Origin of the sequence: Actinoplanes sp. NPDC051494 (assembly GCF_044454705.1) — a bacterium.
Lineage (GTDB): Bacteria > Actinomycetota > Actinomycetes > Mycobacteriales > Micromonosporaceae > Actinoplanes.
In genome coordinates this window covers 1,304,808-1,360,914 of record NZ_JBITDZ010000001.1, presented here as the reverse complement: position 1 = coordinate 1,360,914, position 56,107 = coordinate 1,304,808, and the positions used below count along the sequence as shown (strand labels likewise).

Annotated in this window: 55 protein-coding genes (1 of these 55 running past the window's edge); 21 read left to right on the top strand and 34 right to left on the bottom strand. The window is 70.9% G+C overall.

Annotated features, from left to right (window positions below; genetic code table 11):
* Both ACIA6A_RS06345 and ACIA6A_RS06340 read right to left on the bottom strand, forming a co-directional pair.
* A protein-coding gene (locus tag ACIA6A_RS06345) for a hypothetical protein (RefSeq protein ID WP_396096311.1) crosses the window boundary here: on the bottom strand, positions 1-187 show its 5' portion. The gene continues 35 nt to the left of window position 1, outside the view; only the first 187 of its 222 coding nucleotides appear in the window; the start codon lies at positions 185-187; its stop codon lies beyond the left edge, outside the window.
* Positions 178-465, bottom strand: a complete 288-nt coding sequence (locus tag ACIA6A_RS06340; RefSeq protein ID WP_396096310.1) for a hypothetical protein — start codon at positions 463-465, stop codon at positions 178-180. The genes ACIA6A_RS06345 and ACIA6A_RS06340 overlap by 10 nt, the downstream gene beginning before the upstream one ends.
* A gap of 62 nt (positions 466-527) precedes the next feature.
* Here ACIA6A_RS06340 and ACIA6A_RS06335 point away from each other — a divergent pair, with 62 nt between their 5' ends.
* Positions 528-1,136 carry a hypothetical protein gene (locus ACIA6A_RS06335; protein ID WP_396096309.1) on the top strand — a complete coding sequence of 203 codons (609 nt, stop codon included), beginning with the start codon at positions 528-530 and terminating at the stop codon, positions 1,134-1,136.
* Between the two features lie 3 nt (positions 1,137-1,139).
* On the opposite strand, the gene ACIA6A_RS06330 is transcribed toward ACIA6A_RS06335, so the two are convergent.
* The 4 genes from ACIA6A_RS06330 to ACIA6A_RS06315 all read right to left on the bottom strand — a co-directional run bounded on the left by ACIA6A_RS06330 (position 1,140) and on the right by ACIA6A_RS06315 (position 4,643).
* Positions 1,140-1,664: a PepSY domain-containing protein gene (locus ACIA6A_RS06330; RefSeq protein ID WP_396096308.1), complete on the bottom strand. Its 525-nt coding sequence runs from the start codon at positions 1,662-1,664 to the stop codon at positions 1,140-1,142.
* Positions 1,665-1,708: 44 nt separating this feature from the next.
* The gene (locus ACIA6A_RS06325; RefSeq protein WP_396096307.1) at positions 1,709-2,992 is read right to left on the bottom strand and encodes an ATP-binding protein; all 1,284 of its coding nucleotides are present in this window, start codon (positions 2,990-2,992) and stop codon (positions 1,709-1,711) included.
* A 1-nt stretch (position 2,993) separates the two neighbouring features.
* Positions 2,994-3,674, bottom strand: a complete 681-nt coding sequence (locus ACIA6A_RS06320) for a response regulator transcription factor (RefSeq protein ID WP_396096306.1) — start codon at positions 3,672-3,674, stop codon at positions 2,994-2,996.
* 357 nt (positions 3,675-4,031) lie between these two features.
* Entirely contained in the window at positions 4,032-4,643 is a 612-nt protein-coding gene (locus tag ACIA6A_RS06315) for a TetR family transcriptional regulator (protein WP_396096305.1), read from the bottom strand.
* Positions 4,644-4,739: 96 nt separating this feature from the next.
* Here ACIA6A_RS06315 and ACIA6A_RS06310 point away from each other — a divergent pair, with 96 nt between their 5' ends.
* The gene (locus ACIA6A_RS06310; protein ID WP_396096304.1) at positions 4,740-5,699 is read left to right on the top strand and encodes an aldo/keto reductase; all 960 of its coding nucleotides are present in this window, start codon (positions 4,740-4,742) and stop codon (positions 5,697-5,699) included.
* Between the two features lie 921 nt (positions 5,700-6,620).
* On the opposite strand, the gene ACIA6A_RS06305 is transcribed toward ACIA6A_RS06310, so the two are convergent.
* A complete protein-coding gene (locus ACIA6A_RS06305; RefSeq protein ID WP_396096303.1) occupies positions 6,621-7,787 on the bottom strand; it encodes an EAL domain-containing protein in 1,167 nt (388 codons plus the stop codon).
* Between the two features lie 149 nt (positions 7,788-7,936).
* Here ACIA6A_RS06305 and ACIA6A_RS06300 point away from each other — a divergent pair, with 149 nt between their 5' ends.
* Positions 7,937-9,043 carry a beta-galactosidase gene (locus ACIA6A_RS06300; protein ID WP_396096302.1) on the top strand — a complete coding sequence of 369 codons (1,107 nt, stop codon included), beginning with the start codon at positions 7,937-7,939 and terminating at the stop codon, positions 9,041-9,043.
* On the opposite strand, the gene ACIA6A_RS06295 is transcribed toward ACIA6A_RS06300, so the two are convergent.
* From ACIA6A_RS06295 to ACIA6A_RS06270, 6 genes are all read right to left on the bottom strand, one after another.
* Positions 9,016-10,086: a glycosyltransferase family 4 protein gene (locus ACIA6A_RS06295; RefSeq protein ID WP_396096301.1), complete on the bottom strand. Its 1,071-nt coding sequence runs from the start codon at positions 10,084-10,086 to the stop codon at positions 9,016-9,018. The two genes, ACIA6A_RS06300 and ACIA6A_RS06295, sit on opposite strands and share 28 nt — an antisense overlap.
* 231 nt (positions 10,087-10,317) lie before the next feature.
* Positions 10,318-11,010 (bottom strand): carbon-nitrogen hydrolase family protein, encoded by a 693-nt coding sequence (locus ACIA6A_RS06290; RefSeq protein ID WP_396096300.1) that lies wholly within the window; start codon positions 11,008-11,010, stop codon positions 10,318-10,320.
* Positions 11,011-11,029: 19 nt separating this feature from the next.
* Entirely contained in the window at positions 11,030-11,836 is an 807-nt protein-coding gene (locus tag ACIA6A_RS06285) for a class I SAM-dependent methyltransferase (protein ID WP_396096299.1), read from the bottom strand.
* A gap of 121 nt (positions 11,837-11,957) precedes the next feature.
* Positions 11,958-13,022: a threonine aldolase family protein gene (locus ACIA6A_RS06280; RefSeq protein WP_396096298.1), complete on the bottom strand. Its 1,065-nt coding sequence runs from the start codon at positions 13,020-13,022 to the stop codon at positions 11,958-11,960.
* A gap of 19 nt (positions 13,023-13,041) precedes the next feature.
* Positions 13,042-14,082 carry a MerR family transcriptional regulator gene (locus ACIA6A_RS06275; RefSeq protein WP_396096475.1) on the bottom strand — a complete coding sequence of 347 codons (1,041 nt, stop codon included), beginning with the start codon at positions 14,080-14,082 and terminating at the stop codon, positions 13,042-13,044.
* Between the two features lie 80 nt (positions 14,083-14,162).
* Positions 14,163-14,912: an SDR family oxidoreductase gene (locus ACIA6A_RS06270; RefSeq protein ID WP_396096297.1), complete on the bottom strand. Its 750-nt coding sequence runs from the start codon at positions 14,910-14,912 to the stop codon at positions 14,163-14,165.
* 72 nt (positions 14,913-14,984) lie between these two features.
* Here ACIA6A_RS06270 and ACIA6A_RS06265 point away from each other — a divergent pair, with 72 nt between their 5' ends.
* Entirely contained in the window at positions 14,985-15,593 is a 609-nt protein-coding gene (locus ACIA6A_RS06265; protein WP_396096296.1) for a TetR/AcrR family transcriptional regulator, read from the top strand.
* Positions 15,594-15,603: 10 nt separating this feature from the next.
* Here ACIA6A_RS06265 and ACIA6A_RS06260 read toward each other — a convergent pair whose 3' ends face one another.
* Positions 15,604-16,197: a LysE/ArgO family amino acid transporter gene (locus tag ACIA6A_RS06260; RefSeq protein WP_396096295.1), complete on the bottom strand. Its 594-nt coding sequence runs from the start codon at positions 16,195-16,197 to the stop codon at positions 15,604-15,606.
* Between the two features lie 70 nt (positions 16,198-16,267).
* Here ACIA6A_RS06260 and ACIA6A_RS06255 point away from each other — a divergent pair, with 70 nt between their 5' ends.
* Positions 16,268-17,098, top strand: coding sequence for an ArgP/LysG family DNA-binding transcriptional regulator (locus tag ACIA6A_RS06255; protein ID WP_396096294.1), 831 nt, complete (start codon positions 16,268-16,270; stop codon positions 17,096-17,098).
* Here ACIA6A_RS06255 and ACIA6A_RS06250 read toward each other — a convergent pair whose 3' ends face one another.
* The 3 genes from ACIA6A_RS06250 to ACIA6A_RS06240 form a co-directional block, all read right to left on the bottom strand.
* Complete coding sequence (locus ACIA6A_RS06250) at positions 17,099-17,956, bottom strand: NADP-dependent oxidoreductase (protein ID WP_396096293.1); 858 nt, start codon at positions 17,954-17,956, stop codon at positions 17,099-17,101.
* A gap of 66 nt (positions 17,957-18,022) precedes the next feature.
* A complete protein-coding gene (locus tag ACIA6A_RS06245) occupies positions 18,023-19,072 on the bottom strand; it encodes a LacI family DNA-binding transcriptional regulator (protein WP_396096292.1) in 1,050 nt (349 codons plus the stop codon).
* 72 nt (positions 19,073-19,144) lie between these two features.
* A complete protein-coding gene (locus tag ACIA6A_RS06240; protein WP_396096291.1) occupies positions 19,145-20,416 on the bottom strand; it encodes an MFS transporter in 1,272 nt (423 codons plus the stop codon).
* A gap of 58 nt (positions 20,417-20,474) precedes the next feature.
* On the opposite strand from ACIA6A_RS06240, the gene ACIA6A_RS06235 reads away from it, so the two are divergent.
* Positions 20,475-21,425, top strand: a complete 951-nt coding sequence (locus ACIA6A_RS06235) for an ArsR family transcriptional regulator (RefSeq protein WP_396096290.1) — start codon at positions 20,475-20,477, stop codon at positions 21,423-21,425.
* On the opposite strand, the gene ACIA6A_RS06230 is transcribed toward ACIA6A_RS06235, so the two are convergent.
* From ACIA6A_RS06230 to ACIA6A_RS06215, 4 genes are all read right to left on the bottom strand, one after another.
* Positions 21,422-21,799: a VOC family protein gene (locus ACIA6A_RS06230; protein WP_396096289.1), complete on the bottom strand. Its 378-nt coding sequence runs from the start codon at positions 21,797-21,799 to the stop codon at positions 21,422-21,424. The two genes, ACIA6A_RS06235 and ACIA6A_RS06230, sit on opposite strands and share 4 nt — an antisense overlap.
* Positions 21,799-22,758 carry a 2,3,4,5-tetrahydropyridine-2,6-dicarboxylate N-succinyltransferase gene (dapD, locus tag ACIA6A_RS06225; RefSeq protein ID WP_396096288.1) on the bottom strand — a complete coding sequence of 320 codons (960 nt, stop codon included), beginning with the start codon at positions 22,756-22,758 and terminating at the stop codon, positions 21,799-21,801. Before dapD ends, ACIA6A_RS06230 begins: the two co-directional genes overlap by 1 nt.
* A 166-nt stretch (positions 22,759-22,924) precedes the next feature.
* Positions 22,925-24,196, bottom strand: a complete 1,272-nt coding sequence (locus ACIA6A_RS06220; RefSeq protein WP_396096287.1) for a hypothetical protein — start codon at positions 24,194-24,196, stop codon at positions 22,925-22,927.
* A complete protein-coding gene (locus ACIA6A_RS06215) occupies positions 24,193-24,543 on the bottom strand; it encodes a hypothetical protein (protein WP_396096286.1) in 351 nt (116 codons plus the stop codon). Before ACIA6A_RS06215 ends, ACIA6A_RS06220 begins: the two co-directional genes overlap by 4 nt.
* A 90-nt stretch (positions 24,544-24,633) precedes the next feature.
* Between ACIA6A_RS06215 and dapE the strand changes: the two genes are divergently transcribed.
* Complete coding sequence (dapE, locus tag ACIA6A_RS06210) at positions 24,634-25,707, top strand: succinyl-diaminopimelate desuccinylase (RefSeq protein ID WP_396096285.1); 1,074 nt, start codon at positions 24,634-24,636, stop codon at positions 25,705-25,707.
* Between the two features lie 161 nt (positions 25,708-25,868).
* On the opposite strand, the gene ACIA6A_RS06205 is transcribed toward dapE, so the two are convergent.
* A complete protein-coding gene (locus ACIA6A_RS06205) occupies positions 25,869-26,033 on the bottom strand; it encodes a hypothetical protein (protein ID WP_396096284.1) in 165 nt (54 codons plus the stop codon).
* A 196-nt stretch (positions 26,034-26,229) separates the two neighbouring features.
* Here ACIA6A_RS06205 and ACIA6A_RS06200 point away from each other — a divergent pair, with 196 nt between their 5' ends.
* The 4 genes from ACIA6A_RS06200 to ACIA6A_RS06185 all read left to right on the top strand — a co-directional run bounded on the left by ACIA6A_RS06200 (position 26,230) and on the right by ACIA6A_RS06185 (position 34,902).
* Positions 26,230-27,006 (top strand): TIGR00730 family Rossman fold protein, encoded by a 777-nt coding sequence (locus tag ACIA6A_RS06200; RefSeq protein WP_396096283.1) that lies wholly within the window; start codon positions 26,230-26,232, stop codon positions 27,004-27,006.
* A 1-nt stretch (position 27,007) separates the two neighbouring features.
* Positions 27,008-27,556 carry a TIGR00730 family Rossman fold protein gene (locus tag ACIA6A_RS06195; protein ID WP_396096282.1) on the top strand — a complete coding sequence of 183 codons (549 nt, stop codon included), beginning with the start codon at positions 27,008-27,010 and terminating at the stop codon, positions 27,554-27,556.
* Positions 27,557-27,703: 147 nt separating this feature from the next.
* The gene (locus ACIA6A_RS06190; protein WP_396096281.1) at positions 27,704-31,357 is read left to right on the top strand and encodes an ATP-dependent helicase; all 3,654 of its coding nucleotides are present in this window, start codon (positions 27,704-27,706) and stop codon (positions 31,355-31,357) included.
* On the top strand, positions 31,354-34,902 hold the full coding sequence (locus tag ACIA6A_RS06185; protein ID WP_396096280.1) for a UvrD-helicase domain-containing protein: 3,549 nt from the start codon (positions 31,354-31,356) through the stop codon (positions 34,900-34,902). Before ACIA6A_RS06190 ends, ACIA6A_RS06185 begins: the two co-directional genes overlap by 4 nt.
* Here ACIA6A_RS06185 and ACIA6A_RS06180 read toward each other — a convergent pair.
* Positions 34,867-35,262, bottom strand: a complete 396-nt coding sequence (locus ACIA6A_RS06180) for a pilus assembly protein CpaE (RefSeq protein WP_396096279.1) — start codon at positions 35,260-35,262, stop codon at positions 34,867-34,869. The two genes, ACIA6A_RS06185 and ACIA6A_RS06180, sit on opposite strands and share 36 nt — an antisense overlap.
* Positions 35,263-35,503: 241 nt before the next feature.
* Between ACIA6A_RS06180 and ACIA6A_RS06175 the strand changes: the two genes are divergently transcribed.
* Positions 35,504-35,707 carry a cold-shock protein gene (locus ACIA6A_RS06175; RefSeq protein WP_015625344.1) on the top strand — a complete coding sequence of 68 codons (204 nt, stop codon included), beginning with the start codon at positions 35,504-35,506 and terminating at the stop codon, positions 35,705-35,707.
* 148 nt (positions 35,708-35,855) lie between these two features.
* Here the strand turns inward: ACIA6A_RS06175 and ACIA6A_RS06170 are convergent, their stop codons facing one another.
* A complete protein-coding gene (locus ACIA6A_RS06170; RefSeq protein ID WP_396096278.1) occupies positions 35,856-36,587 on the bottom strand; it encodes a lysophospholipid acyltransferase family protein in 732 nt (243 codons plus the stop codon).
* A gap of 147 nt (positions 36,588-36,734) precedes the next feature.
* On the opposite strand from ACIA6A_RS06170, the gene ACIA6A_RS06165 reads away from it, so the two are divergent.
* Entirely contained in the window at positions 36,735-36,929 is a 195-nt protein-coding gene (locus ACIA6A_RS06165) for a hypothetical protein (protein WP_396096277.1), read from the top strand.
* 39 nt (positions 36,930-36,968) lie between these two features.
* Positions 36,969-37,880, top strand: coding sequence for a hypothetical protein (locus ACIA6A_RS06160; protein WP_396096276.1), 912 nt, complete (start codon positions 36,969-36,971; stop codon positions 37,878-37,880).
* 583 nt (positions 37,881-38,463) lie between these two features.
* Here the strand turns inward: ACIA6A_RS06160 and ACIA6A_RS06155 are convergent.
* The 4 genes from ACIA6A_RS06155 to ACIA6A_RS06140 are packed head-to-tail and all read right to left on the bottom strand — an operon-like array spanning position 38,464 to position 41,664.
* Positions 38,464-39,390 carry an ABC transporter permease gene (locus ACIA6A_RS06155; protein WP_396096275.1) on the bottom strand — a complete coding sequence of 309 codons (927 nt, stop codon included), beginning with the start codon at positions 39,388-39,390 and terminating at the stop codon, positions 38,464-38,466.
* Complete coding sequence (locus tag ACIA6A_RS06150; protein ID WP_396096274.1) at positions 39,380-40,159, bottom strand: ABC transporter ATP-binding protein; 780 nt, start codon at positions 40,157-40,159, stop codon at positions 39,380-39,382. Before ACIA6A_RS06150 ends, ACIA6A_RS06155 begins: the two co-directional genes overlap by 11 nt.
* 30 nt (positions 40,160-40,189) lie before the next feature.
* On the bottom strand, positions 40,190-41,251 hold the full coding sequence (locus ACIA6A_RS06145) for an ABC transporter substrate-binding protein (protein WP_396096273.1): 1,062 nt from the start codon (positions 41,249-41,251) through the stop codon (positions 40,190-40,192).
* An 8-nt stretch (positions 41,252-41,259) separates the two neighbouring features.
* Entirely contained in the window at positions 41,260-41,664 is a 405-nt protein-coding gene (locus tag ACIA6A_RS06140; RefSeq protein ID WP_396096272.1) for an RrF2 family transcriptional regulator, read from the bottom strand.
* A gap of 139 nt (positions 41,665-41,803) precedes the next feature.
* Here ACIA6A_RS06140 and ACIA6A_RS06135 point away from each other — a divergent pair, with 139 nt between their 5' ends.
* Entirely contained in the window at positions 41,804-42,307 is a 504-nt protein-coding gene (locus ACIA6A_RS06135) for a hypothetical protein (RefSeq protein ID WP_396096271.1), read from the top strand.
* Here ACIA6A_RS06135 and ACIA6A_RS06130 read toward each other — a convergent pair.
* Positions 42,274-43,041, bottom strand: a complete 768-nt coding sequence (locus tag ACIA6A_RS06130) for a polysaccharide deacetylase family protein (RefSeq protein WP_396096270.1) — start codon at positions 43,039-43,041, stop codon at positions 42,274-42,276. The genes ACIA6A_RS06135 and ACIA6A_RS06130 overlap by 34 nt on opposite strands.
* 68 nt (positions 43,042-43,109) lie before the next feature.
* Between ACIA6A_RS06130 and ACIA6A_RS06125 the strand changes: the two genes are divergently transcribed.
* From ACIA6A_RS06125 to nudC, 3 genes are all read left to right on the top strand, one after another.
* Positions 43,110-44,417 carry a M16 family metallopeptidase gene (locus tag ACIA6A_RS06125; RefSeq protein WP_396096269.1) on the top strand — a complete coding sequence of 436 codons (1,308 nt, stop codon included), beginning with the start codon at positions 43,110-43,112 and terminating at the stop codon, positions 44,415-44,417.
* A complete protein-coding gene (locus ACIA6A_RS06120; protein ID WP_396096268.1) occupies positions 44,414-45,733 on the top strand; it encodes a M16 family metallopeptidase in 1,320 nt (439 codons plus the stop codon). Before ACIA6A_RS06125 ends, ACIA6A_RS06120 begins: the two co-directional genes overlap by 4 nt.
* Positions 45,734-45,858: 125 nt before the next feature.
* Positions 45,859-46,836, top strand: coding sequence for an NAD(+) diphosphatase (gene nudC / locus ACIA6A_RS06115; protein WP_396096474.1), 978 nt, complete (start codon positions 45,859-45,861; stop codon positions 46,834-46,836).
* Positions 46,837-46,882: 46 nt separating this feature from the next.
* Here nudC and ACIA6A_RS06110 read toward each other — a convergent pair whose 3' ends face one another.
* Positions 46,883-47,125, bottom strand: coding sequence for a mycoredoxin (locus ACIA6A_RS06110; protein WP_396096267.1), 243 nt, complete (start codon positions 47,123-47,125; stop codon positions 46,883-46,885).
* An 82-nt stretch (positions 47,126-47,207) separates the two neighbouring features.
* Here ACIA6A_RS06110 and ACIA6A_RS06105 point away from each other — a divergent pair, with 82 nt between their 5' ends.
* The 3 genes from ACIA6A_RS06105 to ACIA6A_RS06095 all read left to right on the top strand — a co-directional run bounded on the left by ACIA6A_RS06105 (position 47,208) and on the right by ACIA6A_RS06095 (position 50,370).
* A complete protein-coding gene (locus ACIA6A_RS06105; RefSeq protein ID WP_396096266.1) occupies positions 47,208-49,349 on the top strand; it encodes an ATP-dependent DNA helicase UvrD2 in 2,142 nt (713 codons plus the stop codon).
* A gap of 119 nt (positions 49,350-49,468) precedes the next feature.
* Positions 49,469-49,864: a hypothetical protein gene (locus ACIA6A_RS06100; RefSeq protein ID WP_396096265.1), complete on the top strand. Its 396-nt coding sequence runs from the start codon at positions 49,469-49,471 to the stop codon at positions 49,862-49,864.
* 143 nt (positions 49,865-50,007) lie between these two features.
* A complete protein-coding gene (locus ACIA6A_RS06095) occupies positions 50,008-50,370 on the top strand; it encodes a WhiB family transcriptional regulator (protein ID WP_396096264.1) in 363 nt (120 codons plus the stop codon).
* Positions 50,371-51,352: 982 nt separating this feature from the next.
* Here ACIA6A_RS06095 and ACIA6A_RS06090 read toward each other — a convergent pair.
* The 4 genes from ACIA6A_RS06090 to ACIA6A_RS06075 all read right to left on the bottom strand — a co-directional run bounded on the left by ACIA6A_RS06090 (position 51,353) and on the right by ACIA6A_RS06075 (position 55,715).
* The gene (locus tag ACIA6A_RS06090; protein ID WP_396096263.1) at positions 51,353-52,699 is read right to left on the bottom strand and encodes an ABC1 kinase family protein; all 1,347 of its coding nucleotides are present in this window, start codon (positions 52,697-52,699) and stop codon (positions 51,353-51,355) included.
* Positions 52,700-52,889: 190 nt separating this feature from the next.
* Positions 52,890-54,326 carry a hypothetical protein gene (locus tag ACIA6A_RS06085; protein ID WP_396096262.1) on the bottom strand — a complete coding sequence of 479 codons (1,437 nt, stop codon included), beginning with the start codon at positions 54,324-54,326 and terminating at the stop codon, positions 52,890-52,892.
* 235 nt (positions 54,327-54,561) lie between these two features.
* The gene (locus tag ACIA6A_RS06080) at positions 54,562-54,723 is read right to left on the bottom strand and encodes a DUF5679 domain-containing protein (protein WP_015625326.1); all 162 of its coding nucleotides are present in this window, start codon (positions 54,721-54,723) and stop codon (positions 54,562-54,564) included.
* An 821-nt stretch (positions 54,724-55,544) separates the two neighbouring features.
* Positions 55,545-55,715 carry a hypothetical protein gene (locus ACIA6A_RS06075; protein ID WP_396096261.1) on the bottom strand — a complete coding sequence of 57 codons (171 nt, stop codon included), beginning with the start codon at positions 55,713-55,715 and terminating at the stop codon, positions 55,545-55,547.
* Positions 55,716-56,107: the final 392 nt, after the last annotated feature.

The following is a 56,107-nucleotide window of genomic DNA, read 5'->3' as shown; positions in this document are numbered from 1 at the left end:
CGTAGCCCGTTTCGCCGTCGATGTCGGCCCACAGCGGCGGGTCTTGCTCGGCTGAGCGACTGATCCGCAGCCGCTTGTCGACGGCGGCGGTGAACGGGTCGGCCAGGCCGGGGACGACGTCCCGGGCCCACGGATGCACCGCGTCGAGGAATCCCGCGAGGTCCCGCCGCACCTCGATCAACAGCACCCGGGGTCGATGGTCACCTCGCCGGAGCTGAGCCGCAGGCCACCGGCGGCATAGTCGTCGTCGCAGGCCAGATACACCTCGATGGCCTCGGCCGCGTTGTTCGCGGTGACGGACATGTCGTTCGCGATGACGCTGCCCGCGAGCAGGGGCCAGACGATGGTCCCCACCTGCCGCGGCGTCGGCCGGCGCGGGATCTCGAAGAGATAGTCGATCGGGTCGGCGGCCCAGAACGGACAGACGGCCACCGATCGCAGCAGCACCGGCGTCATGGTGATCACCGCCCGAGGCTAACCACCCGGGTCACAGGTTCGGGATGCTGAGCAAGACCTACCATCGGGCCGTGTCCGACGCCGCGAAGTTCACCATCGCCGACAACTGGCACGGCGGTTGCTACGAGCTGGCCGTCGAGGTCGGGCGGACCAGCGACGAGCGGCTCGGCCGGTGTCTGGAGGCGGTCTGGCGGGCCGCCGGCGTGCACGGGTGCTACGGCCGCGACGACCTCGAGCCGGAGGACCAGCAGCGCGTGTCGCTCACCCTGGAATCACTGCGGCGGTACGGGCACCTGCGCGGCCTGGTCGACCTGCCGAACGGCGTACGCATGGTGTGCGGTGCGGTCGCCGTCCGCGAGGACGACGGTCCCGACTGGTTGTGTTTCTACCTGCCGATCGGCGCGCTGGGCCGGGCGGAGCAGCGAATGGTGGGCTCCTACCCGTACGAGCGGGAAGGTGACCCGCCGTCGATCGGATGGCGGGCCCCGATCGACGCGTGGCTGGCCGGCGTGGCCCGGGAGGTCTACGCGACGGTCGGCTTCCGGCTGGCCCTCATCGGACCCGAGGTCTCCGGCCATGCGTATGCCGGAGACCTCGGCGATGATCCTGGGGAGCCCCGGTACCTCGGGTATCTGATCCCGCGCCCGGACGGGCTGCGTCACCTGCCGGCGACCCGCTGAGCGTCAGTTGTCGGCGGTCTTGGTGACGACCTTGAACGCGGTGTCCAGCTCGACGTCCCACTCGCTGTTGTCGGCGGCGCGGACCTCGACCTCGTACGCGACCCCCGGGTCGTCGCTCGCCTCGACGTCGGTGACCGTCCCGCCGGTGACCGCGGCCACGGCGGCCTGCTCGGCCGAGGTGCGCTCGGCGTCGGTCAGCACCCGGTCGTCAGCATCCGGGGAGTCGGGGGTGTCGGCCTGCTGACCGATGACCTTGCCGTCCTTGTCGAGGGCCACGTCGATCTCGCTGCCGTCCTGCTTGCGGACCTCGACCTCGTACGCCTCGCCCTTGTCGTCGCTGGTGTCGACGTCGGTGACGGTGCCTCCGCCGACGGCCTGCACGGCGGCGTTGCCGAGGCGGTCGCGGTCCTCGCCGCGGACGTCGGCGTTCGCGGCGGTGGCCCAGACCCCGCCGCCGATGGCGAGGGCGGCGACGGCCGCGGTGGTGGTGACGATGACGCGCTTGGTGCGGAGCTTCGCTGTATTCATGGGCACAGCCTGCGGGTCACTGCCTGAATCTCACCTGAACGCGATCAGGGACCGGGAATCCGTACGGTGAAACGGGCCCCACCCAGCGCCGAGCGGGAGACGGCGACGGTCCCGGCGTGCGCGGTGACGATCTCCCTGACGATGGCCAGGCCGAGCCCGCTGCCACCGGCGTCGCGGGCACGCGCCTCGTCGAGGCGCACGAAGCGTTCGAAGACGCGTTCCCGCTGGTCCTCGGCGATGCCCGGCCCGTCGTCGTCGACGGTCAGCTCGACCCAGCCGTCCGCCGCCCGGACCCCGACGGCCATCGCCGCGACGGCGTGCCGGGCCGCGTTGTCGGCGAGGTTGCGGACCACCTGGCCGAGCGAGGCGGCATCACCCCGGGCCCGGCCGGCGCCGACCCCGGCGGTGTCGACCACGAGCCCGGTACGCGCCACCCGCCGCGCCTCGGCGAAGGCCAGATCGTCGACGTCGACATCCTGGTGCACCCGGGCCGCCCCGCCGTCGTCAGCGCGGGTGAGCAGCAGCAACTGCTCGACGAGCCGCTGCAGCCGCCCCGACTCCTCCAGCACGGTCTCGGCCAGCTCGCCGTCCGGCAGCGCGGCCGGATGTGCCCGCGCGACCTCCGCCACCTGCCGGATGCTGGCCACCGGGGACCGCAGCTCGTGCGAAGCGTCGGCGACGAACTCCCGTTGCCGGTCCCGGGAGTCCTGCAACCGGGTCAGCATCTGGTTCATGGTCCGGGCCAGCCGCCCGATCTCGTCCCGCGAAGCCGGTTCGGGCACCCGCCGGTCCAGCCGGTCCCCGGTGATCTCCTCGACCTCCCGTCGGATCCGCTCGACCGGGGCCAGCGCCCGCGACACCAGCACCCACGTCGTGCCCCCGACGAGCAGAACGAGCAGCGGAAGCCCGGCCACCAGGGGAGTGACCAGCGCGGACGTGGAGTCGTCGACCTCCTCCAGCGACACGGCCACCGACACCCGGTACTCGTCACCGTCGTCGGCGACCACCACGTACCCATGATCGGAACCGGGCAGCCGCACCTCGTCGACGGCTTCGTCCGGCAACGCCACCGACGACCGCACCACGGTGCCGTCCGAGCCGGTCACCTGCCACACCAGGTCGTCCAGATCGTCGTCCGGGTCCGCCGGCTCGACCGCGGGCAGGCCCCCGGCCTCGGCCTGATCGAGCAGGACCGAGGCCCGCTGCTCGGCGGTGGCCTCCAGCCCGTCCCGCAACGACCCCCGCATCAGGGCGACAAGGGCGAAGGAACCGGCCAGAAGAGCAACCGCCACCACGAGTACGGCCGCAGCGGTCGTCCGCAACCGCATGTCAGCCCGCATCATCTCCTCCGAGCCGGTAGCCGGCACCGCGCAGTGTCTGGATGTCGGCCCGCCCGAACGGCCGGTCGACCTTGTTCCGCAGATGCCGGATGTAGACCTCGACAATGTTCGGGTCACCGACAAAATCGACGTCCCACACGGTGTCGAGGATCTGCCGTTTCGACACGACGTCCCCGGGGTTCCGCGCCAGGAAGGCGAGCAGCGAGAACTCCCGGGCGGTCAGCTCCACCTCGATGTCACCCCGCCACACCCGCCGGGCCGCCGGATCCAGCCGCAGATCCCCGACCTCCAGCTGGGTGGGCCGTTCCCGCGCACCCCGCCGGGTCACCGCCCGCAACCGAGCCACGAGTACGGGAAAAGAGCACGGTTTCGTCAAATAGTCATCGGCCCCGGTGTCGAGCCCTTCCACCTGATCCCACTCGCCATCCTTGGCGGTGAGCATGAGAATCGGCGTCCAGTCCTTCTCCGCCCGCAACGTCGCACAGACCTGATAGCCGTTCAGCTTGGGCAGCATCAGGTCGAGCACAATGGCGTCATACTCGTTCTCCCGGGCCAGCCACAGCCCGTCGACCCCATCATGGGCGACGTCGACGGCAAACCCCTCGGCGACCAGCCCCAACCGCAACGACCGAGCCAGCCGCTGCTCGTCATCAACGACGAGTACCCGCACGGTCAGCCTCCCGAGGTCGAAAACCCCATCCTCGCCCACCCCACCTGAACACACCCTGAACGTCCATGGACAGCTTCAGATGCCCTGGTCGGCCAGGTAGGAATCCAGCTCAAGATGTGCGTGGAGCCGCTCCCGGCTCTCGACGCCCGAATGGTGGTCCCTCTGGCTCCCGCTGGATCAGGTCGTGAATCCACGAGCCTATTTCAACCTGACGGTGCTGGTCAGGGCAGGTATGGGTGGTCCGGATATCGATGAGAGCGAGGGGGCGGTGCCGGCCCGGCGTTCGTTGGTCCAGCCGGCGTCCACTGGACGGCGCGCCGTAACCCACCTCTCCCGGATCAACGCGTACGAGATCGGTCATGACGCCGGCCCGAGGGTGGCGAAGCCGTCGTCGAGCAGGTCGGTGAAATCGATGGTTCCGCCGCTATTGGTCCATTCGGCCAGCGCCACGTCGAGGCAGGCCAGCGCGGCATGGGCCAGCGTCTGCGCGCGGAAGTCCCGGCTGCCGGCCGGGCCGTCCAGTCGCTCGGCGATGACCGGCGCCATCAGGTTCGCCCAGGCGATGTGCTTCTCCAAGTTGCGGGCCCGCAGTGTCGGCGCGCTCAGCAGGACCCGCATCAGCCGCAGGTTCCGCTCGGGGTCGCCGGTCGATACTTCGATCATGGGGGTGAACGCCGCCCGCAGGGCGCTCCAGATCGGCTCGCCGGCCGGGCACGCGGCCAGAGCGTCACGCACGACCAGACCATAGGCGGTCATGTCGCCGATCACGACGTCTTCTTTGACCGCGAAATACCGGAAGAAGCTGCGCGGGGAGATCCCCGCCGCCTCGCTGATGTCCTGAACGGTCGTCTGCTCGAAGCCGCGCTCGTCGAAGAGCCGCAGCGCCCGATCGACGACCTCGGCCCGGACGGCGTCGCGTACCGCGTCGCGCGCCCTCTCGTGCAGCCGTCGGCCGGTGTCGCTCGTCACGCCAGTAACATACACCGCCTGCCCTGGCAGAGACTGCCAATCTAGGCGTAACGTGCCAGACGAAGGCACATCAACATCCGATCCTTGGAGTACTCCATGAAGCAGCGCCACCTCGGCCGACAGGGTCTGGTCACGTCGGAGATCGGCTACGGTGCGATGGGCATTTCGCTCGCCTACGGTCCCGGCGACAAGCAGGAGGGCATCGCCGCCATTCGGCGCGCCCACGACCTGGGCGTTTCGTTCTTCGACACCGCCGAGCTGTACGGCTGGGGCGAGAACGAGAAGATCGTCGGGGAGGCCGTCGCCCCGTTCCGCGACGACATCGTCATCGCGACGAAGTTCGGCTTCACCCACGACTACGGACACGACAGCCGCCCGGAGCACATCCGCGAGGTCGTCGAGAACAGCCTGCGGTACCTGGGCGTCGACCACATCGACGTGCTCTACCAGCACCGCGTCGACACCACCGTGCCGATCGAGGACGTCGCCGGCACGGTCAAGGAGTTCATCGACGCCGGCAAGGTGAAGTATTTCGGTCTCAGCGAAGCCGGCCCGGAAACCATCCGCCGCGCGCACGCCGTGCAGCCGGTCTCGGTGCTGCAGACCGAATACTCGTTGTTCGAGCGCGACGTCGAGGTCCTGTTCCCGACCCTGACCGAGCTCGGCATCGGCTTCGTACCGTACTCGCCTCTGGGCCGCGGTTTCCTCACCGGCGCCGCCAAGCCGGCCACCGACTACGACGAGAGCGACATGCGCCGCCACGACCCGCGCTGGCAGCCGGGCAACTACGAGAAGAACCTGGAGGCGACCCGGCTGCTCACCGACCTGGCCGCGACCAAGGACGCGACAGTGTCGCAGCTGGCCCTGGCCTGGCTGCTGGCCCAGGGCCAGCAGATCGTGCCGATCCCCGGCACCCGCAGCCCGGCCCGCGTCGAGGAGAACACTGCCGCCGCCGACTTGGCGCTCACCCCGGCCGACCTCGAACGCATCCAGGAGATCCTGCCCACCGGCGGGTTCGGAGCCCGCTACGCCGGTGGCACGCCGGTCTGGGAGTAAGCCGCTGAGGACGGGCGATGCGAGCACCGCTTGCCTGATGGCGACCGGACCCTTATGCGCTGCGGTTCATCGCACCTCGGCGTCCAGTGTGGGTGGAAGCACTTTGAGGCGAGAGTGTCGCGTCATTAAATGATCTTGAATAGTCTGCTGGCCGCATTTCTGCAGGAGTCGGTCCAGCAGGCTTGCCACTCGTGGGTCGGTGAGGGCTTGTGGCTTGTGGCTTGTGGCTGGTGGATTACGTGGTGTGTGACCGGCGGCAGGTCGGTGACCGGCTTGGCCAGCAGGCCGGGTGGGGGTGGGACGCAGCCGTTGACGACCGCCAGGCCCACGCCGAGGGTGGCGAAGTGGGTGATCAGCGGCCAGCCCTCACCGTTACCTGTTCGGCCCGCAACGGGCGCCCGCACCGTCATGGGTGCGGCACACGCCGACGTGGCGGGCGGTCGAAGCGGCGATGAGGTCCAACGAGCGGGGACCGTGGCAGGACGCTTGAAATAGGCTAAATCTTTTTGCTTCTTTTGGGCGATCGCACTTCCGGCCGCGGGCGGCGAGACTGATGGGGTGCCTGATCATCGATTCGACTGGGGCGGGAGTCAGCCCAGACAGCTGAACCGACGCGACAAGGTCCAGTTCGCCGTCGTCATTCTTCTGCTTCTCGGCCTGTTGGGCGCGCTCGCCATCGGCGTGTCCTGGCCTCCGCACCGAAAACCCGACCCCTCGTCCGGAACGACGGAGCAGAGCCGGTGACCCGCGGTGGGGGGCGGCATCCGAACGGCCATCCATGCTGCACTGGTGACAAATCAGGCATCGTGGTGGTCCCGCCGCAGACCGGTGCGCCGGGTGGCCCTCGTCGCAGCTGCCCTGCTCCTGTCCTTCTGCGCCCGGCCGGTGGTCACCGCAGACCCCACCGGCGATGAGGATGGGCTACGACCGCGCCGCTGAGGGAGAGACCTGCGGTGCCATCGGCAGGGGAGCCGGCCGGGCCAGGTAATAGCCCTGGCCGAAGTCGATGCCCAGGTCCTGCAGCTTGTCGTGCTCGGCCCGGGTCTCGATGCCCTCGGCGACCAGCCGGGCACCGACCTCGGAGGCGAACGACGTCAGCGAACGGGCCAGTGCCGCCCGGACCGGGTCCGCGTCGATGTCACGGACCAGGCTGATGTCCAGCTTGATGATGTCCGGGCGCAGCTGCAGGATGTGCTGGAGGCTGGCGAACCCGGCCCCGGCGTCGTCGACCACGATCAGCACCCCGGCCTCGCGCAGCCGGTCGGTCACCTTGTTCAGCGCCGGATAGTCGGTGACCTGGGTGTGCTCGGTGACCTCGACACAGATGCCACCCTGGGCGTGGGCCAGCACGGTGTCCTGCACCGCCGGGTTCAGCAGCGCCTCGGCCGACAGGTTGACCCCGAGCGTGGTGTCGTACGGCAGATAGGGCAGTGCTTCGAAGGCCCGGTCGATGGCCAGCAGTTCCAGGGGGACGCCGAGCCCGGAGCGACCGGCGGCGGCGAACGCGTGCGCCGGGGTGGGGAATTCCGACAGGTCGAAGCGGGCCAGCGACTCGTAACCGGTGACCGTCGCGTCGGAGAGCCGAACCACCGGCTGGAAGACCATCCGCAGGCTCCGGTCCTGCAGCACACCGCGCAGCCGCTGGATGTCCGGGGCGTCGTCGTGCAGCACCGGGCTGATCACCTCGTCGCCGATCAGTTCGGCGAGCATGGCCAGGAAGCGGGCCGAGTCGTCACCCAGACGGGGGTCGGGAAGCCGGCTGAGACAGCAGAGGATGCCGGTACGGGAACCGTCGGTGGTGCTCCAGGGCACCCCCACGTACGAGCCGATCCCGGCCTGCTGGGTGAACGGCAGATCGCGGGTGCCGACATCGCGACGGGCATCGGTGATGACCGGGTGCAGGGTGTCCTGCGAGACGCGCAGGCAGTAGGAGTCGGTGAGCACCGACCCGACCCGGTAGGGCCCGGTGTCACCGCTGACCGCGCGGACCACCTGCCGCCCGTCGGTGATGTCGGAGAGCACCGCGAACTCCGCGCCGAGGTGCGCGCGAGCGAGGCCGAGCAGGCGGTCGACCACCAAGGTGTCCATGCGCTGACGTATCGGCAGGCGCGGTGGCTACTTGAGGCCGCGGAGCGTATCGGGTGCGGCGTGTTAGCGCTCGGTTGCCGATCCGCGAGACCACCGGGAGGGCGCCGACTGGACCTGGCGTGAAGCTCTCGCCGAGTAAGTTCGCAGTCGTGGCCGCCGCCGTCCTCGCCACGTTCGTCCCGACGAACGCCCAGGCCGCGCAGGCCACCACCGGTGTGTCCCCGGCGCTCGGGATCATCGGCAACTACTCCGACGCCGACATGACGAGCTTGCACAACACCGGCGGGGCCGCGGATGTGCTGGTCGAGATGAACTGGTTCCAGGCGGAGCCGGTGCGGGGCCGGTTCGACGAGAACTATCTGACCTCCGTCGCGTCCCGGATCACCCGGCTGCAGGCGCTCGGTTACACCGTTTCCTTCAACGCGGGCGTGCACGAGGCCCCGGATTGGCTGCTGGCGATGCCGGGCGCCCGTTACGTCGACCAGAACGGCGAGACCTACACCGATTCCAAAGAGCCCAACCTCGTCTTCGGTACGCAGTACCGCACGCTCGCCATTCGATACCTCAAGAAGGTCTTCGCCCGGGTCGGCACCGATTTCTCGATCGTGCGCACGGGCGGCGGCCACTGGGGTGAGCTCACCTACCCGTTCAAGCTCGACCCGTCGACCGGGCGGCTCCGCAACCTGTATTACGCGTACGACGTCAACGCCAGGACGCGCAACCCGGTCCCGAACTGGAAGCCGGGAATGCCGAGTACGGCCGGTCAGGCGTCGAAGTTCCTGCGCTTCTATCTGAACTCGCTGGCGTCGTACCAGAACTGGCAGATCGCCGCGCTGCGGTCAGCCGGCTACCGGGGGACCGCCGCCGTGCTGTACCCGTCCTACGGCATGCGCACCGGCGACTTCGACAAGGCCGTCACGACGAACCTCGCCGGCACCTCCAGCCCCGAGATCAACGGCGAGGTCCAGCGCGGGTACGACGCCACGCGCCAGGTCAACGCGCTCAAGGACCCGAACGTCGTCGTGTACGGCACGTGGGCCGAGAACGAGAACACCGTCGCGTACCTGTCGGGTCTGGCCCGGGCCAAGGGCCTGCGCGCGATGGCCGAGACCAGCCACGTCTGCACCCCGGCCCAGCTGCCCGGCGTCATGGAACTCGCCCAGCGCAACGACCTCGCCGCCCTGTACATCGTGCGCCTGAAGAGCACCGACATCATCGGCAGCGCCCGTTACCTCTCGGTCAACACCGGTTCCTGACGGCTGCCGGCCACCGCACGGCAGGCCGCGACCAGCCGTTCGGCGGCGGCACCCCAGGTGAACCGGGCGGCGTGGACGGCCCCGGCGGCCACCAGGCCGTCCCGGAGGTCGGCGTCGGTCAGCAGCCGCTCGATCGCCGCCGCCCACGCCTGCCCGCACCGGGGCTCCACGTACAGCGCGGCGCCGCCCCCGACCTCCCGCAACACCGGCACGTCCGCGGCCACGACCGCCGTCCCGGCCACCATCGCCTCCAGCACCGGAAGACCGAAACCCTCCACCAGCGACGGGTACGCGAGCAGCCCGGCGTCCGCATACAGCGAGCCCAGCAACTCCTCGGGCACGAACGGCAGCCGGGTCACCCGATCCGTCACCCCGAACCGCGCGATCGCGGGCCCCACCTCGTCGGCGAACCGCTCGTCGGCCGACCCCACCAGCACCAGCCGGGCGTCCGGCACCGCGGCGATCGCCTCGACGAGCACCGCGGCATTCTTGTGCGGTCGCTGGGCGCCGACGTGCAGGACGTACCCGGGCCGCAACCCGAACTCCGCACGCAGCCGGCCGGTCCCGGCCGGGTCTCCACGCAGCGCCGGGTCGACGCCGTTGGCGATGATGTGCCCGGCCTGCACCCGCCGCCCGTAGAACCGCTCGACCTCCCGCGCGGAGGCGGCACTGACGGTGGCCACGGTCAGGGTCCGAGCAACCAGGGCGGTCATCGCCCGGTACGCCACCGCGACCGCCCGCGACGGCGCGAACCGGGTGTCACTCTCGAAGATGCAGTCGTGCACCAGCGCGATCGCGGGCACACCGGGCAGCGGCGCGGCCCCCAGGTGGTACGGAAAGAACATCACGTCCACCCCGGCCCGCTTCACGATCCGCCGCCACCGCCACAGCTGCCGCACGTCGACGGCCCCGAGCCGGACCGGCACGACACGCACCCCCGGCAGGCCCCCGAGATCGAAGCGCCGGGACGGCTCACCCCCGGCGAAGACCACCACCTCGACCCCGTCGATCCCGGCCATCGCCCGGACCAGCTCGAAAGCCACCCGCCCGATCCCGTGATACCGATCCGTCAGGACCCGCCCATCCACCCCGACCCGCACGACCACCCCAGCTTCCTGACTTTCCCCTGGCCTGGCCTGAGCGTAAGCGGGCGGTATCAGCGTCAAGGCAGAATTGTCCCCACGTCACCTGCGTGCCATGTTCAGCCGCCATGGACAGCGCGGAGTGCAACTGGCCGTCCATGCGCTGGCCCGGGGCGGTGTGGCCCGGCCTGCCTATTTGCGCAGGGTGGCGAAGGCCAGGCCGCCGGGTAGGGTGCCGGCCCGGTCGACGAGTTCGCCGGCCGGGGACCAGATGCCGGAGCGGCCCGCGTTGTCGCGGTAACCGTCGCCGGTCGGGCCCGCGAAGCTCGCGATGGCCATCCAGATGCCGTACTTGGTGGTGATCCAGCGGGCGCGTTCCTCCTGGACCACCGCGTCGCGTTTCTGGTCGAGTGCGCCCGCGACGTAGGCGTCGATGCCGAGCGCCGCCGTCTCCGCGTGGTGCCGGGGGACGCCGGTGTCCTTGCACAGGGCCAGCCCGAGACGCCAGCCGTCCACATTCCACACCACGTGGTCGGTGCCGGGGACAAAATTGCCGGGTTCGTGGCCGGCCAGGTTGATTTTCCGGTACGCGACCCGGGCCCCGGTACCGTCGACGGCCAGCATGCCCAGGTATCGGCCCGGCACCGGGGCACTCGCCAGGGCCAGGGTGCCGGTCGCGGCGCAGGCCTCGATGAGCGGCGTCAGCCGTGGGTCGTCGGTCTCGACGATCGGTGCGTCCATCTCGTAACCGGTGAGCGAGAGTTCGGGGAAGACCACCACCCGGGCGCCGGCCTGCCGGACCGCCTCCGCGTGGGCGTGGGCGTTGGCCGCCACATCGAGGGCTGTGCACGGGGGCTGGGCCACCGCGAGGGTCAACTCTCTCATCGTGCGCACCTTTCCGGGGTCACCTGCGGTCGCCGACGGGACTGGTGGTGCGGGTCAGGGCCACCGGGTGGGCGACGTGGGCCGCCGGGACCCGGATGGCCTCGACCAGGAAGCGGTGGGCCATCGCGGTGAACTGGCCGTAGGTGCGGATCATCGCATCCATCCGGCGCAGCGCGCGATCGTACTTCTCGAGGCTGAAGTCGCGGATCTGCCAGGGCACCGCCCGCAGGTGGTAGACCACCGCGCCGATGTCCTGGAACGTGAGCGGCAGGCGTTCCTCGCGGACGTCGGTGACCGCGAGCCCGGCGTCGCGCAGGGCCGCCGTCGCGGTCTCGGCGGTCCAGGACCGCGGGTGCGGTGGCGGGGCGCCGAGTTCGGCGTTGAGGTCGGCCAGGTCGTCGCTGCCGACCTGCTGGCTGAGCAGGGTGCCGCCCTTGGTGAGCAGCCGGGCGACGTCCTCGGCGGGCAGCCGGCCGTGCCGGCTGAGCACCACGTCGAACTCTTCCTCGCCACCGGGCAGCTCGGTCAGCACGGAGACCCCGAACGGGGTGAGCCGGTCCCGGGCGACCGCGACGTTCGGCGCCCAGCCCTCCACCGCGACCGTGTGCGCGGGCAGCGGCGCGAGCTCGGCGAGCAGCTCACCGCCGCCGGTGTCGAGGTCGAGCACGCTGCCGGCCCGGCGCACCAGGGGGCGGGCCAGTTCCGGGAACGACCAGGACGGGTCCGAACCGATGGCCCGGCCGTCCCGCCAGGCGAACTCCCAGCCGGTTCTGGGCACTCCTACGGCTTCGCTCACCAGCTGGTCATACTGCCGTCCGGAACCCATGCGGCGACGGTAGCCGGGTCCAGACACCCAGAACGACCTCGTTGCACGACGGTTACCATCCGGTGATGCTGCTGCTACGCGCCAGCACGGATACGACACCCGTCGATGTGATCCCCGTCATTCACAGGCAGAGGCCGGCCAGGATCTCGGCCAGGGCTTCCGGCTTGTGGCGCAGTGTCGCCCGGCCGACGGTGAGCTCGGCGCGGACCACCCGGGGGTCGCCGGTGACCTCCGCGTTCGGCCACACCCACAGGCCGGTCTCCTCGGCGAGACGTTTCGCGTTGGCCCGGAACACCTCCGGTGTCGTCGCGAAGAGCAGGTGCATCATCGGGACCTGGGGTGGGTCCGGGACGACGCTGACCTCGGGCACGTCGCGCAGTGCGTCGGCGATCGCCAGGGCATGCCGCATCCGGGCCGGCATCTCCGCCAGGGTGGCGTCGAGCAGGCCGAGCGCCGACGACGCGGCCGGCCACATCGCGTACAGCGTGCCGCCGAGCCGGGAGCGCCACTCCCGGACCTGGGCGATGTCGTCGTCGGAGCCCGCCACGCAGCACCCGGGCAGCGCTCCCACTCCTTTGTAGAAGGAGACGTAGACGGTGTCGAACAGTGCCGCGACCTCGGCCGGGGAGCGGCCGTAGCCGGCACTGGCCTCCCACAGCCGCGCCCCGTCGAGGTGGGTGGCCGCGCCCCGGTCGCGGGCCCAGCCGGTCTGTGCCACCAGGTCGTCCCAGGTGGGGATCTGCCCGCCGAGGTCGCGTTGCGGCAGTTCGAGCAGCAGCGCGGCGATCGGTTCGGCGACCTTCTCCAGGTCGGCGAGGGTCAGCAGCCGGTCCAGCTCGCCGGTCGAGCGCCCGACCAGCTGGTGCAGCCGCTGGTAGGCCTGCAACTCGTGCCGTTCGAGGTGGGAGTACGGGTGCCAGACCACGGTCCGGGAGGTGCGCCGGTCGGCGTGCACCCGCAGCGTGGCGGGCTGCGCCATGGTGCCGCTGGGCAGGAAGACGGCCGCGGGTTTACCGAGTATCTCGGCGGTCCGCTGTTCCAGCCGGGTGACCACCCCGCCGTCGCCGTACACGTCGGGGTCGGCGTCGGGATCGATCGACGCGATCAGCTCCCGGGTCCGGTCCCGGCCGTTGCCGAGAATGCTGTCGGTGCAAGCGGCCCGCCGGGCCCGAATCTCCTCGTCCACCCGGACAGTCTGGCCTACCTCATCGACGTACGGGCATCAGCAGCGAGTAGCCGTCCGAGTGCCGCAGCGACAGCGGCTTGATCGGCCCGTCGAGTTCCAGCACGAGCTGTCCCGGGCCACCCGCGTCGAGCGCCTGCAACAGGAACTCCCGGTTGACCGCCACGTGTGCCTCCTCGTCGGCCGCCCACTCCGACTCCACCGCGGTGCGCAGGGTGCCGTCCGGGTCGAAGGTCAGGATCGTCACCTCGTACGACTCGCCCTCGTGCTCGCGTCGCACGGACCCGGCGGCGGCCACCGCGGCCCGCAGCGCGGCGGTGTCGACGGGGATCCGCCGGCCCTCGGCGGACCCGAGCCGGTGATGGTCGGGGAACGGCACGTCGAGCGGTTCGGTCTCGATCCGCCCGGCCGGTGTCACCACGCTGATCCTCGCCGGGGTCAGCTCCACGACCGCGGTGCCGGGGCCGGTGAGCAGCGGCCGCAGCGCGTCGGCGAACGGCAGCGGCGCCACCAGCCGCGCCGCCGGCCCGGTGACCTCGCCCGCGGCGCTGCCGGCGGCGAGCCGGAACCGGTCGGTGGCGACGAGGGTCAGCGACCCCGGTTCCACCTCCATCAGGATGCCGTTGAGCATCGGCAGTGCAGGGTCGGCCGACGCGGCGAACCGCACCAGGTCGAGGGCGGCGGCCAGTTCGGCGGCGGGCAGGTTGATCAGGGTCATGGCGGGGCCTTCCAGGTCGGGATCGAGCAGGGCGTGGAGGCGGGCTATCTCGCGCCGGGCGTCGCCGAGCCCGTCCTCGAGCCGGGCCAGATGCTCGTCGAGCAGCTTGCGGACCGCGTCCGGGCGGGGCAGCCCGGCGACCACCCGGGCGATCCCGGCGACCGGCATCCCGACCCGGCGCAGCCCGGCGACCAGCCGGGCCGCCCGGATCTGGGCCGCGCTGTACCGCCGGTAACCGGTGACCGGGTCGACCTCGGCGGGCACCAGCACCCCGGCCGTGTCGTAGTAGCGCAGGGCGCTGACACCCAGGCCGCTGGCCCTGGCTACTTCCCCGATCCCGAGCATCCCGTTCTCCACACCTCAGATCCTGAGGTCTCGACCAGGTCGAGGGTCAAGCCCGGCTCACCGCCGGGTCCTGCCCACCGTCAGAGCTGATTCTCTCCGCCGTCGACGTACATGTTGGCGCCGAGCATGAAGCTGCTGTCCGCGGAGGCGAGGAAGGCCACCGCGGCGGCGACCTCGTCCGGGCGGCCCATCCGGCCGATGGCGAGGGCGGCGCCCTGGCTCGCCTTGAAGCCGGCGGCGTTCTCCGCGCCGACGAGCTCGTCGATCCCGGTGGTGTCGATCGGGCCGGGTGAGATCGCGTTGACCCGGATGCCCCGGCCGCTGAGTTCCTTGGCCCAGGTCCGCGCGAACGACCGGACGGCGGCCTTGGACGCCGCGTAGGCACCGAACGCCGGGGCGCCGTGGTCGGCGGCGGTGGACGCGTTCAGGATCACCGCGGCGCCGTCGTTGAGCAGGGGCAGGGCCTTCTGGACGGTACGCAGCGTGCCCTTGACGTTGACGTCGAAGACGCGGTCGAAGTCCTCCTCGGTGATCTGGTCGATGGTCGCGAACGAGGCGGTGGCGGCGTTGGCGAACAGCACGTCCAGGCCCTGGCCGCGCTCGCGGACCGCGTCGTAGAGCCGGTCCAGGTCGGCCGGGTCGGTGATGTCGCCCGGGATCGCGGTGACCCCGGCACCGATCGTCTCGACAGCCTCGTCCAGCTCGGCCTTGCGCCGGCCGGTGATGAACACGTACGCGCCCTCGGCCACCAGCCGGGCGGCGGTGGCCCGGCCGATGCCCCGGGTGCCCCCGCCGGTGACAACGGCGACCTTGCCCTGCAGTCGATTCATCTCTGACCTCCGGATAGTTCTGTTCTGTTCCGACCGGAACAGAACTCTGGCCGACGATATAGGATCTCTGGCGTGGGGACCAGTCAGAGCGCACCGATCGGCCGGCCGCGAGGCTTCGACGCCGACGCGGCCCTGGAGCGCGCCATGCTCGTCTTCTGGGAGCGGGGCTACGACGGGGTCAGCCTGAGCGACCTGGCCCGGTCCATGGGCATCACGAAGACCAGCTTGTACGCGGCGTTCGGCAACAAGGACGACCTGTTCCGCAAAGCACTGGAGCGCTACGCCGAGGGCCCGGCCGGTTACGGCGCCCAGGCGCTGGAGCAGCCGACCGCCCGGGAGGTGGCCGCCGCCTACCTCGCCGGCTCGCTCGCGGCGACGACCTATCCCGGCAAGCCCGCCGGCTGCCTGGCGGTGCAGGGCTTCGTGGCCGCCGCCCACCTCGACCAGACGCTCCGCGACGCCCTCGCCCACTACCGCGCCGAGGACCGGGCCCGCCTGCGCGACCGGTTCCAGCGGGCGATCGACGAGGGTGACCTGCCCGCGGGCGCTGACCCGGACGTGCTCGCCCGCCACCTCATGACCACCGCGGACGGCATCGCCGTGCAGGCCTCCGGCGGCGCCACCCGCGACGAGATCCAGCTGGTGACCGACGCCATCCTGCGCAGCTGGCCGCCGCTCTGAAACAGCGGGCCTAAACGACCAGGCCCACGGCCAGGACCGCCATGACGGCCGCGATCGAGCCGTCCAGGACCCGCCACGCCAGCGGTTTCTCCAGGACAGGAGCCAGGTGCCGGGCGCCGAACCCGAGCACCCCGAACCACACGGCACTGGCGCCGGCCGCGCCCGCGGCGAAGAGCCAGCGGTGGGTGTGCTGCTGCGCGACCGACCCGAGCAGCAACACGGTGTCCAGATAGACGTGCGGGTTCAGATATGTCAGCGCGAGACACGTCAGCACCGTCGCCCGCAACGTCCGCGGGCCCTGGCCGGTCGTCGTGAGTGCTTGGCGGGACAGGGCCCGTCTCGCGGCCAGTACGGCGTACCCCAGCAGGAAAACGGCCCCGGCCCATCGGATGACGGTGACCGTCGCGGGATGCGCGGCCACCACCGCTCCCAGTCCGGCGATGCCGGCGGTGATCAGCAGCAGATCGGAGATCGCGCAGGTCAGCACCACGGGCAGCAGGTGTTCGCGGCGCAGGCCCTGGCGCAGGACAAAGGCGTTCTGGGAGCCGATGGCGACGATGAGCACGATCGAGGCGGCGAAGCCGGCGAGGGCGGAGGAGAGCACGCCCCGACGCTAGGTCCCGGACCGTGGTGTACTCCAGCTAAAGATTCTTCAGGACCATTAGGAATACTTCATGGATGCCCAGCAGCTGGCGACGTTCCAGGCCGTGATCACCGAGGGCAGCTTCGACGCCGCCGCCCGGGCTTTGCACATCACGCCGTCCGCGGTGAGCCAGCGCATCAAGGCCCTCGAGCAGACCGTCGGCCAGGTCCTGGTCCGCCGGGTCAGACCGGCCGCGCCCACCGACGCCGGCCAGGCCCTGGTGCGCCTCGCCGGGCAGATCGACCTGCTCTCCCGGGAAGCCCTGACCGCGGCCCGGGGGATGCCGGAGGGCGGGCGGACCCGGATCTCGGTGGTGGTGAACGCGGACTCGCTCAGCTGGTTCCTGACCACCCTGCCGGGCCTGCCCGGCGTCAGCTTCGACATCCACCAGGACGACCAGGACCACACCGCGGACATGCTCCGGGCGGGCACGGTCATGGCCGCGGTGACCGCCCAGCACGTCGCGGTCCAGGGCTGCAAGGTGGAGATCCTGGGCGCGAGCAGGTATCACGCGATGGCCGCACCCGGCGTCTTCACCGGCTTCGACACCACGCCGATGGTGGTCCTCAACCGCAAGGACCGGCTGCAGCACCGCTTCCTGAACGACCCGTCCCTGAACCCGCCGATCCACTACATCCCGGCGACCGCCGCGTTCGCCGACGCGGTCCGTCTCGGCCTGGGCTGGGGCATGATCCCCGAACACCAGCTCACCCCGGCCGACCGCGCGGGCGCCCTCATCGACCTCGCCCCGGGCCGCTTCCTGGACGTCCCGCTGTACTGGCAGTACTGGCGCATGGAGTCAGCCACCCTGACCGCCCTCACCACAGCGGTCCGGACCGCGGCAGCCGCGGTTCTGCGCTGATCAGGGGACCAGGACGATCTTGCCGCCGCCGTGCCGGGTCTCGCTCAGCTCGTGGGCCGCCGCCGCCCCGGCCAGCGGGAACGCCGCGGCGACCCGGATCCGCAGCGGGACCTTCGCGGCCACGGCCAGGCTGTCCAGCGCCAGCGGGCCACGCGACATGCGCACGCCGTGTGCCGCCGCGTCCAGGTCGGCGATCGTCACCACCCGGTCCGGGGAGCCGGCGAGAGCGATCAACTCCGGCAGCGTGCCACCCACGCAATCAAAAACCGCCGAGACCACCTTCCCGTACGCCGTGAGCTGACCCCCCAGCGACCGCACGTAATCGTGGTTGTGCGCACTCGCGGTGCCGATGACGGTCGCGCCACGGGCCACCGCGAGCTGCACCGCGACCGACCCCACCCCGCCGCTCGCCCCGTTGATCAGGACGGTGTGCGTGGCGTCGACGCCGAGCAGGTCGAGGACCCGTACCGAGGTCTCGATGCTGCCCGCCGCGCCACCGGCCTGCGCCCAGCTCCAATCGGCCGGTTTCGGCGCCCAGCCGATCAGGACCGCGTGCTCGGCGTTGGCGCCGCGCAGGGCCGGGGAGACCATGCCGAACACCTCGTCGCCGGCGCGGACCCCGGTCACGCCGGCGCCGACCTCGTCGACCACCCCGGCGGCGTCGAAACCGGTCCGGAACGGGAAGTCCACCGGCACCAGGTCGCGCAGCGCGCCGGAGCGGATCCTGGTCTCACCGGTGGAGAGCCCGGTGGCGCGGACGGTGATCCGGACGGTGCCCGGCCCCGCGTGCGGCTCCTCGACGTCGGCGACGTGGATGACGCCCGGGGGCCCGTACTCGCTGAATTGAACGGCTCGCATGGTCGGTGACGGTAGGCGGCGGTCGCGGCCGGGCGGCCGAAATGAGAGCGCGGCCGGCCGGGTGACTCAGATCGAGGCGCGCAGCCGGACCGGCATGGCCATCCGGTGCGTCGCCGGCTCGCCGCTGCCGCTGCCGCTGCCGCTGCCGTCGCCGCTGTTGCCGCCGTCGCCTCGGTCGCCGAGCAGGAGCTCCACGGCCTTCCAGCCGAGCTGGTAATACGGCAGCGAGATGCTGGTCAGCTGCGGGCGTAGCCAGGCGGCCAGGTCCGAGTCGTCGAAGGACAGCACCGCCACGTCGGCCGGGATCTCCCGGCCGGCTTCCTTCAGTGCCTGGTACGCCCCGAATGCCACCCGGTCGTTCAGGCAGACCAGTGCCCGCGGGGCGGTGCCGCGGCGCAGGGCCCGGGCGACCGCGTCGTAGGCCGGCTCCGGCCACCAGTCGCACGCGATGGTGCCGGCGAGCTTGACGCCCGCCGCGGCGAATCCCTCGCGCAGCCCGGCCAGGCGTTCCCGGCCCGCGAAGACCTGCTCGGCCGGGTTGCCGACCAGGTGGATGCCCTCCCGGTAACCGGCCTCGACCAGGGTTTTCGCCGCGGTCCACCCGGCCGCCAGCTCGTCCGGGACGACCGCGTGGTGGGCCGGTCGCGCCGAGCGGGTGAGGCAGTTGAGCAGCACCAGCGGATGGCCCTTGAGCAGTTTCGGCACCCGGACGTAGCGGGTGAACATGCTGGCGTAGACGAACGCGTCGACCTGCCGGTCCAGGAAGTCGGTGATGAGGCGTTCCTCGATGTCCGGGTCGCCCTCGGTCTCCCCGATGAACAGCAGGTGCCCGTGGGCGACGGCGGCCGCGAGACCGCCGTGGATGGCCCGGCCCGCGTACGGGTCGGAGGCCAGCGTGTCGGACAGCAGCGCGACGGTCCTGGTGACCTTGGTGCGCAGACTGCGTGCCATGAGGTTGGGCCGGTAGTCGAGCTCCCGCGCGGCCCGCAGCACCCGCTGCCGGGCGTCCTCCGAGATCCGCATGTCCACGTGGCGTCCGGTGAGGACGAAGGACGCGGTGCTGCGCGAGACACCGGCCCGCTGAGCGACATGCAGCAGGGTGACCCTTGGGGGCATACCCGAAAGTCTTCCACGCACAGTCGGAGATCGACATGTCTTGACGGGCCGCGCAACGGAAGGGATGGTCGGCTAAACCGTTCCAGCCCCGGTGTGGGTACCCGTTGTCGCCCGGGGAACCGCCGGGGCCCCGGTCGCGCCGGGGGTGGGGTCCTGCCCCGCTCCCGGCGTGACGCCGGTCAGGGTCCGCCACAGCAACAGGGTGGCGAGCACGGACCCGGCACCGGCCAGCAGCACCGCCACCGCCGGGGACATGACCTGGGCCAGCGCTCCGGCGACCGCGATGGCGAGGCCCTGCGCGACCATCGTGCCGGTGTTCGCGAGTCCGAGCGCCTGACCGCGCGTCTCGTCCGGCACCGCGTCGAGGAACCGCTGGGCCAGCCCGAGCTGGTAGGAGAAACCGGCCGACGCCACCGCCAGCAGCACCGCGGCCGCGAGCACGCCCGGATGCCAGAGGAACGCCAGCAACGGCACCCCCAGCAGCAGCGCCAGCCAGGGCACCAGCCGCTCCCGCCGGCGCGGTGCCAGAAAACGCGCGACCAGGAATTCCCCGGCCAGCATGCCGAAAGCGGCGGCGCCGAGCAGCACCCCGGCCGACGAGGCACGGTCCAGATCCGATGTGTACGGGACGACGACCCCCTCCGACCCGACCATCAGCGACCCGGGCAGCCACTGGGCCAGCATCAACCGGCGTACCGGCCGGTCGCGCAGCAACGCGCGGTTCACCACCCACGTCTGCCGCACCGCGCCCCGGCCACCCCCGGACCGGGCCGGGCGATCGGCCAGCCCGAACCGCACGACCGCCGCCGAGGCCGCGCACGCGCCCGCGGCCAGCCACAACGCCCCGCCCGGCCCGGCCACGGTCAGCAGCAGCCCGCCGACACCGGCCCCGACCACCTGCATCGCGCCGGCCACCACGGTGAACAGCGAGCGGCCCAGCACGTACGCGTCCCCGTGCAGCAGATCCGCGGTGAGCGCGGTGCGGGCGGCCTGGGCCACCGGGGCGAAACTACCGACCGCGAACACCAGCACCATCGCGGCGACCGGGGGCACCACGCCGAGCGCGAGCACCGCGATCAGGGCCATCCGCACCAGGTCGTACCCGGCCATCAGCCGCCGGGGCCGCCACCGGTCGGCGAGCGACAGGAACAGCGTCCCACCCAGCACCTGGGGCAGGAAACCGGACACGTAGGCGAGTGCGGCGAGCAGGGCCGAGCCGGTTCCGGCGTACACGAGCACCGACAGCGCCAGCATCTTCACGGTCTCGCTGATCAGCAGCATCGAGTAGCTGCCGAGCACGATGCGGAACTCGGCGACCCGGAACAGCTGACGGTAAGTGGTCATGGGGAGAGCATCGTGGCCGCTCCGGCCGTACGGCTAAAGTTTCGGTCGTGAGCGAAACGTGCTGATCCACGTCTCGCCCGCCGACCTCGCCGGCTGCCGGTATGCGATCTCGCCGCTCTTCGAGGTGGAGGGCGCGCTGTTCATGCTGTCCGGGGCGAACCCGGCCGGGGTGCTCGGCCCGTGGGTGAGCCGGATGCGGCCGCGGCTGACCGAGCTGCGCCGCGCCGAACCCGCGATCGGGGCGTTCCTGAGCCTGCTGCGGCGCGAGGACAACGCTGACTTCCTGCACCCGGCGCCGGCCGGGCCCCGCCGCGAGTTCGCCGACGAGCTCGCCGTGGTGCGCGCCACCCCGCTCGACCGGGCCCGCGCCGAGCTGGACCTCAACCTGCGCGGGCACCGCGTCCCGCCGGAGTACGCCCGGCGCATCCTGGCCGCCGACGACGTGGTCGACCGGCTCGCGGACGGGCTGCAGGCCGCCTGGACCACGCTGATCGAACCCGAGTGGCCGCGGTTGCGCGCGGTGCTGGAACGCGACATCGTGCAGCGGGCCGGGCGGATCGCCGCGTACGGGTGGTCCGAGGGCCTCGCCGGGCTGCACCCACGGGTCAGCTGGACGCCGGAGGGCGCGATCGCGATCCGCCACCGCGACACCGGCGAATACCACCTGGTCGGCAACGGCCTGCTGTTCGTCCCATCGGTGTTCGGCAACCTGGCCATCACCACCGACCCGTCCCGGCCGATGTCGATCACGTACCGGGCCCGGGGCGTGGCCGACATGCCCGCCGACGGTGGCGACCTCGCACCGCTGATCGGCGCGAAACGGGCCACGATCCTGCGGATGCTGACCGTGCCGGCGACCACCAGCCACCTCGCCGCCCAGCTCGGCATGAGCCTGGGCGGGATCAGCGGCCACCTGTCCGTCCTGCGGCAGGCGGGCCTGATCTCCCGCACCCGGACCGGCCGCGCGGTCCTCTATGCGACCACCCCGCGCGGCGACGCGCTGCTCTAATCGCCGAGCAGGTCCCACTTGTTGCCGGCGATGTCGACGAACACCACGACGCGGCCGTAGGGCTCGCTGCGCGGGCCGTCGACGATCTCCACCCCGGCCGCGCGCAGCCGGGCCAGGCTCGCGTCGAAGTCGTCGGTCTGCAGGAAGAAGCCGACCCGGCCACCCGCCTGCGCACCGATTGCGGCCTGCTGCCGCTCACCCTCGGCGCGGGCGAGCAGCACCCCGGTCCGCGCACCCGGCGGGCGCACCACGACCCAGCGCTTGCCGTCCGGCCGGGGAGTGTCCTCGACCAGCTCGAAGCCGAGCACGTCGGTGTAGAACGCGATCGCCGGGTCGTACTCCCCGACGAGGACCGCCACCAGACCGACGTGCATCAGTCGTTGGCGTGCAGCGCGGTGTTGAGCTCGATGCCGGTGCCCTTGCGGGGCCGGGCCTCGAGCGCACCGGTGATCGAGTTGCGCCAGAACAGCAGCCCGTTGACGCCGGACAGCTCCTTGGCCTTCACCACGCGGCCGTCCGGCAGCGTCAGCTTGGCGCCCCCGGTGATGTAGCAGCCCGCCTCGACCACGCAGTCGTCGCCGAGCGAGATGCCGATGCCGGCGTTCGCCCCGAGCAGGCTGCGCTCGCCGATCGACACCTTGTCCTTGCCGCCGCCCGAGAGCGTGCCCATGATCGACGACCCGGCGCCCACGTCGGAGCCGTCCCCGACCACGACGCCCTGCACGATCCGGCCCTCGACCATCGACGTGCCCAGCGTGCCGGCGTTGAAGTTGCAGAAGCCCTCGTGCATGACCGTGGTGCCGCTGGCCAGATGCGCGCCCAGGCGGACCCGGTCGGCGTCGGCGATCCGCACGCCGGAGGGCACCACGTAGTCGGTCATCCGCGGGAACTTGTCCACGCCGAAGACGGCCAGGTGCCGGCCGGCGGCCCGCTCGATCAGCCGCAGCTCGTCCACCCGGTCGGCCGGGCACGGGCCGGCGGACGTCCAGGCCACGTTCGCGAGCATGCCGAAGATGCCGTCGAGGTTCTGCTCGTTCGGCTTCACCAGGCGGTGCGACAGCAGGTGCAGGCGCAGGTAGGCGTCCGAGGAGTCCTTGATCGGATCGGCCAGCGACCCGATCTCGACACGCACCTCGACGGTCGACAACCCGGCCAGCGACCGCGGCCCGGTCAGCCCGGCCGGCAGCGTCGGCGCCTCGGCCGGAACCTCCCCGAGGCCCAGGAACCCGGTGGGATACCAGGTGTCGAGGACCGTCCCGTCGGAGGTCACGGTGGCGAGGCCGATGCCCCAGGCGGCGGAGGTGGAGATCGCGGTACTCACGTTCGCAGACATTACTAGGGTGCATCTGGCGGATCACGGCGAGCCGAGACGTGGTCCAGCTTTCGCGTCGCAAGTGGGCCGGGCACGGAGGTACCGGTGTTGTACCTGCGTGTTCGGACCGCGCCGCGAGGCGGAAGCTGGGCCTCGTCGCAGGCCGCAGTGATCCGCCAGATACACCCTAGGCCCGCGGCAGCTGGACGGAGGTAGGAGAGCTGTCCAGGAAGTCCTTTTCGCTCACCCAATACGTATATCCCCACGGGTTGTAGACCTGGAGCTGGTCGCCGCTGTGCCCGATCACCAGCAGCTGATGGTCGGCTGTGACGAAGGGCACCGGATACCCGTCGTCGACCGCCCGCGCGATGTCCGCCAGCACCCCCGCCGCGTCGTCCACGGTGCGATACCCCCGGCCCGTCGCCGCCCCGATCTCCTCGTCGGCGGCCTCGCGTCCCTGCTCCGGAGTCATCCCGTCGAACCCGAGCGCGTCCTGCACCCAGCTCCGCCCGCCGTCGTACACCCGCAGCTGCTCCGCACGCAGCCGGCCCGGGAAATCCTCGAGCGTCACGCTCAGCGCGTAGATCGGATCGAGCTCGGCGCGCGCCGTCACCAGCGACGACGCGACACAGGTCGGCAACGGCCCCTGCTCCCACGGCGTCGGCGCCCACCGGCCACCGACCGGGCCGGCATCCGGGTCCAACGGGCTCAGGTGGCGGTCCAGCCAGCCCGGATCATGCGCGTACGGCGCGATCGCCGCGTCGAAGACAGCCACGTCGGCGGCGCTGTGCCCGGCGGCGAACGCCTTCACCAGATAGGCCCGGTGCTCGGTCGATTTCGCACCGGCCAGCAGCATTTGCATGTCCCGATCGGCCGCCACCCGATCAGCCATCGCCGGGGTCAGCACGTCGACACTGGTGAGCACGACATCGTCGACCGGCGTCAGGATCCGGAGCCGATGCGCGCGAGCCCGCGCCGCCGCGTCATGCAGGCCCGCCGTCAGCTCCCCGGCCTGCTCCTGGACGGCCGCATGGGCACTCACCCGCAGGTCGACCCCTTGGGTCGGCGCCTCATGCAGCAGGGCCTGACCGGCCAGGTCCCGCCCGGTCGCGCTTCCCAACCCGTCCGCGTACGCGGTGAGCAGCGCGGAGACCTCCCGGACAGCGACCACGGCCCGGGCCACTTCATCAGCCATCGCCCGTACGGCGTCAGCGGCCTCGTTGTGAGCGTCACCGACCCAGACCCCGGCCATGTCCGCCTGATCGACCCCGTGCAACGTCTCCAGGGCCAGCTCCAACGCCGCCGCCGCGTCCCGCCACCCCAGTGCGAGCACCGCGGCGCCGTCCGGACTCCCCCCGAACGTCGCGACATCAGCCGCCGCCCGCGCCCCCGCACCCCAGCCCCCACCGGCCGCCTGGATCTGCTTCTGCAGCGAGAGCAGCCGCTCCAGCCCGTTCACCGCGGCCCCCTGCCCTCTCCCGGCCGCGTCCTGCCTTCTTCCGGCCGCTTGTGCGCCTGGTCGATTCGGTCCTCGGCGCCCAGGTCGGCCTCCTCGTAGTCGTCGGCGGCCTGTGCCAGGGCCCCGGCGAGCTGGGCCACCGCCTCCTGGGCGACCCGCAGCTCGGCCTGCCAGCTCGCGGCGACCTCGCGGTAGGGACCGGGTGTGGCGTAATCGTCGAACGTGGTGTCGATCGCCACGTCCGCCCCGGCCCGGGCGATCCGCCCCGCCGCCACCGCAATCTGATCTTGTACCTGGTCACGCAGCCGGTCCGCGACCGCCCGCAGCTCCGAGACATCGACCTTCATGATCGCCCTTTCCGCGTCGGACCCCACCCGTGAAGGTAGCTCGCGCGAGCACCCCGTCCCGGTTCATGTTCGGGCGGTAATGTGCGGCGCATGGCGAACCCGCTTACCCCTGACGTGCTCGTCGACCCGGTGGTGCTCACCCGCACCCTGGTCGACATCGAGTCCGTCTCGCGCGACGAGAAGGTCATCGCCGACTGCGTCGAAGATGTGCTCCGGCAGACCCCGCACCTGAGCACCGAACGCCACGGCAACACCGTGATGGCCCGCACCGATCTGGGCCGGGAGCAACGCGTCGTGCTCGCCGGCCACCTCGACACGGTGCCGTTGAACGACAACTTCCCGTCGACCGTCGTCGACGACCTGATCTACGGCTGCGGCACCGCCGACATGAAGTCCGGCGTCGCCCTCGCGCTGCACCTGGCCGCGACGCTGCCCGACCCCTGCTACGACCTGACGTTCCTGTTCTACGAGGCCGAGGAGATCGACTCGAGGTACAACGGGCTGCGGCTGGTCGGCGAGGCCCGTCCCGACTGGTTGCGGGCCGACTTCGCGGTGCTGCTCGAACCCACGTACGGCGTGGTCGAGGCCGGTTGCCAGGGCACCATGAGCGCGGTCGTGCGCACCCACGGGCGCCGGGCGCACACCGCCCGGTCCTGGCGCGGGGTGAACGCGATCCATGCCGCGGGCGAGATCCTGCAACGCCTCGAGGACTACCGGCCCCGCCGGGTCACCATCGACGGATGCAAGTACCGCGAAGGACTCAGCGCGGTGAAGATCTCCGGCGGGGTGGCCGGCAACGTGGTGCCGGACGAGTGCGCGATCGAGGTCAACCTGCGGTTCGCGCCGGACCGTACCGAGAAGGAAGCGCTCGCCCACCTCCAGGACGTCTTCAACGGCTTCGACCTGGAGGTCATCGACTCCGCGCCCGGTGCCCTGCCCGGCCTGTCCGCGGCGCCGGCCCGGGATTTCCTCATCGCGGTCGGCGAGGAACCGGCGGCCAAACTCGGCTGGACCGACGTGTCCCGCTTCGCCGCCATGGGTATCCCGGCCCTCAACTACGGACCCGGCGACCCACGGCTGGCCCACGCGCCCGACGAACACGTCGAGATCGGCAAGATCCGTGATGGCGCCGCCACGCTGCATCGGTGGCTGGCGACGTACTAGGGTCTGCTTTGGAAGTGGAACCGGGCTGCGGCGAGGCCCAGCCGCCGTCTGGCCGCACGCCGAAATCGCTCGGATACAACACCGGTATCCGTACAATTCCGGCGCACACTCAGACGACACCTGGACCGCGCCTCGCCTCGGCCCCACTTCCAAAGCAGACCCTAGATCGGTTGTTCGGGTCTGGGGATCTCGACCGTGACCTCCGGATCGAACGCCGGATCGGCCGGGACCGGGGGCTGGGCGAGCGCCATCCGGCGTTCCTCGACCACCATGCGGATGCGCCGCTGCATGCGGCGCTGGGCTTTCATTCGCTCGTACCGGGTCATCACGGTGGCTCCTTCGCCCTGATGCCCGGCCGAGGCCGGACGCCGTGCATGCCGTGCGGGTTCGTAACTGTACAGACGTTGTAGAGCTACCGTCCGTTGCTTCAATCTGGCAAAAACCCCGCGACGTCGCAATCGTCTTGCGGAAACCCCACCGGATAGTTCACCGCCCAAGACCGTCAGCACTACCGTTGGTGCCATGACGGACAGCACTGACGACCGGGCTCGCGTACCCCAGGAGCGTCATCGCGGCGCCGTCACCCTGCGGCGGGAATCGATCCCACCGACCACGGCCGACGAGAAACTCCTCGATTCGGACCACCGCGGCGAGTGGAAGACCAAGGACGCCTGGCGGGCGCTGCGCATCCTGTCCGAGTTCGTCGAGGGCTTCGACACCCTGGCCGACCTGCCCCCGGCGGTCAGCGTCTTCGGCTCGGCCCGCAGCGCCCCGGACAGCCCCGAGTGCGAGATGGCGGCCGACCTGGGCGCGGCCCTCGCCGAAGCCGGCTACGCGGTGATCACCGGCGGCGGCCCCGGCGTCATGGAAGCCGCCAACCGCGGCGCGACCGAGGCCGGCGGCATGTCGGTCGGCCTCGGCATCGAGCTCCCGTTCGAGCAGGGCCTCAACGACTGGGTCGACATCGGCATCGACTTCCGCTACTTCTTCGTCCGCAAGACCATGTTCGTCAAGTACGCCCAGGCGTTCGTGGTCCTGCCCGGCGGCTTCGGCACCCTCGACGAGCTGTTCGAGGCACTCACCCTGGTCCAGACCCGCAAGGTGACCCGCTTCCCGGTCGTCCTGATGGGCGTCGAATACTGGGGTGGGCTACTCGCCTGGATCAAGGACCGCCTGCTCGCCGACGGCAAGGTGGGCCCGGACGACCTGGAGCTGATCATGCTGACCGACGACGTCGAGGAAGCCGTGCGGTACATCGTGGAGGCCGACAAGGCCCTGGCCGGCAACGGAACCCACTGACATGGCGGCCATCTGCGTCTTCTGCGCCTCCTCCACCCGCCTCGACCAGGGCCACCTCGACCTGGCCACCGCCGTGGGCAAGGCCCTGGGCCCGCGCGGCCACACCCTGGTCTCCGGCGGCGGCTGCGTCGGCATGATGGGAGCGGTCGCCGACGGGGCCCGGGCCGGCGGAGCCCACACCCTCGGCGTGATCCCCCAATCGCTGGTGGACCTGGAGGTGGCCGACACCGCCTCCGACGAACTCCTCGTCACCACCGACATGGGCGCCCGCAAGAACATCATGATCGAGCGCTCCGACGCCTTCATCACCATCCCCGGCGGCCTCGGCACCCTCGACGAACTCTTCGAGGTCTGGACCACAGCCACCCTCGGCCTGCACCGCAAACCGATCGTGGTCCTCGACCCGGAAGGCTTCTACTCCGGCCTCTGGACCTGGCTCAGCACCATCACCGACGCCGGCTTCGTCCGCCCGGCCGCCCTGGCCCAGGTAACCCTGGTCACCTCCATCGACGCCGCCCTGGACCACATCGAGGCCACCCTCAACCCCTGACAACCACTCAGAGCGATGGGTACGTGACTAGGTGATCCCCGGGCGGGGCTTGCTGGGATCTTGTCGTACGTGCGTGGTCTGATTGGTGCCGTGACCTCGACTCCCGCTGCCGTTCACCGGCCGGCCCACCGGCTGGTTCGCCGGCCTGTGCCGGTGGCGGACGGGCTCCGGGACGATCCGCTGCAACGCTATGTGATCGAGCACACCGCCGGGCCGTTGCTGGTTGTCGGTGGGCCCGGCACCGGGAAGACGACCACGCTGGTCGAGGCGGTCGCGGCCCGGGTCGCGTCCGGGGCCGACCCGGAACGGGTGCTGATCCTGACCTTCGGGCGCCGGGGGGCGGCGGCGCTGCGCGACCGGATCGAGGCCCGGATCGCCGGGCCCACCTTCCACGAGCCTCTGGTACGCACGTTCCACGCGTACGCGTTCGGCCTGTTACGCCGCGCCGCGGCCGAGCGGGGTGAGCCCTCGCCGCGCCTGCTGACCGGCCCCGAGCAGGATCTCATCATCCGCGAGCTGCTGGAGGTCGTGGGGGACGAGACCGCCCGCGACACCGTGAGCTGGCCCGAGTCACTGCGCCCGGCGCTGCCCACCCGGGCGTTCGCCCAACAGCTCCGCGACCTCATGCAGCGAGCAGCCGAACGCGGAGTCGGCCCGGTCGAGCTGGCCCGGCTCGGCGAACAACTGGGCCGCGACGACTGGCCGGCGGCGGCCCGATTCCTCCGGGAGTACGTCGCGGTCCTTGCTCTGCGTGACGTCACCACCCGCGGTTCCACGGCCTACGACCCGGCGGAACTCGTCCGCGCGGCCACCGGCCTGCTCCTCGACGACCCCGACCTGCTCGAGGACGAACGCCGCCGCCTGGAGTACGTCTACGTCGACGAACTGGCGGACACCGACCCGGCCCAGATCGAACTGTTGTCGCTGCTGGCCGGCGGTGGTAAACCTCTGGTGGCATTCGGCGACCCGGACTCCTCGATCTACGGCTTCCGAGGCGCGGACCCGGAATCGGTGGACGGCTTCCCGGCCCGTTTCCGAACCGCCTCCGGAGCCCTGGCCGAGTCGATCACTCTCCACACCAGCTACCGAGTGTCACCAGGCCTCCTGAGTTCCACCGCCCGCATCGCCCGCCGCATGCGCGGCCGCATGAAGCACCGAGCCCTCCACCCACCGGACTCCGCTGAGGTGGGCGGTTCTCCAGGCCCCAGTCAGAAAGCGGGCGATTCCTCCGGCTTGGAGGAAAACGGTGGAAATATCCCGACGTCCGCGCTCGGCGACGTGGAACCGGCTGCCGAGGCCGCAACCCCGCCGGTCGGCCCAGCTGTTGTCCGGACATTCCGATCACCGACCAGTGAGACCGCTTTTGTCGCTCATGCGCTGCGGGAGGCGCACCTTCTGCATGGGGTTCCGTGGTCCCGGATGGCCGTTGTCCTGCGGTCGACCAGCCTGCAACTGCCCTCGCTGCAGAGAGGGCTGATCGCGGCCGGGGTGCCGACCGTCGCCTATGCCGAAGACCTCCCGCTGCACCTTCAACCGGCTGTTGCTCCCTTCCTTCTCCTGCTGCGTTGTGCGCTCGAGCCCGATGTCCTCGACGAGGAGACCGCCGTCGCGCTGGTGCATTCGTCGTTGGGTGGGGCCGACCCGCTGGCCGAGCGGCGGCTCCGGCAGGGGCTGCGGGCGCTCGCTCTGGCCGGCGGGGATCGGCGGCCTTCCGGGGAACTGCTGGTCGACGCGTTGCGGGAGCCGGCTGGGCTGGAGGCGGTGGATCGGCGGTGGGCTGTACCCGCGCAGAACGTCGCTCGGTTGATCAGCGTCGCGAAGCAGGCCGCCGGGGTGCCGGGGGCTACCGCCGAGCAGGTTCTCTGGGCGGTCTGGCAGGAGAGCGGGCTGGCCGAACGGTGGTATTCGCTCAGCACCGGCGGCACCCCCGTTGAACCCGGCAGCAGTGAGGGCGGCCGGGCGCGGCAGTGGCGGGCCGAGGCGGCGGATCGGGATCTGGACGCGATGGTGGTGCTTTTCGATGCCGCCGCGCGGTTCGTGGATCGGCTGCCGGGCGCCCGTACCGAAGTGTTTCTCGATCATGTGCTGGGTCAGGATCTTCCGGCCGACTCGATCGCGCCCAGCGCGGACCGGGGGGAGGCCGTGCGGCTGCTGACCGCGCATGCCGCCAAGGGGCTCGAGTGGGATGTCGTGGTGCTGGCCGGGGTGCAGGAGGGCATCTGGCCCGACCTGCGTCTGCGGGGCAGCCTGCTCGGTTCGGAACGCCTGGTCGACGTGCTGGCGGGGCGGCCGGCTTCCGGGACCGCGGCGGTGGTCGGCCAGACGTCGGCGCTGCTCGATGAGGAGCGGCGGCTGTTCTATGTGGCGGCGACCCGGGCGCGGCGCCGGCTGATCGTGACCGCGGTGGCGTCGGCGGGTGTGGGTGGCGCCGAGGGGGAGGAGCAGCCCAGCCGGTTCCTGACCGAGCTGGGGCTGCCCGACCGGCGTGGCGGGGGCGACCCGCCGCGGCCTCCCGAGCCCGATCCGGACGATCCCGGCCCGACCGAACCCGACGGCCCGCACGACCCCGGCCCGCACGACCCCGGCCCGCACGACCCCGGCCCGCACGACCCCGGCCCGCACGATCCCGGCCCGCGCGACCCCGACCTGCACAATCCCGGCCCGCGCGACCCTGACCTGCACGACCCCGGCCCGGACGACGACGCTGGGGACGAGATCGACACGCCGAAGGACGACACGCCGACGCCGCCGGACAGGGAAGGCGGTGACGGCGATGGCGGGGTGGAGGACGAGTTCTCGGTTCCGGTGGGGCGGCCTCCGCGGGCGCTCACCTTGGCGGCGCTGGTCGCCGAGCTGCGTACCGTCGTGGTTGCGGTTGACAGCAGTCCTGCCCGGCGGCATGCCGCCGCTGTCGAGCTGGCCGGACTCGCGAAGGCCGGCGTTCCCGGTGCCCATCCTGACGAGTGGTGGGGGTTGCGGGCACTGTCCGACGACCGGCCGTTGGTCGCCGACGGCGAGCCGGTCAAAGTGACGCCGTCCTCGATGGAGAGCGCGCTTCGCTGCAGCCTGCGCTGGCTGCTGGAACGCCATGGTGGCGCGCCACCGGCCGGGGCCGCTCAGGGGGTCGGCAACCTGGTGCATGCCGCCGCGATGCTGGCCGAGGACGCGAACGCCGACCGGGAGCAGCTGGTCGAGTATGTCTCCGCGCGGTTCGACGCGATCGAGCTGGCCGCGCGCTGGCTGGCCGGGCCGGAGCAGGAGCGGGCCCAGGGGATGGTCGACAAGCTGTTGCGGTGGCTGGCGAAGAATCCGCGGCGGCTGCTGGCCATCGAGCACGAGTTCACCGTGCGGCTCGACGACCCGAGCCGGCCGATCCAGCTCACCGGCCGGGTCGATCGGCTGGAGGTGGACGAGCAGGGGCGGCTGGTCGTCATCGACCTGAAGACCGGCAAGTCCACGACCGTGACCGGCAGTGAGGTCGAGGAGCATGCCCAGCTGGCCGGATACCAGGCCGCCGTGGACGCCGGCGCGTTCGACTCGTTGACGGAGCGGGCGGAGCGGGCCGAGAGCGGGGGCGCCGCGTTGGTGCAGCTCGGTCCGAGCAAGGAGGCCCGGGAGCAGATGCAACTTCCGCTTTCCGAGGCCGAGGACCCGCAATGGGCGTACGCGATGGTCCGGCGCACGGCTGACACGATGGCCGCGGCGACGTTCTCGGCGGTGGCCAACTCGAAGTGCCGGGTGTGCCCGGTGCGGACGAGCTGCCCGATCACCGGCCAGGGCCGGCAGGTGGTCGAGCCGTGACCCAACCTTCCCTTTTCGCCGACGTCACCCCGAAACCGCGCCGGCGGGCCGATCTGGGCCCCCGATACACGCCGGTGGAGCTGGCAAAGCTGTTGCGGCTGCACACGCCGACCGCCGAGCAGGCCGCGATCATCGCCGCCCCGGTGGAGCCGGTGCTGGTGGTGGCCGGGGCCGGGTCGGGCAAGACGGAGACCATGGCCTCGCGGGTGGTCTGGCTGGTCGCCAACGGTTACGCCCACCCGGACGAGATCCTCGGACTGACGTTCACCCGCAAGGCCGCGGGGGAGCTGGCTCATCGCGTACGGATGCGTCTCGGCCAGTTGGTTCGCCGCCTCGGCCGGGATGCCGCGTTCGCGGGGGAGCCGACCGTGGCCACGTATCACTCGTATGCGGCGCGGGTGGTGACCGAGCACGGGCTCCGCGCCGGGTACGAGCCGTCCGCGCGGCTGCTGACCGAGGCCGCCCGGTGGCAGATCGTGGACTCGATCGTGCGGTCGTACACCGGGGAGATGACCGGTCTGAACCGGGCGCCCAGCACGGTGACCGACGATGTGCTCGCGTTGTCCGGGGAGCTCGCCGAGCATCTCGTGTCGCCGGACGACCTGGCCGCGTGGACCGGCCGGTTCTTCGCCGAGGTGCAGTCGTTGCCGGGCCGGGTCTACAAGGATGTCTCGGACGCGTTGCTGCGCCAGCGGCACCGGCTCACCCTGCTTCCGTTGGTGCGCCTCTACGACCAGCGCAAACTCGACATCGAGGCGATGGACTTCGGCGATCAGATGGCCCGGGCCGCGCGGGTCGCCCGGGATCATCCGGCGGTCGGGGTGATCGAGCGGAGCCGCTTCAAGATCGTGTTGCTGGACGAGTACCAGGACACCAGTCACGCGCAGGTCGTGCTGCTCAACGCGCTGTTCGGCGGCGGGCACCCGGTGACCGCGGTCGGTGACCCGTGCCAGTCGATCTACGGCTGGCGGGGGGCGTCGGCGGGCACCCTGGACCGGTTCCCGGGCGAGTTCACCGGGCCGGGCGGGCGGGACGCGGGGGTGCTCAACCTGACCCGCAGCTGGCGGAACCGCCCCGAGATCCTCCAGGTCGCGAACACCCTGTCCCGGCCGTTGCGCGCGGCCGGCGCCCGCGTCGCGGAGCTCATCCCGGCCCAGCGGGTGGCCGATCGGGTCGGGGGCCGCACGGTTTCCTGCGCACTGCTGCACACGTACGGGGATGAAGCCGCGTGGATCGCCGACTCCATGCTCGGCGCGTGGCGTTCGGCGGCCGGGCTCCCGGACGCGGCGGCTGGTGACATCCCGCTGGACAAGCGCCCGACCAGTGCCGTGCTCGTGCGGGTCCGCAGCCAGATCCCGGCGATCGAGGAAGCGCTGCGCGCGCGGGGCCTCCCGGTCGAGGTGGTCGGGCTGGGCGGTCTGCTCGACACCCCGGAGGTACGCGACGTGGTGTGCACCCTGCGCGTGCTCGCCGACCCGACCGACGGGGCGTCGCTGTTGCGGCTGCTCACCGGTGCCCGCTGGCGGATCGGCCCGCGTGACCTGGTGGCGCTGCACCGGCGGTCCCGGGCGATCGCGGCGGCCCGGGTCGCGGGCACCACCAGCGACATCGGCCCGGCCGAGGAGGTCGTCGGCGACCGGCTCGACGACGCCACCCTGGTCGAGGCGATGGCCGACCTCGGGGTGGCCCAGCAGTACTCGCAGGAGGGCTATCCACGGCTGAAGGCGTTCGGCCGGGAGCTCGCCGAGTTGCGGCACCGCCTGGACCAGCCGCTGCCCGACCTGGTCGCCGACATCGAGCGGACCATCAGCCTGGACGTCGAGGTGGCGGTCCGCGGCTGGGGTGCGGGCGACGCCGGCCTGGCCCGCGGCCACCTGGACGCGCTCGGTGACGTGGCGTCCCGGTATTCCGGCGAGACCGATGGTGGCACCCTGGCCGGTTTCCTGGCGTTCCTGGTCGCGGCCGAGGAGGAGGAGCGTGGCCTCAGCCCGGGCCAGGTCGACGTGGTCGAGGGTGCGGTCCAGATCCTCACCGCCCACGCGGCCAAGGGCCTCGAGTGGGACGTCGTGTCGGTGGCCGGGCTGGCCAAGAACGTCTGGCCGGGCCTGACCCGGGGTTCCGACAACTTCCTGGGCGGGATGGGGGTGCTCCCGTTCCCGTTGCGCGGTGACGCCGACGGTCTCCCGGTGCTCGACCTCGACGAGGCGGTCGACCAGAAGGACGTGGCCGCGGCGGTGACGGCGTTCGGCCGGGCCTGGCGTGAGCACGACGAGCGGGAGGAACGCCGGCTCGTCTATGTGGCGGTCACCCGTCCCCGTCGTCTGCTGCTGGCCTCCGGTTACTGGTGGGGCGACGGCGTGAAGCGCCCCCGCGGCCCGTCCCCGTTCCTGGCGGAGATCCGCGCGGCGTGCGACGAGGGCGCCGGTGTGGTCGACCATTGGGCCGGCGAGCCGGCCGCCGACGCGGTCAACCCGAGCGCGGAGCTGGTGGCGTCCGCGGAGTGGCCGTCCGACCCGCTCGGCGGTCGTCGCCCCGCGATGGCGGCCGCGGCCGACCTGATCCGGCGCATGATCGTCGCCCCGGACCCGGAGACCGCCGCCGCATTCGCTGATTTGGCCGATTCTGATCAGGAGGTCGGTGCCCGTGCGGGCCTGGCGGCCGATCTGGCCGGCCTGGCCGGGTCCGGTGTGGACGAGGCTTCCGTTGTGCCGCCTTCCACTCCTTCTGTGTCTTCCAGCGAAGATGGTCAAATAGCTCAATTGGTCGACAATGCGACTCCGGGAGGAATAGGTCATCTCGCCCAGCCCGGCGTGTCGCTTCCATCGGGCGTGTCGGACCCGGACATCGCGCGCTGGCGTCAGGAGGCCGCTCTGCTGCTCGCCGAGCGCGCGGAGCGGGCCCGGCACGACGGCCCCCTCGAGGTCGCCGTGCCCCCGCACCTCAGCGTCTCCCAGCTGGTGGTGCTCCGCCGGGACCCGCAGCTGCTGGCCCGTTCGCTGCGCCGCCCGATGCCCCGCCGCCCGGCCCCGCACGCCCGTCGCGGCACCGCGTTCCACTCGTGGCTGGAGCAGCGCTACGGCGCCGTCCGCCTGCTCGACCTGGACGAGCTTCCCGGTGCGGCCGACGACGACGCGGCCCAGGACGAGGAGCTGGTCGCCCTGCAGCAGGCGTTCCTCGCTGGCGAGTGGGCCGGGCGCACCCCGGTCGAGGTCGAGGTGCCGTTCGCGACCACCCTCGCCGGGGTCGTCCTGCGCGGACGGATGGACGCGGTCTTCGCCGAACCCGGGAACCGTTACGACGTCATCGACTGGAAGACCGGTCGCCGGCCGGTCGATGCTGATGCCGACGCTGCCACGGTGCAACTCGCGGCGTACCGGATGGCCTGGGCGGCCCTGGCCGGTGTCCCGGTGGAGCGGGTCCGGGCGGGCTTCCACTACGTCCGCGAGGGCGTCACCGTGCGCCCGGCCGATCTGCTGGACGCGGACGGTCTCGCGGAGCTGATCGCCGCGCTACCCGAGGCCGGCGGCGGCCAGGAGATGCAGTAGCGCTGCCGCGTACGCGTCCTCGGCGGTTTCTCCGGAAAAAGTCTGCTCCTCGTCCATCAGGGTGATGTCGACGGCCCAGCGTTCGTCCTCGCGGCGCAGGGCCCGGAACGTGCCGCCCAGGAGCTCCCGCAACTGGTCCTCGCGGGGCAGCCAGAGTGCCTCGTCGAACTCCACGTCGTCCATCGCCCACTCGGTGGTGCCGTTGAAGCCGAGCACCTGCCCCTCCGGCCGGGTGTGGACCTCGATCGTCATGTTGCTCAATACGAAGACGTCCTCGTCAAGGCCCCGATCGGGGATGGCGAAACGGTCTCCGGGGGCCGGTTTCCAGGCCAGTCCGGCAGCGCTCAGTCGCTGTGCCACGAACACTCCGATCACCTTCCGATCGCCTTCTCTCGTGCTAGGCTGCCAGCGTTGTGTCAGTTTGGTTCCCAAGTACTCAGGAGCGCCTGTGGGGAAGTCTGCCCCAGGCGCTCTTTGTCGTAACCCGGGTTTCTCCGGTACGGGCGATCAGTACGGCGACACGAGACCCGCGAAGTGCGAGTCTTACTACCTCGTTCCGGTCCATAATGGGCCTGAGCGATCGACCGTCGAGGAGACGAGCATGGTTACCGGCGTCGTGAAGTGGTTCAACGCGGACAAGGGCTTTGGGTTCATCACCCCGGACGACGGCGGCGCCGACGTCTTCGCCCACTTCTCCGCCATCCAGACCTCGGGTTACCGGTCCCTGGACGAGAACCAGCGGGTCGAGTTCGAGGTTACCCAGGGCCAGAAGGGCCCGCAGGCGGCCAACATCCGCCCGCTCTGATCACAGCCACGAGCTGACGCGACGGCGCCGGCCCCGTGAGGGGTCGGCGCCGTCGTGATTTCCTTCCGCTCGCCCCCCACGCCGGCTCGACATGCCGTTGGGGGCGGGCAAGCCGGCCCCGAGCCGCGGTGTAGCTGGACCCGCGGATTCAGGCCTGGAGGCGGGCCGCGTCGCCGACCGACTCGGGTGTGGGTGCGGTGCCACCCAGGTGGGCCGGGAGCCACCAGGTCTCGTCCGGGCCCGAGGGGCGCTCCGGATACTCCTGCTGGGCCGTGTCGAGCAGCTCGCTCAGCCGCCGGTGCAGCTCGAGTGTCGTCGCCTCGGTGGTGCTGCCCTCAGGCATGACAACCGGTGCGCCGATTTTGATCAGGACCGGGACGTGCCGCTTGGTCAGCGTTTTGGGGCGGCCCTTGGTCCACAGCCGGTGCGGCCCCCAGACCGCCATCGGGATCAGCGGCACACCGGAGGCCTGGGACAGCCGGGCGGCGCCGGATTTGAGCCCCTTGACGGTGAACGACTCACTGATCGTCGCCTCGGGGAAGACGCCGACCACCTCGCCGCCGCGCAGGGCCCGCTCGGCCTCGTTGAACGCGGCGCTGCCGGCCTTGCGGTCCACCGGGATGTGCCGCATGCCGCGCATGAGCGGCCCGCTGACCTTGTGGGTGAACACCGACTTCTTGGCCATGAACCGGACCAGCCGCTTCCTCGGCTGGGCACCGAGCCCGCAGAAGATGAAGTCGAGGTAGCTGACGTGGTTGCTCGCGAGCACCGCCCCGCCGACCGCGGGGATGTGCTCGGCACCATCGATCTTGATTTTCATGTCGAGCACGCGGAACAGCGTCTTCGCGGTTGCGACGACGGGGGGATACACGATTTCCATTCGGTTACGGTACCGGCGTTCGCCGAACCTTTCCTGTGAGAGCTGCAACCGATCGGTGGTTCCCGGCGTCTTAAGAGTGAATGCACCCAGCCGTGCCCTGGTCCAAGCCCCCTCGGATCCAGGCTCCGGCACCCTCTGGAGGCTCTCATGAAGTCCGTGTCCGCACGCCGCGAGCTGGCAATAGTGCTCGCCCTGGCCGTGCTGGGCCTCGGCCTGGTGATGGCGGTGGCGTTCGCGCCCTGGTATGGCCCGTCCAGCCGCCCGGGCGCGTCGGTGGTCGAGACGGTGCCACCGGAGACCGCCCACACCGGCGTCCCGATGCAGGCGGTGCTGATCCCCTGACCCGAGGCCCGGCGGCCGGGCGATGTGCCGGGTGCGGCGGTGGTGGTGTTCACTGGGGTGATGTCCGAGGGCTCGCCGATCATTCCTGACTGGTCTCGGCCGGGTGGGCAGTGGTCCTCCGGCACGGTGACCGCTCCGGGCACGCCCCCGATCGTCCCGCCCGGTCCCGATGTCCCGCCGGAACCCCCGGGCGACGACGGGCCGCGCAAGCGCCGGCGGCAGATGCTGATCTTCGGCGGGGTGGCCGGCGCCATCCTGGCCGTCGGGCTGGCGATCATCCTGATCGTGGCGCTGAGCTCGGACGGCGACGCGTTCAAGACCCGCGAGTCGGCGCCCACCGACGTCCGGCCCCCGCTGGCCCAGATGTGTCCCGCTCCGACGACCATCCCCAGCGACCCGCCGAGCGCGCCGGCCCCGCAGGTGCCGCCCGCGACCGGGGAACGCACGGTCGACGAGGAGTCCGGGATCTCCTACAAGAAGTATCCGGAGCCGTGGATCCCCTGGACCACGGTGTGGCGGGCCGGGACGCTCGAGGTGCCGTACAAGGTCGGCCAGCATTTCGTGACCGAGGAGTACGTCGGGGGTTCGTACCACGCCTCGATCCTGTCGGCGGCGGTGCCGGCGGCGGAGAACGACGCGGTGACCCTCGACCTCGAGTGCGTCGGCCGGCAGGTGGCCGCGGACGTCCGGGCCGGTTACTACCCGCAGCCCAACACGATGGAGCCGCTGCGGGACGAGTTGACCACGCTGGGTGGGCGTCCGGCCTGGCTCAGCGAGTTCCGGCTGCACTTCGACTCACCGGGACTGTCCGCGAAGGACGAGCGCTCGGCGGTGGCCGTGATCGACGTCGGCAAACCGACCGCCGCGGTGCTGTACGTGTCGATCCCGGGCACGCACAAGCAATTCGACTACGTGATCGACGACGTACTCAAGTCGGTCCGTCCGCTCTGAGGATGCGACCTAGTCACCGGGAGCGCGACCGGGAGCGTCACCGGAATAAGGCGGCCCCGCCCTCGAGGGCGGTGCGGCATTTGCCGGGCGGCGGGCGATCGTGACCAGCCAGCGCAGGTTCGGCCCCGGGAGGTAAGGGCGGGTGGGGTCGTTCAGGACGCTCAGGCGGGCGCCCACCACGCCGCCTGCGAGCAGCACCCACACCGCCCCCGCGACGGCCGCCCTCGCCGGTGCCGGTCCGGGTGATGCGGGATCGGTTGCCGCACTCGCCCTCGGCCGTGCAGTGCTCGCGCAGGTCGGCGACCGTGACCGTGACCCGCTCGTTCACCGATGCCAGATACCAGGCGCCGCTCATGACCGCCGCGGTTGCCGCGGGAAAGAACAGCATGGTGGCCAGATAGAGCGCGGCCCGGGACACCGGCACGTCGGGGCGCACGGGGGACGGGCGCACGGGGGACGGGCGCAGGGGGGACGGGCGCACGGGGGACGGGAGCGCGGCGATGAGGATGCCGGCCCCGGTGAGGGCGACACGGCCACCAGTCCGATGGCCGTGCGGGCGACGTCGGAGAACCAGGTCACGACCCTATGATCCGGTCAGACCCCAGCGCTTGCGAAGGGCGTTGTCGGCGGCGTTGAACAGCACGTCGATCAGGATGCCGATCACCAGGACCACGATGATGAACGAGATGACCAGGGTCGGCTCGCTGAGGTCGCGGGCGTTCTGCATCCGTACGCCGATCGACAATGCTCCCGGCACGATGACCAGCAGCTCGCCGGCCATGAGGCTGCGCCAGGAGAACGCCCAGCCCTGCTTCAGGCCGGAGATGAACGACGGCAGCGAGGCCGGCAGGATCAGGTGGCGGTATTTGGCCAGGCCCTTCATGCCCAGCACCTGGCCGACGCGCAGCCAGGTCCGCGGCACGTAGTCGATGCCGCTGATCAGGCCGTTGGCGACCGACGGGGCGGCGCCGAGCACGACCACGAACAGGATGGCGCTCTCGCTGAGCTGGAACAGCAGGATGGCCAGCGGGAACCACATGATCGAGGGCATGGTCTGCAGGCCGGTGATCAGCGAGCCGATCGCGGCGCGCAGCGGGGGGAAGCTCGAGACCGCCGCGCCGATGACGGTGCCGATCACGACGGCGAGCGCGAAGCCGGTGGCCGCGCGGGTCATGGTGACGGCCACGCCGCTCCAGAAGTCGCCGGTCCTGAGCAGGCCGCCGAGCTCCTCGAAGACGTCGAGCGGGCCGGGCAGCACGTAGACGGGCTTCCACTCGGCCCAGACCACGATCTGCCAGACGAGCAGGACCAGGGCGATCGCCATGAGCTTGGGCCAGGCACTGCGCCAGACGCGCGGGCCGAGCGAGCCCTTGCCGTTCCGGCCGCCGAGTTCGAGGCGGTCGAGGCCGGAGAGGCGGTCGGCGGCGGCGTCCGGCTTCTCGGGAAGCGGTGGCGTGTCCGAGAGGGCGCCTTCGAGGCCGGCGCGGGCCGACGGGTACTTAATTGGCATGGCGGGCGACCTCCGCGCGGAGCCGGTCGGTGATCTCGGCCGCCTGGGCGGAGACCTCGGGCGAGTCGATGCGGCGGGGCCGCTCGTGGGTGATGGCGAAGTCCTCGATGACCCGGCCCGGGCGGCTGCTGAGCAGGATCACCCGGTCGCCGAGGCGGACCGCCTCGCGCACGTTGTGGGTCACGAACACGATGGTCAGCGCCTGCTCGCGCCAGATCCGCTCCAGCTCGTCGTGCAGGATGTCGCGGGTCATCGCGTCGAGGGCGCCGAACGGCTCGTCCATCAGCAGGATGTCGGCGTTCTGGGCCAGCGCGCGGGCCAGGGCCACACGCTGGCGCATGCCGCCGGAGAGCTCGTGCGGGCGCTTGTCGCCGAAGTCCTTGAGCCGCACGATCTCGAGCAGCTCCTGGGCGCGCTTCTTGCGTTCGGCCCGGGCAACGCCGTTCAGCCGCATGGGCAGTTCGACGTTGCCCGAGACCGACAACCACGGGAAGAGGGCCGCCTCCTGGAACATCAGCGAGACGTGGCGCCCGCCGGTGTCGAGCGTGCCGCCGCTGATCTGGTCGAGCCCGGCGATGAGCGAGAGCAGCGTGCTCTTGCCGCAGCCGGACGCGCCCAGCAGGCAGACGAACTCGCCCTTGCCGACGGTCAGCGACACCTTGTCGAGTGCGAGCAGGGCGTTGGACCCGGACCCGTACTGCTTGGAGACACTGTCGAGGCTGACGACCGCTTGATCGGTACGGGTGTGGCCCGCTTCCAGCGTGGTCATGGTCTTACTCCCTGGCGTGACGAGGGGGGATCAGGAGGCCGCGGCGGCGTCGCTGACCTCGGTCTGACCGTCGGCCTTGAGCAGCTCGTTCAGCGGCCCGAGGTCGTAGATGCCCTTGAGGTCGACCGGCTTGAGCAGGCCGACGTCCTCGGCGTGCTTCGCGCTGGTGTACAGCGACGACGCGATCGGGTCGTTGGTGAACTCCAGGTTCTTGAACGCGGCGGCCAGGATGTCGTCCTTGAGCGGCTTGCCGGAGAGCGCGGCGATCTGCTCGTTGGCGGCCTTCTGGGCACCGGCGTTGTCGGTCGCGATGTACTTCTCCGCGGCGATGTGACCCTGCAGCAGCTTCTTGACCGTGTCCGGGTGCTCCTTGAGGAACTTCTGGCTGACGATCAGGTGGGTGGTGACGAACTGGCCGTTGGGCCAGAGCGTCTTCTCGTCGACCAGCACCTTGCCCTTGGACTCGAGGACCATCCGGCTCAGGTTGGGCTCGGGCACCCAGGCGCCGTCGATGGCACCCTGCGCGAACGCCTGGATCGCCGTCGCGTTGTCCTGCGGCAGCACCGAGACGTCGCCGCCGCCCTGCTGGTCGGCGTTGAGGCCGTTCTCCTTGAGCCAGGCCCGCAGCGCCACGTCCTGGGTGTTGCCCAGCTGCGGCGTGGCGATCTTCTTGCCCTTGAGGTCGGCGGGCGTGTTGATGCCTTCCTTGACCACCAGGCCGGCGCCGCCGGAGGTGCTGCCCGCGATGATCTTCAGCGCGGTGCCCTTGGAGGTGGCCCAGCCGTTGATCGCCGGGTTCGGGCCGATGTACGTCGCGTCGATCGCGCCGGAGAACAGCGCCTCGATCGCGGCCGGGCCGGCGTTGAACGTCTTGGTCTCGAGCTTGGTGTCGCCGAGGGCCTGCTGGAAGAGGCCGTTCTTCACGCCGATCAGCGCCGGCGCGTGGGTGATGTTGGGGAAGTAGCCGAGGCGGATCGCGCTCGCCTCGCCCCCTTCGCTCTCATCGGAATCGCCACCGCAAGCGGTGAGCAGGGCGGCGGAGGCAAGGGCGGTAGCGGCGACGGCTAGCGCACGGAGGGTGCGGGAGCGCATGCGTACTCCTAAGAAGCGTGAATGGTCAGCTGGGCGAGAGTGCGGTGGTTCACGACGCCCTCTATGGCCTCTTCCACCGCCACCCAGACGTCCTTGAGGCCGACAGCGACCCCGTGGTACGTCGTGGTGGTGGTGGGCAGGCCGCGAACAGTGGTCAGCGCTCCGCCGACCGCTCGCACGACGTCCCCGACGGTGATGTCCTCGGCCGGTCGGGCCAGGGAGTAACCGCCGTCGACGCCGCGGTGGCTGTGCAGCAGTCCGGCCCGCCGCAGATCGAGCAGGATGCCCTGCAGGAAACTGAGCGGGATGTCCTGAGCGGCTGCCAGCGTCGCCGCCTTGACCAGGTGCGGATGGTCGGAGGCGATCGCCAGCATGGCCCGGACGGCATAGTCGGTGCGTGCCGAGACGTACACGTGGCATGTCCTCTCGGTCCTGCGGAGCGCAAACTCTGCCATCTCTATCTGATGGATGGGAATAGTGGACGAGGTAGGTTACCGTCGTCAAGCCTGAACCGCATGGTGAGAACACACGGAAGGGGTACAGTCACCCGCCGTGGGTACGCAGGAAACGACGCCGATCACGATCGGCTTGCACGAGGTGTCCCGGGTGCGCTGGCCCCGGCAGTCCCTGACCGGTGACGGCAAGCAGGTGAAAGTCGCCGTGCCGCTGCCCCGGTTGCCCTGGTCGTCGGCCTCCGTCGAGGTCCCGATGGGTGAGAGTGCCCAGGCCGGTGTCGACAAAGTGACACAACTGCGCCGGATCTTCGGGTACGTCGTGGCGCCCGCGGTCATCGCGCTCTTCGTGATCGCCGACGGGCTGCTGCTGTGGGGCCGGTTCGGCGACTTCCGGCCCGACGGCACGCTCTTCGCGGTCCTCGGTGTGCTCGGTGTCGTGCTGATCCTGACCGGCCTGATCCCGGACGCGGTCGCCCGGGCCACCGGCACGCCCTACGTCACGCGTGGCACGCTGCGCTTCCCCAGGGCCCGGACCGACGCCGTCGAGCAGCTCGCGAAGCTGAACCCTCAGTTGCCGCTGGGCAGTGCCACCAAGGTGTAGTGCTTCTTCAGCCAGGGCAGGATCGTGTCGTACGCGGTGACCGTGAACGGCTTCTTGTTCTCGTGCGACAGGATGATCGAGCCGGGCTTCGTGTCCCGCTTCACGATGTCGAACATGTGCTTGCGCATCGTGGCGCCCCGGCCGTACTCAGCCGTGAGATAGCACTGGTCGTCGACGTTCCAGGCCAGCGGCGACATGCCCAGCTTCCTGGCGAACCCGTTCAGGCGCTCGGAGAAGTTCCCGTACGGTGCCCGGAAGTATTTGATCTTGGCGCCCGGCACCGCCTTGCGGATCTGCTCGTTGGTCGCCTCGAGGTCCCGGAACGCGTACGCGTCACTGCGGTACCGCAGGTCCTCCAGGTGCTGCCACGTGTGGTTGCACAGCGTGTGACCTTCCGCGGCGATCCGGCGTACCAATGCCTTGTTGTCCCGAACCCGGTGCCCCACCAGGCAGAACGTCGCCTTGACCCGGTGTTTCTTGAGCACGTCGAGCAGTTTCGGGGTGACGTCGGGATCCGGCCCGTCGTCGAAGGTCAGGGCGACCGCCTTCGTGCCGGTGGTCTTCTGCGTCCACGGCGGCAGCGTGGTCGCCCGGGGCCGGGCCGCGCCGACCGAGGGCAGGTCGGCGGTGCCGGGCAGCACCGGGCCGGTCTGGGCGTACGAGACGCCGGCCCCGGCCGCACCGGCCAGCACACAGCCGAGGACAAACGTGAGAACGGCACGGGATCGACGCATCCGGGGACTTTAGCAAGTCAGCTCTGTCGAGAGGGGGCGGTGCGGCCCCGGCGGGATAGATTCGGGGAGTGGCTCGCAAAGTGAAGATTCCCGCGACGAAATACCCGGTCGAACGGTTCACCCTCGACAACGGCCTGCGGGTGGTCCTCAGCCCCGACCGCAGCGCACCCGTCGTCGGCGTGGCCGTGGTCTACGACGTCGGCATCCGCTCCGAACCGGAAGGGCGCACCGGCTTCGCGCACCTCTTCGAGCACCTGATGTTCCAGGGCTCGGAGAACCTCGAGAAGCTCGCCCACTTCCGGCACGTCCAGGGCGCCGGCGGCACGTTCAACGGCTCCACCCACCTCGACTACACCGACTACTTCGAGGTGCTGCCCGCCGGCGCCCTCGAGCGCGCACTGTTCCTCGAGGCCGACCGCATGCGTGGCCCGCGCCTCACCGAGGAGAACCTGCGCAACCAGGTCGACGTGGTCAAGGAGGAGATCAGGGTCAACGTCCTCAACCGGCCGTACGGCGGTTTCCCCTGGCTGAAGCTCCCGGCGGTGATGTTCGAGACGTTCCCGAACGCGCACGACGGCTACGGCTCGTTCACCGACCTGGAGAGCGCGACCGTCGACGACGCCGCCGAGTTCTTCACGAAGTACTACGCGTCCGGCAACGCGACGCTCGCGGTGGCGGGCGACTTCGACGTGGCCCACGCGACCCAGCTCATCGAGAAGCACTTCGGTGACGTGCCCAAGCGGCCGAAACCCAAGCTGCCCGCGTTCGACGAGCCCGGCCTCACCAGCGAGCGCCGCGAGAGCTACGTCGACCGGCTCGCCCCGCTGCCCGCCGTGGCGGCCGGCTGGCGGGTGCCCGACCCGATCGGCGCGTTCGCCGACTACCTGCCCTACGTCGTGCTGGCCGAGGTGCTCACCGACGGCGACGCCTCCCGCCTGGTGGAACGCCTGGTCCAGCGCGACCGCATCGTCACCAGCATCGGTGGCTACATCGGCTTCATGGGCGACGAGTTCCAGGTCCGCAACCCCACCGCGCTGCTGCTGCAGGCGCACCTGCCGCCCGGTGGCGATGCCGGCAAGGTGCTGCGCGTGGTCGACGAGGAGCTCGACCGCCTCGCCACCGGCGGCCTGGCCCCCGGCGAGCTTGCCCGCACCCAGGCCCGGATGGCCACCCACCTGCTGCGTGACACCGATGCCGTGCTCGGCCGGGCGCTGCCGATGGCGGTGCTCGAACTCCAGCGCGGCCGCCCCGAGCTGCTCAACGAGCTGCCCAAGCTCGTCGGCGAGGTCACCGAGGCCCAGATCGTCGCGGCCGCCGCCGCCCTGCGGCCCGAGAGCCGCGCCACCGTCGAGGTCGTCCCAGGAGCAAACCAGTGAGCACGCACACCCTGCCGGATCTCGTCCCGGATTCGAAGATCAAACTGCCCAAGCAGGCCGAACGTACGCTCGGCAGCGGCCTCACGGTCATCGCCATCCGCCGGCCGGCGGTGCCCCTGGTGGAGATGCGCCTGCGGGTGCCGTTCGGCCGTGCGCCGCTGGCCCGGGCGACCCTGCTCTCCCAGTCGCTGTTCACCGGCACGAGCAGCATGAACAGCATCGACATCGCATCCGAGCTGCAGACCGTCGGCGGTGGCCTGTCCGCCGGGCTCGACCCCGACCGGCTGCACATCAGCGGCAACTCGCTGGCCGCCGGCCTCGACCGGATGCTGGAGATCCTCGCCGGGATCCTCACCGACCCGACCTACCCGGCCGACGAGGTGGGCGTCGAACGTGACCGGCTCGCCGACCACATCCAGGTCGCCCAGAGCCAGCCCGGCCACCTCGCCCGCACCGCGCTGCTCAAGCGCATGTACGGCCGGCACCCGTACGCCGTACAGACCCCCGAGGCCGACCAGATCAAGGGGGTACGCCCCGGCCAGCTGCGCGCCCTGCACGCCGACCGGGTCCGCCCCGACGGCGCGGTGCTCGTCCTCGTCGGCGACCTCAACCCGGACAAAGCCATCGACGCCGCCGAGAAGGCACTCGGCGGCTGGACCGGCACCGGCCGCGACGGCACCGTGCCGCCCACCCCGGCCCTCGAACCCGGCCCGCTGCTGCTCGTCGACCGGCCCGGCTCGGTCCAGTCCTCGCTGCGGATGGCCCTGCCCGCGGTGCCCCGCACCGACCCCGACTACGCGGCATTGCAGCTCGCCAACCTGGTGTTCGGCGGCTACTTCTCGTCCCGCTGGGTGGAGAACATCCGCGAGGACAAGGGCTACACGTACGGCCCGCACACCGCGATCGAGCACTACCTCGCCGGCTCCGACCTGGTCGTGGCTGCCGAGGTCGCGACCGAGGTCACCGGCCCGGCCCTGCTGGAGACCGTCTACGAACTCGGCAGGATCGCCAGCCTCCCGCCGGGTGAGGACGAGCTCGAACAGGCCCGCCGGTACGCCCTGGGCACCCTGCGGCTGGGCATGTCCACCCAGGCCGGGCTCGCCGGGCTGGCCAGCATCTACGCCAGCTTCGACCTGCGCCTCGACTACCTCACCGACCACTCGGCGGCGCTGTCCGCGGCCACCCGCGAACAGGTGGCCGAGGTCGCGGCCCGCTACCTGGCCCCGGCCAAGGCGGTAACGGTCGTCCTGGGCGACGCCGACAAGGTAGAAGCCCAGCTGGCCACCCTGACCACCGTAGAACGCAGCGCCGAGTGAGCACCGAACCACCCGCGCCCGCCGGCCCACCTTCCCGGCCCGCGACCGTCGCCCGGAGGGTCGCGGATGTCGGCCGCGACCAGCCGATTATCGGCGGCAAGTCGGATATAGGTGATCAGCCGGACATCGGCGAGCAGCCCGGGTTGGCCGGGCCGCCGCTGGCCCGCACGACCCTCGACCGGGCTGCCCACCACCGCACCGACGAGACCTGGCTCGCCGAAGCCTGGAAAACCGGCCTCGTCCTGGTCATCGACATCGCCAAAGGCGGCCGCGTCCTGGTCACCGGCCTGCCCCCGGCAACGCCGGGTGCTGCCGGGTCCTCCGCGGCCGGCGTCGGTGGGCCGAACCTCGTGCTGGTCGGGGCGGACGCGGCGCCCGAGGGGGAGCGGCTCTTCCTCGGCATCGACCGGGAGGGGACGCCGATCTTCGCGGTCGTCGCCCCGCTGCCCGAGGCCTACGGCGCCGAGCCCGCCACCCTGCGCGACATCGGCGACCGGCTCGACCCGCGTGACGCCGGGATCCTCACCACCGCCGCCGCGCTCGGCAACTGGCACGCCTCGCACCTGTTCTCGCCACTCACCGGTCAGCCGACCACGGTCGTCGAAGCCGGCTGGTCCCGGGTCGATGCGAACGGCAAGCAGATGTGGCCGCGTACCGATCCGGCGATGATCGTGCTCGTGCACAACGGCCTGGCCGGGGCGGACGGGCGCTGTCTGCTCGGGCACAACGCCTCGTGGCCGACCGTCGACGGGGTGCGCCGCTTCTCGTGCCTGGCCGGTTACGTCGAGCCGGGCGAATCCGCCGAGGCCGCCGTCGTGCGCGAGGTGCGCGAGGAGGTCGGCATCGGCCTGCGCTCCCTGAAATACGAGGGTAGCCAGTCGTGGCCGTACCCCGGCTCGCTCATGCTCGGCTACACCGCCGAAGCTGATCCGGAACAGCCTTTTGTCCTCGACCCGGAGGAGATCGACGAGGCCCGGTGGCTCAGTCGTGACGACGTACGGCAGATGCTGGCGGGAACGTTCGAGGCGGACGGCGTACACCTGAAACTGCCCATGCGGTCCTCGATCGCGCTCTATCTGATCGAGCTCTGGCTGGACGCGTGAAAAAGGCCGCCCCACTCGCCGGAGTGGGGCGGCCTGGCTCGCTGAATTACGCGGAAAGCGCGGCCAGGTGTTCCTTGACCTGCACGATCGACGGGTTGGTGAGCGCGGAGCCATCATCGAAACGCATCGTCGGAACCGTCTGATTACCGCCGTTGACACCCATCACGAAATCGGCGGCGGCCGGGTCCTGCTCGATGTCGATGACGTCGTACGCGATCCCTTCCCGGTCCAGCTGCGACTTGAGCCGGTGGCAGTAACCGCACCAGGGCGTCGAGTACATGGTCAGCATCGGTCTGGGTCCCTTCGGAGAAAGTCACATGGCACAGTGCCGTCGGGTAAAACGTCAGACCGGGGTGCCATGATTCCCGGTTGTGACTGCGGAACGTGTACTCGCCGGGCTCGACCCCGACCAGCGCAGGGCGGTGACCGCCCCGGCCGGGCCGGTCTGCATCCTCGCCGGCGCGGGCACCGGTAAGACACGAGCGATTACCCACCGCATCGCATATCGAACTCTTTCCGGTGAAATCAATGCCCGGCACGTGCTCGCGGTGACGTTCACCGCCCGGGCCGCCGCCGAGATGCGGGCCCGCCTGACCAGTCTCGGGGCCGGCCGGGTCCAGGCCCGCACGTTCCACGCCGCCGCGCTGCGCCAGGTCCGCTACTTCGCCCCCCGGCTACTGCACGGCCGCGGCATGCCCGAGCTCGTCGAGAGCAAGGCCCGCCTGGTCACCCTCGCCGCGAGCAGCGTCGGCCTGCGGGCCGACCGCAACGCGGCCCGCGACCTCGCCAGCGAGATCGAATGGGCGAAATCGTCGCTGACCGAGCCGGGCGAATACGTTGTGGCCGCGACCAAGGCGCTGCGCGAGCCACCGTACGAGGTGGGCAAGGTCGCCGACGTCTTCGCCGCCTACGAGTCGCTCAAGCGCCGTCAGGGTGTGATCGACTTCGAGGACATGCTGCGCGCCGCCGTCTGGGGCATCGAGGAGCACCAGGACGTCGCCGAGCAGGTCCGCTCGCAGTACCGGCACTTCGTCGTCGACGAGTACCAGGACGTCAACCCGCTGCAGCAACGCCTGCTCGACGCCTGGCTCGGTGGCCGCGACGACATCACCGTGGTCGGCGACGCCAGCCAGACGATCTACTCGTTCACCGGTGCGACCTCGTCCTACCTCGTCGACTTCCCGCGCCAGCGCCGCGAGGCCGTGGTCGTGCGGCTGGTCCGCGACTACCGCTCGACCCCCCAGGTCGTCGGCCTCGCCAACGCGGTGATCAAGCAGGCCCGCGGCACCGAGGCCAAACTGCGGCTCGAACTCGTCGGCCAGCGCCCGCCCGGCGCCGAACCCGACCTCAAGATCTTCCCGGACGAGCTCGGTGAGGCCTCCGCCGTCGCCCGCCGCGCCCGAGAGCTGATTGCCTCCGGCACCCCCGCCAGCGAGATCGCGGTGCTGTTCCGGATCAACGCGCAGTCCCAGACGTACGAGGAAGCGTTCGCCGAGGCGCAGGTCCCGTATGTGGTCCGCGGCGCCGACCGGTTCTTCGAACGCACCGAGGTGCGCCAGGCGATGATCGCCCTGCGCGCGGCCGTGCGCTCCACCCCGGGCGAGACCCCGCTGGTCCAGGCCGTGGTGGAAGCCCTCTCGGCCACCGGCTGGTTCCGGGAGCAGGTGCCGGCCGGCGGGGCGCAGCGTGAGCAGTGGGAGGCGCTCGCGGCGATCGTCGCCCTCGCCGAGGAGTACGCCCGCAACCCCACGCTGCTGCCGATAGGGGAGGCCGGCGCGGTCCAGCGGGACATCTCCCTGACCACGTTCAACGAGGAGCTGGCCCGCCGCGCCGAGCAACAGCACGCCCCGACCGTCGAGGGCGTCACGCTGGCCTCGCTGCACTCGGCCAAGGGCCTCGAATGGGATGCGGTCTTCCTGGTCGGGCTCGCGGACGGGACGCTGCCCACGACGTACGCGAAGACGTCTGAGCAGTTGGAGGAGGAACGCCGGCTGCTGTATGTGGGGGTGACCCGGGCCAGGCAGTGGTTGTGGCTGTCCTACGGGCAGTCCCGGGCCTCCGGCGGTCGCCCCCGGCGCCCGTGCCGTTTCCTGCCGCAGCTCACCGACACCCGGCACCGCTCGTTCGAGAAGACCGGAACGGCAACTCAGAAACCCACCAATCGACGTACGGCCATCGCGTCCTGTCGCATCTGCGGCACCACCCTGTTCGCCGGCACGGACCGCAAACTGGGCCGCTGCGCCACCTGCCCGTCGGACCTCGACGAGGAGCTGCACGGCCGCCTCGAGGCTTGGCGCGCGCTGGCCGCGGCTCAGCAGAAAGTCCCTGCGTACGTCGTATTCACCGACGCCACGATCGTGGCCATCGCGGAACGCCGCCCGAGCACTCCGCCGGAGTTGCTGGCGATCGCCGGGATCGGCGCACGCAAGCTCGGCCAGTACGGCGCCGCGGTCTTCGCTCTGGTCGACGGCGCGGACCCCGCCGAGACCGCCGAGAAAAACTTCGAAAACTAGTCCGTTAATTCGTTTGCCCTCCCTTCCAGGAGCGAATAACCTCAGGTCACACCTTGGCGAGCGGCCTGCTCAACGAGGGTTTGGACCGAGTGCGACATGACGGAGAGAAGGTGACCCCGGTGGAGACCAACTACACGATTGAGCGACTGCTGCTGTCGCCGTCTGCCGTTTGCGCGCCGTCCACCACATGGCGTTCGGAGTCCGCTGTCGCGGCACTCCCGACCGTCACCGCTCCGGCATTCCTGACCGTGCCGCCGGTTTCCCCGGTTTCACACGTCGAGTCTGCCTATGCGACCGAGTCCGCCCCCGTGGCGCTCTTGCTCGCTGAGCGGGCCCAGGTTTCGCAGGAACAGGTTTCGCAGGCGCACCAGGTCCAGGCCTTCGTGTCTGTCGGCAGCAGCACCAGCACTGGCAATGGCACCACTGGGTTCGTGGGCAACAACGGCGTCGATATCCCGATGAAGCGACTGACGGATGGTGCCAGCGGTGTCCCGCCTCGAGGAAGGCCGGTCTGATTAACCTCAGACCTCCGGCTCACCTCGAGGCCGCGGAACCCGTAACCGGGATCCGCGGCCTAATTTTTTTGGCCGGCTCACCAGCCGGTCAGCACGTACCACGATCCAGAAGATCGAGAAGAAGAGAGAGGTGACCGGGCTTTATGAGTCTGGCGCTGGCCCCCCTCGACATCACCGTCGAGATCGAGGCAAACCTGCCCTGTCGGAAGTTCGACCCGGACCTCTGGTTCTCGGACGCACCGGCCCAGCTGGAACTGGCAAAGTCGCTCTGCGGGGACTGCCCGCTGCGCGTCGAGTGCCTGGCCGGCGCGGTCGAGCGAAGCGAGCCCTGGGGCGTCTGGGGCGGCGAAATCTTTGAGCGCGGCGCTGTCGTGCCCCGCAAGCGGCCCCGTGGCCGTCCCCGCAAGGTCGACGTCGCCCGCGACGCCGAGCTGGCGGTCGAGGTCGAGGAGCGCCTCGCGGCCAACGGCCTCGAGACCCGCAGCTCGGTCCGGCTCGCGGCCTGATCATGACCACCCTCACCACCCCTTACCGAAAGACGGAAGACGCAGCGATGACTTCGAACGCGAGCCCCAAGGTAAAACTCATCCAAGAGGCACTCTCGAGGGCCCGAACGCGTAGGCCTCAGGTAACCACCACCCCTGAGGCTCACCGTCCGGCACGCCAGATCGCCATGGAGGCCCGCCATCGGGCCGCCAACGAACTGGGTGGACGCCTCTGACCCGTGCCCTCTCCGCCGCCCCGCCCGCAGGTTCCCCCTGCGAGCGGGGCGCTTTCCCTTCGGCCCACAGCTCACCACCGCCCAGGTCGCACGGCCCTCTGGCCCGGCGGCGCGTTTGGTCTGGCGTCGCGGTTTGGTCTGGCGTCGCGGTTTGGTCTGGCGTCGCTGTTGGGCTGGTGATTCGGTTTGGCCTGGCGTCGCTGTTTGGCCTGGCGACCGATTTGGCCTAGCGACCGATTTGGCTTTGCGACCCGTTTGGTCTGGCGGTGCCGTTTGGTCTGGCGGTGCCGTTTGGTCTGGCGTCGTTCTGGTCTGGCGGCCGGTCGGTCTGGCAGCGCCGTTGGTCGCGCGGCGTTCGGCTTGGCGGCCTCGTTTGCCCGCGGCCGGGTCTGCTTACGGCCCGGTCTGGCGGTGGTCCCGGTCTGGCGGTGGTCCCGGTCTGGCGGTGATCCCGGTCTGGCCGTGGCCCCGGTCTGGCCGTGGCCCCGGTCTGGCCGTGGCCCCGGTCTGGCCGCGGACCGTGTGGCCGTGTGGCCGTCTGGTCTCGCTACCTTTGGTCTGGCGGGTCCTTTGTCTCGCCGTACGTAGCCCTCGGGTCGCCGCCTGCCGTCTGGTGTCTCAGCCCGGTAGCCCCTCACATCGCCGCACTTCACCGTTTGGCGAAGACCCAGCCACCGCCTCGCCTCGCCGCCTTGCCCGGCTTCCGCTTGTCACTCGCCGTCTTGTCCGGTTTGTTATGCCAGGCCGGCCTCTGGCCTTGGCGGGGGTTATCCGACCGGCGCGAAACCGGGGAGCCACTTCTGCAGGATCGCTCGGTAGGGCGCTTTTGCCTCCAACTGGCACAGCACCCCGATGGATCCGAGCGTGACCCGGTGGATCAGCAGGTAGGAAGGGGGGAGGTTGAGCTTGCGGCTCAGCTGGAAGGCCGGTGACTTGGGGTTGGAGAGCCGGGTGGCCTCCGACCGGATCCAGCTGCGGGTGAAGTGGAACTCGTCCACCGCGACCGGCTCGATCATCGGCCGCAGGAAATCGAGGACGGCCTGCGCGTCCAGTTCGTCGTTCGGTTTGATGAAGCCTTCTTCGCGCAGCCCGTCGGCGACCCCGTCGGCGTCCCCGTCCAGTGCGAGCCGGACCAGTCGGCCGATCGGCTCGGGGTGTCCGTCGGGGAGCCGGGCCACGGCACCGAAGTCGATGACACCGAGCCGGCCGTCGGGCAGGATCCGGAAGTTGCCGGGGTGCGGGTCGGCGTGCAGCAGGCCTGCCCGAGCCGGGGCCGAGAAGTGCAACGTCGCCATCAGCCGCCCGGCCTCGTCGCGTTCGGCCGGCGTGCCATCACTGATGATCTTGGCTAGCGGTGTCCCGTCGACCCATTCGGTGACCAGCACCCGCGGCGCGGAGGCCAGGACCCGTGGCACGAAGATGTCGGCATCGTCGGTGAAGGCGGTGGCGAAGGCGGCCTGCGACTCCGCCTCCATCGCGTAGTCGAGCTCCTCGGTGACCCGCTCGCGTAGCTCGGTGAGCAGCGGCTTCATGTCCATGCCGGGCTGAATGACCTTGAACATCCCAGCCAGCCGCCCGAGCTGCTTGAGGTCGGCCAGCAGGGCTTCGCCGGCGCCCGGATACTGCACCTTCACAGCGACCGCGATGGTCTTGGGCTTGGCGCCCTTCCGCGACGGCGGCAACTTCCAGACGGCCTTGTGGACCTGCCCGATGCTGGCGGCCGCGGCCGGGCTGTCGTCGAACTCGGCGAACTTGTCCCGCCAGTCCGGTCCCAACTGTTCGGCGAGCGCCTTGTGCACACTCGCCACCGGCATCGGTGGAGCAGCCTCCTGCAGCTTGGTCAAAGCCTGCCGATAGGGCGCGGCCATCTCCTCGGGCATCGCTGCCTCGAAGACCGACAGCGCCTGCCCGAACTTCATCGCTCCGCCCTTGAGTTGCCCGAGCACGCTGAAAAGTTGTTCGGCGGTGCGCTGCTGGATGTCGGCGGAGATGACGTCGGAGGCCATGCCGGTGACCCGCTTACCAAGCCCCAGCACCGTCCGCCCGGCAAAGCCGAGAGGCAGCGAGGCGAGCTTGGCGGTCCGGGACGCCGCACGACGCGGGATGTCGGTCACCAGATCATTGTGACCGACGTGACGGCGATCGACCCCCCTCCCGGAGACCCCACCCTTCCTGTCTGGCATGTGACCCCCTAAAGATTTGTACCTATTGCTCACCTGACGAGGTATTCATCAGGCTCAAACACCCACCCAACTCGGCACACTTTTCTCACAACATCTCCCCACCACCGAGCTCACCGCAGCGCTAGGCGTAGTTGCGCGTCTGCCCACAGGTGCAATGCGGATGGGGGACCCACCTCCGCCGGCGTATGCGGTTGGGCGCGGCAATCTCCACCTCCGCCCCGACAGTCTCGGGAGTGTCACCGTCGATGAAACTCAGCACCTGGGCCACGGCGTACCCGCAGGCCGTCAGCGCGGTGGCCACCGCCAGCGGCTCGTCGTTGACCCGCAGGTCCTCATACCGGGGTGCGGAGTGGAGCACCTCGAGCGTTCCGAACTCACCGGGCTCCGGATCCGCGTCGGGATAGCTCGGATTCCGGTTCTGCTCGGGTATGCCCGGGCCGCCGAGGTGCCGGAAGAGCGCGAGGCAGTTGAGGCACGGCTGGCCACCCGCGGGCACAAGAGGCCCGATCACGGCGGCGCCCTCTCGCACCGCGACAGCGAGATACGGCTGGCGATGCTGTTCGTGAGCGAGCGCCAACAGCGCGGTGGGTTCGTCGTGGGTGAGCTGCACCACGAGTGAGGCGCTGCCCCGGCGGATCGATCGGGTCTGGGTGGTCGGGGACACCTCACGGATCGCCTCGGTCACCGCTCGCGCACGGCCGGTTCCCTCCTTGACCCCTCGGAGCGGTCCACCGATGCGGTCGAGGTGATTGACGGTGCCGGGCAGATCGGCGTGGATATGACCGACACCCGCCTCCGCCAGGGCGACCGCGATGCCGGCGCCCAAGCGGCCGCGTCCGGTGATGGCAACCCGAGCGGATCTCCGCCTCCTGAGCACGGCGGCTGGGGACAGCGGCCGATCACCGGTCTCCTCCGGCTCGGTGTCCGCCGAACCACCGCCACGCCGGGGCCGAGGAACGCCGCTGGGCTGGGCTTTCGCTGTGGTCTGCGCGGCTGCTGCGTACGAGATGGGTTCGGCTGTTGGGGTTCGATCGGCCGAGTCGGTGCTTCTGGCTGGGGTTGCCGGGGCAGCCGAAGCGTTTGAGGCGTTGTGAGCCGGTTGATCCTGCTGCTCCGGCATCAGGGCCGGCTGCTGAGCGGGGGTGCCGGCCCGCCCGGTTCGCTCCGCGTCGGTGGGCTGGACGACCCGGGCGGTCAGGATGGCCTGGGCTATCAGGGCCAGGGCCGCTGCCTCGCTGGCCAGCAGGCGGCGGGTCTGGGCGTCCAGGGCGGGCGGGAACAGGCTCTGGGATGAGATGACCAGGCCGGCCTCGTGCAGGACGTTGAGGAGGGTACGGGCCTCGGCCGGGGAGATGCCCAGCATGGCGGCTCCCTGGAGGACCGTTCGCTCTGGGCGGGTGCCGTCGAGGAGATCGAGGATCTTTGCCGTCGCGGGGTCGGGGAGATCGAGGAGAACCGCTCGGGACGGATGGAGGCCGAGCTGCAGGGTGTTGAGGCCTCGCCAGATGCGGGGGAGGCCCGGCAGCAGGATCGGTCGGTGCAGGGGTGGACGGCTCATGGGTGACACGTTGTCACGTGCTCGATGCGGACGGCGTTTGTTATCCACAGGCACGCGATGCGGTGGCGCTCGGTTATCCACAGGATTTCGCGAGTTATCCACAGGCTCCCGGAGGGGGTGGATAACTACTCAACGTTGTGGTTTGAATACCGGTTATGACTCGGGTGGGTGATTCACCGGAAGCGACGGCGGGGGCGACCGGATGTGGTCGCCCCCGCGGTCAAGAAGCTTCTGGTCAGGCCTTGGCCTTGCCCAGGATGCGGTTGACCGTCGTGCCGCAGACCGGGCACTTGCCCTTGGCCATGTTCATGCCGGTCTTCGAGACCTCGACGGTGCCCTGGAAGTCGCGCTTCTCCTTGCACTTGACGCAGTAGCCGTTGTACGTGTTGTCGGCCACGATTCCTCCTCGTCATGTTGTCGGCCGGGTCGGCCCGGGTGTCCCGGAAGGCGACCAGACCGACGGCCTGGACCACCCGGGTGCCCTGCTCGCGGCGACAGGCCGCGATCTGTGTTCGGCGCTGGACCGCTCCGCGACCACGTGAATGTGGCCACCCGCTAGGGGCGGTCACTACCCACGTCCGGCCATTTCCATGTCAGCGCAGCGTCGGCGGTGTCGTCGACGTCGTGAGTCTGCCCGCCCGGATGGTCCTTTTAGGGCAGATTCGGGCAGACACGCCGACGAATTACTTCAGATCGTCAGAAAGGGGATGGCAAGGCAGGAAGGCGGAGGACCTGGATGCTGGCCAAGGTGGTCGTAGAAGGCCTGGTGAGGGGGCTGATGGAGGCGCGGGAGGTGTCCGCGGGTGCGGGCGGCGCTTGGTGGGTGTGCGGCGGGCTCAGAGGGCCGCGGGCGGTGGTGGATGGCTCGGGATCGGCTGAAGGGGAGTGCTGCGGCTGCCCGGGGGCGTCGTGGCGCGGTACGGGCTGGGTGCGCGACCTCGGCATCATGGGCGGGGCCTCACCGCGGACCTGCCGGGGCACGGCTGCGGCGGTGGCGTCGCGGATTCTTGAGGTGGTGCGGCCCGGGGTGAGGGCGGAGGGCAGCTGGAGGGGGCGCGGCAAGGTGCGGCCCGGCGTGAGGGTGGACTTCCGGGGTGGACTTCCGGAATGGGCGTGACGGCGTAGTGCCTTGGCCGTGATGCGGTTCCAGCCGTTTGGCGTGACCCGCTGCATCCTGGCCCGGTGTCCCGGTGTCCCGGTGTCCCGGTGTCCCGGTGGCTACAAGCCCCGCTGCACCTCCGCGGCCTGGTGGCCAGGGGCATCCTGGCCCGCGGCCTGGTGCACCCCGGCCTGGTGCACCCCGGCCTGGTGCACCCCGGCCTGGTGCACCCCGGCCTGGTGCACCCCGGCCTGGTGCACCCCGGCCTGGTGCACCTCGGCCTGGTGCACCCCGGCCCGGTGGTCCGGCTGACGGGTGGCCGGCTGGAGGGCGGCGGGCCTGTGAGCGGCAGGCCCGTGAGCGGCGGGGCCCGTGAGCGGCGGGGCCCGTGGGTGGCGGGGCTCGTGGGTGGCGGGGTGGGTGCGGTGAGGGGGACAGGTGCGGTGCTGGGCTGCTGGGGCGTGGGAGTTCAGCGGTGGTGGGGGTGTGGGGAACCCGGGTGGCTGGCGGGACCTGTGGGGGTGGTGAGAAGTGGATCTTTAGCGGGGGTAGCGTGGGCTATTCCGGGGTACGTGTTGCGAGCTTGGAAAATATTTTCGGATTTTCTGGGGCGAAGCTCTCATTTAGGTCGCGTGTCGTTTGCCGTACTCTTGCGGCCCCCTGGGTCTTACGCATTAACGTC

Bases quoted from the DNA above. Each gene is read 5' to 3' on its own strand.
- ACIA6A_RS06330 (WP_396096308.1), bottom strand. From the start codon at position 1,664: ATGAATACAGCGAAGCTCCGCACCAAGCGCGTCATCGTCACCACCACC.
- ACIA6A_RS06325 (WP_396096307.1), bottom strand. From the start codon at position 2,992: ATGCGGTTGCGGACGACCGCTGCGGCCGTACTCGTGGTGGCGGTTGCT.
- ACIA6A_RS06310 (WP_396096304.1), top strand. From the start codon at position 4,740: ATGAAGCAGCGCCACCTCGGCCGACAGGGTCTGGTCACGTCGGAGATC.
- ACIA6A_RS06305 (WP_396096303.1), bottom strand. From the start codon at position 7,787: ATGGACACCTTGGTGGTCGACCGCCTGCTCGGCCTCGCTCGCGCGCAC.
- ACIA6A_RS06290 (WP_396096300.1), bottom strand. From the start codon at position 11,010: ATGAGAGAGTTGACCCTCGCGGTGGCCCAGCCCCCGTGCACAGCCCTC.
- ACIA6A_RS06285 (WP_396096299.1), bottom strand. From the start codon at position 11,836: ATGGGTTCCGGACGGCAGTATGACCAGCTGGTGAGCGAAGCCGTAGGA.
- ACIA6A_RS06275 (WP_396096475.1), bottom strand. From the start codon at position 14,082: ATGCTCGGGATCGGGGAAGTAGCCAGGGCCAGCGGCCTGGGTGTCAGC.
- ACIA6A_RS06270 (WP_396096297.1), bottom strand. From the start codon at position 14,912: ATGAATCGACTGCAGGGCAAGGTCGCCGTTGTCACCGGCGGGGGCACC.
- ACIA6A_RS06255 (WP_396096294.1), top strand. From the start codon at position 16,268: ATGGATGCCCAGCAGCTGGCGACGTTCCAGGCCGTGATCACCGAGGGC.
- ACIA6A_RS06250 (WP_396096293.1), bottom strand. From the start codon at position 17,956: ATGCGAGCCGTTCAATTCAGCGAGTACGGGCCCCCGGGCGTCATCCAC.
- ACIA6A_RS06245 (WP_396096292.1), bottom strand. From the start codon at position 19,072: ATGCCCCCAAGGGTCACCCTGCTGCATGTCGCTCAGCGGGCCGGTGTC.
- ACIA6A_RS06240 (WP_396096291.1), bottom strand. From the start codon at position 20,416: ATGACCACTTACCGTCAGCTGTTCCGGGTCGCCGAGTTCCGCATCGTG.
- ACIA6A_RS06230 (WP_396096289.1), bottom strand. From the start codon at position 21,799: ATGCACGTCGGTCTGGTGGCGGTCCTCGTCGGGGAGTACGACCCGGCG.
- dapD (WP_396096288.1), bottom strand. From the start codon at position 22,758: ATGTCTGCGAACGTGAGTACCGCGATCTCCACCTCCGCCGCCTGGGGC.
- ACIA6A_RS06215 (WP_396096286.1), bottom strand. From the start codon at position 24,543: ATGAAGGTCGATGTCTCGGAGCTGCGGGCGGTCGCGGACCGGCTGCGT.
- dapE (WP_396096285.1), top strand. From the start codon at position 24,634: ATGGCGAACCCGCTTACCCCTGACGTGCTCGTCGACCCGGTGGTGCTC.
- ACIA6A_RS06205 (WP_396096284.1), bottom strand. From the start codon at position 26,033: ATGACCCGGTACGAGCGAATGAAAGCCCAGCGCCGCATGCAGCGGCGC.
- ACIA6A_RS06200 (WP_396096283.1), top strand. From the start codon at position 26,230: ATGACGGACAGCACTGACGACCGGGCTCGCGTACCCCAGGAGCGTCAT.
- ACIA6A_RS06195 (WP_396096282.1), top strand. From the start codon at position 27,008: ATGGCGGCCATCTGCGTCTTCTGCGCCTCCTCCACCCGCCTCGACCAG.
- ACIA6A_RS06175 (WP_015625344.1), top strand. From the start codon at position 35,504: ATGGTTACCGGCGTCGTGAAGTGGTTCAACGCGGACAAGGGCTTTGGG.
- ACIA6A_RS06170 (WP_396096278.1), bottom strand. From the start codon at position 36,587: ATGGAAATCGTGTATCCCCCCGTCGTCGCAACCGCGAAGACGCTGTTC.
- ACIA6A_RS06165 (WP_396096277.1), top strand. From the start codon at position 36,735: ATGAAGTCCGTGTCCGCACGCCGCGAGCTGGCAATAGTGCTCGCCCTG.
- ACIA6A_RS06155 (WP_396096275.1), bottom strand. From the start codon at position 39,390: ATGCCAATTAAGTACCCGTCGGCCCGCGCCGGCCTCGAAGGCGCCCTC.
- ACIA6A_RS06150 (WP_396096274.1), bottom strand. From the start codon at position 40,159: ATGACCACGCTGGAAGCGGGCCACACCCGTACCGATCAAGCGGTCGTC.
- ACIA6A_RS06145 (WP_396096273.1), bottom strand. From the start codon at position 41,251: ATGCGCTCCCGCACCCTCCGTGCGCTAGCCGTCGCCGCTACCGCCCTT.
- ACIA6A_RS06130 (WP_396096270.1), bottom strand. From the start codon at position 43,041: ATGCGTCGATCCCGTGCCGTTCTCACGTTTGTCCTCGGCTGTGTGCTG.
- ACIA6A_RS06110 (WP_396096267.1), bottom strand. From the start codon at position 47,125: ATGCTGACCATGTACTCGACGCCCTGGTGCGGTTACTGCCACCGGCTC.
- ACIA6A_RS06095 (WP_396096264.1), top strand. From the start codon at position 50,008: ATGAGTCTGGCGCTGGCCCCCCTCGACATCACCGTCGAGATCGAGGCA.
- ACIA6A_RS06085 (WP_396096262.1), bottom strand. From the start codon at position 54,326: ATGAGCCGTCCACCCCTGCACCGACCGATCCTGCTGCCGGGCCTCCCC.